Origin of the sequence: Prescottella sp. D32 (assembly GCF_037287305.1) — a bacterium.
Taxonomy (GTDB): domain Bacteria; phylum Actinomycetota; class Actinomycetes; order Mycobacteriales; family Mycobacteriaceae; genus Prescottella; species Prescottella equi.
In genome coordinates this window covers 57,672-113,588 of sequence record NZ_JARBSW010000005.1, presented here as the reverse complement: position 1 = coordinate 113,588, position 55,917 = coordinate 57,672, and the positions used below count along the sequence as shown (strand labels likewise).

56 protein-coding genes, 1 tRNA gene and 2 pseudogenes (2 of these 59 running past the window's edge) are annotated in these 55,917 nt (G+C 69.0%); 30 read left to right on the top strand and 29 right to left on the bottom strand.

Features of this window, described 5'->3' with window-relative positions; translation table 11 throughout:
* Positions 1–144 carry the 3' portion of an SRPBCC family protein gene (locus PSS76_RS19760; protein WP_081185839.1) on the top strand. The gene continues 282 nt to the left of window position 1, outside the view, so only the last 144 of its 426 coding nucleotides appear in the window; its start codon lies off the left edge, out of view; the stop codon is at positions 142–144.
* Positions 145–212: 68 nt separating this feature from the next.
* Here PSS76_RS19760 and PSS76_RS19755 read toward each other — a convergent pair whose 3' ends face one another.
* Positions 213–1,475: a hypothetical protein gene (locus tag PSS76_RS19755; RefSeq protein WP_337456563.1), complete on the bottom strand. Its 1,263-nt coding sequence runs from the start codon at positions 1,473–1,475 to the stop codon at positions 213–215.
* 146 nt (positions 1,476–1,621) lie between these two features.
* Here PSS76_RS19755 and PSS76_RS19750 point away from each other — a divergent pair, with 146 nt between their 5' ends.
* The 4 genes from PSS76_RS19750 (at position 1,622) to PSS76_RS19735 (ending at position 4,233) form a co-directional block, all read left to right on the top strand.
* The gene (locus PSS76_RS19750; RefSeq protein WP_081185844.1) at positions 1,622–2,176 is read left to right on the top strand and encodes a Fur family transcriptional regulator; all 555 of its coding nucleotides are present in this window, start codon (positions 1,622–1,624) and stop codon (positions 2,174–2,176) included.
* Positions 2,173–3,639, top strand: coding sequence for a catalase (locus tag PSS76_RS19745; protein ID WP_005515946.1), 1,467 nt, complete (start codon positions 2,173–2,175; stop codon positions 3,637–3,639). The genes PSS76_RS19750 and PSS76_RS19745 overlap by 4 nt, the downstream gene beginning before the upstream one ends.
* Before the next feature lie 136 nt (positions 3,640–3,775).
* On the top strand, positions 3,776–3,973 hold the full coding sequence (locus PSS76_RS19740; protein WP_005515945.1) for a hypothetical protein: 198 nt from the start codon (positions 3,776–3,778) through the stop codon (positions 3,971–3,973).
* A gap of 56 nt (positions 3,974–4,029) precedes the next feature.
* Entirely contained in the window at positions 4,030–4,233 is a 204-nt protein-coding gene (locus PSS76_RS19735) for a hypothetical protein (RefSeq protein ID WP_005515944.1), read from the top strand.
* A gap of 176 nt (positions 4,234–4,409) precedes the next feature.
* Here the strand turns inward: PSS76_RS19735 and PSS76_RS19730 are convergent, their stop codons facing one another.
* Both PSS76_RS19730 and PSS76_RS19725 read right to left on the bottom strand, forming a co-directional pair.
* Complete coding sequence (locus PSS76_RS19730; RefSeq protein ID WP_337456562.1) at positions 4,410–5,876, bottom strand: pyridoxal phosphate-dependent decarboxylase family protein; 1,467 nt, start codon at positions 5,874–5,876, stop codon at positions 4,410–4,412.
* Positions 5,876–7,240 (bottom strand): MFS transporter, encoded by a 1,365-nt coding sequence (locus tag PSS76_RS19725; RefSeq protein ID WP_013414713.1) that lies wholly within the window; start codon positions 7,238–7,240, stop codon positions 5,876–5,878. Before PSS76_RS19725 ends, PSS76_RS19730 begins: the two co-directional genes overlap by 1 nt.
* A gap of 156 nt (positions 7,241–7,396) precedes the next feature.
* Between PSS76_RS19725 and PSS76_RS19720 the strand changes: the two genes are divergently transcribed.
* Positions 7,397–8,209 (top strand): metal-dependent hydrolase, encoded by an 813-nt coding sequence (locus PSS76_RS19720; RefSeq protein WP_005515941.1) that lies wholly within the window; start codon positions 7,397–7,399, stop codon positions 8,207–8,209.
* Positions 8,210–8,249: 40 nt separating this feature from the next.
* Here PSS76_RS19720 and PSS76_RS19715 read toward each other — a convergent pair whose 3' ends face one another.
* Complete coding sequence (locus PSS76_RS19715) at positions 8,250–9,359, bottom strand: Rv3169 family protein (protein ID WP_337456561.1); 1,110 nt, start codon at positions 9,357–9,359, stop codon at positions 8,250–8,252.
* A 287-nt stretch (positions 9,360–9,646) separates the two neighbouring features.
* On the opposite strand from PSS76_RS19715, the gene PSS76_RS19710 reads away from it, so the two are divergent.
* From PSS76_RS19710 to PSS76_RS19695, 4 genes are all read left to right on the top strand, one after another.
* A complete protein-coding gene (locus PSS76_RS19710) occupies positions 9,647–11,401 on the top strand; it encodes a cholesterol oxidase substrate-binding domain-containing protein (RefSeq protein WP_337456560.1) in 1,755 nt (584 codons plus the stop codon).
* Positions 11,402–11,454: 53 nt separating this feature from the next.
* Complete coding sequence (locus tag PSS76_RS19705) at positions 11,455–11,907, top strand: hypothetical protein (RefSeq protein WP_337456559.1); 453 nt, start codon at positions 11,455–11,457, stop codon at positions 11,905–11,907.
* Positions 11,908–12,129: 222 nt separating this feature from the next.
* Positions 12,130–12,594, top strand: a complete 465-nt coding sequence (locus PSS76_RS19700; RefSeq protein WP_337456558.1) for a DUF1360 domain-containing protein — start codon at positions 12,130–12,132, stop codon at positions 12,592–12,594.
* A 32-nt stretch (positions 12,595–12,626) separates the two neighbouring features.
* Entirely contained in the window at positions 12,627–13,499 is an 873-nt protein-coding gene (locus PSS76_RS19695) for an alpha/beta fold hydrolase (RefSeq protein ID WP_069854805.1), read from the top strand.
* 73 nt (positions 13,500–13,572) lie between these two features.
* Here PSS76_RS19695 and PSS76_RS19690 read toward each other — a convergent pair whose 3' ends face one another.
* From PSS76_RS19690 to PSS76_RS19670, 5 genes are read right to left on the bottom strand one after another with little or no spacing between them, the layout of a single operon-like run.
* Positions 13,573–14,613: an ABC transporter substrate-binding protein gene (locus PSS76_RS19690; protein ID WP_005515932.1), complete on the bottom strand. Its 1,041-nt coding sequence runs from the start codon at positions 14,611–14,613 to the stop codon at positions 13,573–13,575.
* 44 nt (positions 14,614–14,657) lie between these two features.
* Positions 14,658–15,134 carry a RidA family protein gene (locus PSS76_RS19685; RefSeq protein ID WP_013414720.1) on the bottom strand — a complete coding sequence of 159 codons (477 nt, stop codon included), beginning with the start codon at positions 15,132–15,134 and terminating at the stop codon, positions 14,658–14,660.
* Positions 15,135–15,165: 31 nt separating this feature from the next.
* A complete protein-coding gene (locus tag PSS76_RS19680; protein WP_337456557.1) occupies positions 15,166–16,542 on the bottom strand; it encodes an FAD-binding oxidoreductase in 1,377 nt (458 codons plus the stop codon).
* Positions 16,543–16,553: 11 nt separating this feature from the next.
* Positions 16,554–18,131, bottom strand: a complete 1,578-nt coding sequence (locus PSS76_RS19675; RefSeq protein WP_106850905.1) for an N-acyl-D-amino-acid deacylase family protein — start codon at positions 18,129–18,131, stop codon at positions 16,554–16,556.
* 12 nt (positions 18,132–18,143) lie between these two features.
* Positions 18,144–19,583 carry a Na+/H+ antiporter NhaC family protein gene (locus PSS76_RS19670; protein WP_013414723.1) on the bottom strand — a complete coding sequence of 480 codons (1,440 nt, stop codon included), beginning with the start codon at positions 19,581–19,583 and terminating at the stop codon, positions 18,144–18,146.
* Positions 19,584–19,719: 136 nt separating this feature from the next.
* Here PSS76_RS19670 and PSS76_RS19665 point away from each other — a divergent pair, with 136 nt between their 5' ends.
* Positions 19,720–20,607, top strand: a complete 888-nt coding sequence (locus PSS76_RS19665) for a LysR family transcriptional regulator (RefSeq protein ID WP_013414724.1) — start codon at positions 19,720–19,722, stop codon at positions 20,605–20,607.
* Between the two features lie 51 nt (positions 20,608–20,658).
* Here the strand turns inward: PSS76_RS19665 and PSS76_RS19660 are convergent.
* Both PSS76_RS19660 and PSS76_RS19655 read right to left on the bottom strand, forming a co-directional pair.
* Positions 20,659–20,735: transfer RNA gene (locus PSS76_RS19660), tRNA-Pro, on the bottom strand.
* A gap of 55 nt (positions 20,736–20,790) precedes the next feature.
* A complete protein-coding gene (locus PSS76_RS19655) occupies positions 20,791–21,771 on the bottom strand; it encodes a metallophosphoesterase (protein WP_337456556.1) in 981 nt (326 codons plus the stop codon).
* Between the two features lie 64 nt (positions 21,772–21,835).
* Here PSS76_RS19655 and PSS76_RS19650 point away from each other — a divergent pair, with 64 nt between their 5' ends.
* A complete protein-coding gene (locus PSS76_RS19650) occupies positions 21,836–22,312 on the top strand; it encodes a GatB/YqeY domain-containing protein (protein WP_005515923.1) in 477 nt (158 codons plus the stop codon).
* 159 nt (positions 22,313–22,471) lie between these two features.
* Positions 22,472–22,816, top strand: a complete 345-nt coding sequence (locus PSS76_RS19645; RefSeq protein WP_337456555.1) for a hypothetical protein — start codon at positions 22,472–22,474, stop codon at positions 22,814–22,816.
* Here PSS76_RS19645 and PSS76_RS19640 read toward each other — a convergent pair.
* Positions 22,807–23,178, bottom strand: a pseudogene (locus PSS76_RS19640) (ArsA family ATPase); the annotation flags it as partial. The gene PSS76_RS19645 and the pseudogene PSS76_RS19640 sit on opposite strands and share 10 nt — an antisense overlap.
* Complete coding sequence (gene bagA, locus PSS76_RS19635) at positions 23,175–24,215, bottom strand: ATPase BagA (protein WP_005515912.1); 1,041 nt, start codon at positions 24,213–24,215, stop codon at positions 23,175–23,177. The pseudogene PSS76_RS19640 and the gene bagA, both read right to left, overlap by 4 nt.
* 55 nt (positions 24,216–24,270) lie before the next feature.
* Between bagA and sp36 the strand changes: the two genes are divergently transcribed.
* Both sp36 and PSS76_RS19625 read left to right on the top strand, forming a co-directional pair.
* Positions 24,271–24,435 (top strand): Sp36 family protein, encoded by a 165-nt coding sequence (gene sp36, locus PSS76_RS19630; RefSeq protein WP_005515911.1) that lies wholly within the window; start codon positions 24,271–24,273, stop codon positions 24,433–24,435.
* 5 nt (positions 24,436–24,440) lie between these two features.
* A complete protein-coding gene (locus PSS76_RS19625) occupies positions 24,441–24,911 on the top strand; it encodes a RidA family protein (RefSeq protein ID WP_084848725.1) in 471 nt (156 codons plus the stop codon).
* Between the two features lie 47 nt (positions 24,912–24,958).
* On the opposite strand, the gene PSS76_RS19620 is transcribed toward PSS76_RS19625, so the two are convergent.
* Positions 24,959–25,609: a TetR family transcriptional regulator gene (locus PSS76_RS19620; protein WP_337456554.1), complete on the bottom strand. Its 651-nt coding sequence runs from the start codon at positions 25,607–25,609 to the stop codon at positions 24,959–24,961.
* 130 nt (positions 25,610–25,739) lie between these two features.
* On the opposite strand from PSS76_RS19620, the gene PSS76_RS19615 reads away from it, so the two are divergent.
* Entirely contained in the window at positions 25,740–26,504 is a 765-nt protein-coding gene (locus PSS76_RS19615) for an SDR family NAD(P)-dependent oxidoreductase (protein ID WP_064058280.1), read from the top strand.
* A gap of 126 nt (positions 26,505–26,630) precedes the next feature.
* Positions 26,631–27,416 (top strand): MBL fold metallo-hydrolase, encoded by a 786-nt coding sequence (locus PSS76_RS19610; RefSeq protein WP_337456553.1) that lies wholly within the window; start codon positions 26,631–26,633, stop codon positions 27,414–27,416.
* Positions 27,417–27,450: 34 nt separating this feature from the next.
* Here PSS76_RS19610 and PSS76_RS19605 read toward each other — a convergent pair whose 3' ends face one another.
* Positions 27,451–28,017, bottom strand: a complete 567-nt coding sequence (locus PSS76_RS19605) for a hypothetical protein (RefSeq protein ID WP_337456552.1) — start codon at positions 28,015–28,017, stop codon at positions 27,451–27,453.
* Positions 28,017–29,773, bottom strand: a pseudogene (locus PSS76_RS19600) (DEAD/DEAH box helicase). The gene PSS76_RS19605 and the pseudogene PSS76_RS19600 overlap by 1 nt, the downstream one beginning before the upstream one ends.
* Positions 29,774–29,833: 60 nt before the next feature.
* Here PSS76_RS19600 and PSS76_RS19595 point away from each other — a divergent pair.
* From PSS76_RS19595 to PSS76_RS19565, 7 genes are all read left to right on the top strand, one after another.
* Positions 29,834–30,646 (top strand): TetR/AcrR family transcriptional regulator C-terminal domain-containing protein, encoded by an 813-nt coding sequence (locus PSS76_RS19595; RefSeq protein WP_337456601.1) that lies wholly within the window; start codon positions 29,834–29,836, stop codon positions 30,644–30,646.
* 105 nt (positions 30,647–30,751) lie between these two features.
* A complete protein-coding gene (locus tag PSS76_RS19590; RefSeq protein WP_064078549.1) occupies positions 30,752–32,227 on the top strand; it encodes a 2-hydroxymuconic semialdehyde dehydrogenase in 1,476 nt (491 codons plus the stop codon).
* A 19-nt stretch (positions 32,228–32,246) separates the two neighbouring features.
* Positions 32,247–33,026: a 2-keto-4-pentenoate hydratase gene (locus PSS76_RS19585; protein ID WP_081122698.1), complete on the top strand. Its 780-nt coding sequence runs from the start codon at positions 32,247–32,249 to the stop codon at positions 33,024–33,026.
* Positions 33,023–33,481 carry a RidA family protein gene (locus PSS76_RS19580; RefSeq protein ID WP_005515897.1) on the top strand — a complete coding sequence of 153 codons (459 nt, stop codon included), beginning with the start codon at positions 33,023–33,025 and terminating at the stop codon, positions 33,479–33,481. The genes PSS76_RS19585 and PSS76_RS19580 overlap by 4 nt, the downstream gene beginning before the upstream one ends.
* Entirely contained in the window at positions 33,478–33,999 is a 522-nt protein-coding gene (locus tag PSS76_RS19575; protein ID WP_005515895.1) for a 3-hydroxyanthranilate 3,4-dioxygenase, read from the top strand. Before PSS76_RS19580 ends, PSS76_RS19575 begins: the two co-directional genes overlap by 4 nt.
* Position 34,000: 1 nt before the next feature.
* Entirely contained in the window at positions 34,001–34,996 is a 996-nt protein-coding gene (locus PSS76_RS19570) for an amidohydrolase family protein (protein ID WP_005515893.1), read from the top strand.
* Positions 34,997–35,167: 171 nt separating this feature from the next.
* Positions 35,168–36,511, top strand: coding sequence for an MFS transporter (locus PSS76_RS19565; RefSeq protein ID WP_022593826.1), 1,344 nt, complete (start codon positions 35,168–35,170; stop codon positions 36,509–36,511).
* 62 nt (positions 36,512–36,573) lie between these two features.
* Here the strand turns inward: PSS76_RS19565 and PSS76_RS19560 are convergent, their stop codons facing one another.
* From PSS76_RS19560 to PSS76_RS19535, 6 genes are all read right to left on the bottom strand, one after another.
* Entirely contained in the window at positions 36,574–37,506 is a 933-nt protein-coding gene (locus tag PSS76_RS19560; protein ID WP_143524922.1) for a LysR substrate-binding domain-containing protein, read from the bottom strand.
* A 100-nt stretch (positions 37,507–37,606) separates the two neighbouring features.
* Positions 37,607–38,461, bottom strand: coding sequence for an alpha/beta hydrolase (locus tag PSS76_RS19555; protein ID WP_013414735.1), 855 nt, complete (start codon positions 38,459–38,461; stop codon positions 37,607–37,609).
* Between the two features lie 159 nt (positions 38,462–38,620).
* On the bottom strand, positions 38,621–39,295 hold the full coding sequence (locus PSS76_RS19550; RefSeq protein ID WP_005515884.1) for a Crp/Fnr family transcriptional regulator: 675 nt from the start codon (positions 39,293–39,295) through the stop codon (positions 38,621–38,623).
* 210 nt (positions 39,296–39,505) lie between these two features.
* On the bottom strand, positions 39,506–40,543 hold the full coding sequence (locus tag PSS76_RS19545; RefSeq protein ID WP_013414736.1) for a hypothetical protein: 1,038 nt from the start codon (positions 40,541–40,543) through the stop codon (positions 39,506–39,508).
* Positions 40,540–41,886, bottom strand: coding sequence for an APC family permease (locus PSS76_RS19540; RefSeq protein ID WP_005515882.1), 1,347 nt, complete (start codon positions 41,884–41,886; stop codon positions 40,540–40,542). The genes PSS76_RS19545 and PSS76_RS19540 overlap by 4 nt, the downstream gene beginning before the upstream one ends.
* Before the next feature lie 74 nt (positions 41,887–41,960).
* Positions 41,961–42,215 carry a hypothetical protein gene (locus tag PSS76_RS19535; protein WP_005515881.1) on the bottom strand — a complete coding sequence of 85 codons (255 nt, stop codon included), beginning with the start codon at positions 42,213–42,215 and terminating at the stop codon, positions 41,961–41,963.
* Between the two features lie 82 nt (positions 42,216–42,297).
* Here PSS76_RS19535 and nth point away from each other — a divergent pair, with 82 nt between their 5' ends.
* From nth to PSS76_RS19515, 4 genes are read left to right on the top strand one after another with little or no spacing between them, the layout of a single operon-like run.
* Positions 42,298–43,071: an endonuclease III gene (nth, locus tag PSS76_RS19530; protein WP_037084682.1), complete on the top strand. Its 774-nt coding sequence runs from the start codon at positions 42,298–42,300 to the stop codon at positions 43,069–43,071.
* Between the two features lie 5 nt (positions 43,072–43,076).
* Positions 43,077–43,745 (top strand): TlpA family protein disulfide reductase, encoded by a 669-nt coding sequence (locus PSS76_RS19525; protein WP_081122705.1) that lies wholly within the window; start codon positions 43,077–43,079, stop codon positions 43,743–43,745.
* A complete protein-coding gene (locus PSS76_RS19520) occupies positions 43,742–44,515 on the top strand; it encodes an NUDIX hydrolase (protein WP_005515878.1) in 774 nt (257 codons plus the stop codon). The genes PSS76_RS19525 and PSS76_RS19520 overlap by 4 nt, the downstream gene beginning before the upstream one ends.
* Positions 44,512–45,702 carry a MarP family serine protease gene (locus PSS76_RS19515; protein ID WP_084848730.1) on the top strand — a complete coding sequence of 397 codons (1,191 nt, stop codon included), beginning with the start codon at positions 44,512–44,514 and terminating at the stop codon, positions 45,700–45,702. The genes PSS76_RS19520 and PSS76_RS19515 overlap by 4 nt, the downstream gene beginning before the upstream one ends.
* Positions 45,703–45,730: 28 nt before the next feature.
* On the opposite strand, the gene PSS76_RS19510 is transcribed toward PSS76_RS19515, so the two are convergent.
* Genes PSS76_RS19510 through nhaA form a run of 3 tightly spaced genes read right to left on the bottom strand, consistent with a single transcriptional unit; the run spans position 45,731 to position 48,477 of the window.
* Positions 45,731–46,666, bottom strand: a complete 936-nt coding sequence (locus PSS76_RS19510) for an alpha/beta fold hydrolase (protein WP_337456551.1) — start codon at positions 46,664–46,666, stop codon at positions 45,731–45,733.
* A gap of 20 nt (positions 46,667–46,686) precedes the next feature.
* A complete protein-coding gene (locus PSS76_RS19505; RefSeq protein ID WP_005515874.1) occupies positions 46,687–47,211 on the bottom strand; it encodes a phage holin family protein in 525 nt (174 codons plus the stop codon).
* A 57-nt stretch (positions 47,212–47,268) separates the two neighbouring features.
* Positions 47,269–48,477 carry a Na+/H+ antiporter NhaA gene (nhaA, locus tag PSS76_RS19500; protein ID WP_005515873.1) on the bottom strand — a complete coding sequence of 403 codons (1,209 nt, stop codon included), beginning with the start codon at positions 48,475–48,477 and terminating at the stop codon, positions 47,269–47,271.
* 270 nt (positions 48,478–48,747) lie between these two features.
* Between nhaA and PSS76_RS19495 the strand changes: the two genes are divergently transcribed.
* Both PSS76_RS19495 and PSS76_RS19490 read left to right on the top strand, forming a co-directional pair.
* Positions 48,748–50,109 carry an MFS transporter gene (locus tag PSS76_RS19495; RefSeq protein WP_037085731.1) on the top strand — a complete coding sequence of 454 codons (1,362 nt, stop codon included), beginning with the start codon at positions 48,748–48,750 and terminating at the stop codon, positions 50,107–50,109.
* A 210-nt stretch (positions 50,110–50,319) separates the two neighbouring features.
* The gene (locus PSS76_RS19490) at positions 50,320–51,057 is read left to right on the top strand and encodes a CLIPPER-2 domain-containing protein (protein ID WP_081122709.1); all 738 of its coding nucleotides are present in this window, start codon (positions 50,320–50,322) and stop codon (positions 51,055–51,057) included.
* Positions 51,058–51,144: 87 nt separating this feature from the next.
* On the opposite strand, the gene PSS76_RS19485 is transcribed toward PSS76_RS19490, so the two are convergent.
* The 4 genes from PSS76_RS19485 to PSS76_RS19470 all read right to left on the bottom strand — a co-directional run.
* Positions 51,145–51,507, bottom strand: a complete 363-nt coding sequence (locus PSS76_RS19485) for a Zn-ribbon domain-containing OB-fold protein (protein WP_005515869.1) — start codon at positions 51,505–51,507, stop codon at positions 51,145–51,147.
* 153 nt (positions 51,508–51,660) lie between these two features.
* Positions 51,661–53,976, bottom strand: a complete 2,316-nt coding sequence (locus tag PSS76_RS19480) for an ATP-binding protein (protein ID WP_238774354.1) — start codon at positions 53,974–53,976, stop codon at positions 51,661–51,663.
* Between the two features lie 59 nt (positions 53,977–54,035).
* Positions 54,036–55,199 (bottom strand): CaiB/BaiF CoA transferase family protein, encoded by a 1,164-nt coding sequence (locus tag PSS76_RS19475; RefSeq protein WP_081122713.1) that lies wholly within the window; start codon positions 55,197–55,199, stop codon positions 54,036–54,038.
* Positions 55,196–55,917, bottom strand: the 3' portion of a protein-coding gene (locus PSS76_RS19470; RefSeq protein WP_005515865.1) for an enoyl-CoA hydratase-related protein. The gene runs 85 nt beyond the window's last position; the window shows 722 of its 807 coding nt (coding positions 86–807); its start codon lies off the right edge, out of view — the gene reads right to left on this strand; it ends in the stop codon at positions 55,196–55,198. The genes PSS76_RS19475 and PSS76_RS19470 overlap by 4 nt, the downstream gene beginning before the upstream one ends.

The following is a 55,917-nucleotide window of genomic DNA, read 5'->3' as shown; positions in this document are numbered from 1 at the left end:
GTGATCCCACAGGGGGACAAGTCCGAGATCCGTTGGAGCGCAACCTACGAGTCCGAGGACGACGCGGTCGCCACCGTCGAGCAGATCTTCGGCGACGGCGTCTACGTCGCCGGACTCCAGGCGGTGCAGGCGCACTTCGCCTGATCCGCTCGGACGTACGAGCTGAAGGGTCCCTTCATGCGCTGCCAGCGCACGAAGGGACCCTTCAGCTGTTACTCGGGGGGTGCGTCAGCGGCGGGACCCGGATACTGCAGATGCGCCACGAGGACCCGGTTGGCGGGATCGGCGAACGGATCCGGTGGGATCCAGTGGACGTTGCCGCGGATGCGGACGTCGAGGTCCACCGATTCGATTGTCCCGCTCAGGGATCGAACGGTGAGCCCGCCGTGGGCGATCCATTCTGTGCCGTCGGGGCCGTGATCGATGTCGGCCCGACGGGCGGCGGCCCGCACCCGAACGACGGTGGCCGGGTCGTCGACCGGGATCAGTCGGCGCGCGTCGTCGAGCACCCGGACGGGATGCGGTGGTGGGTCGACGCGCACCGTTCCGTGCCGGCGGTCGAGTTGCATGTGCGGCTCGGTCGTGCCGAGTAGATACAGGCTTCCGTCGACGACGACGCTGCGTCCGCCCTCTGTGCACACGCGCTCGACGCTCAACGACCCGTCGTCCTCCTGATCGCAGCGGAACACATCGTGGTCGGACGTGATCCAGCAGCCGTCCGAGTCGGCGTGGACGGCGCGGGTCCAGATTTCACGCGGCCGCTCAGCGGCCATGGGCAGTAGGTACTCGACGATCCGGGGCGGTGTCATGCCGGTGTCGATGTGCAGCAGAACGGGATCGGCCCGATCCATCACCCAGATATCGGTCCCGTCCACGGAGACCGCGCCCGCCACGAACTCCGAGTCGGTCGCGGGGACGTCGTCGAGATCCAGATCGAGCAGCACGCCCACCGGGACGTACGGGTCGTCGTCCGTCCGGGGCTCCTGGCTCGACCAGAAGATGTGCGGCGTCGCCTCGACCTCGGTCAGACGCTCGCTGCCCCCGATGCGGCGGATGCCGGTCGGCGTCTGTTCGAACAGTTGACTGACCACACGCACCCGCCGTACGCGTCCGCGCACCGGCGGAGGACTGTCGGGCCCCATGATCAAGTCGGCGAAGAGGGTTCCGCGGACCTCGACTCGGCCGGTGGTCGGCCGGTCCGCCCACCACGAGCAGGACCAGCCGTCGCCGGACAACTCGTGCAACCAGCGCAGGCCTCTCGCCGGATTGCTTCCGGGCATGCGCCCGTAAGTCGGCCGTGCGGTGGCTCGGAAGGTCTGCGTGTACGACGCGGATGGGGTCTCCGTCTCGCCGAATGTCAGGGAGGTTTCGACGAGGTCGCCCACCGCCGGCGGGTCGAGGGAACAGTCGTCGAGGATCCATCCGGGAACGAACACGGCGAGCGTGCGACGGGCCGATGCGATTGTCACCGTCATACCCCGCGCACTAGGGAGGACCGACGGGCGACGCCGTCGGGCGCGGGGGCACCAGGTCGGAGATTAGCAGGCATCTGCCCGAACGGGGCCTTTTCTGGATCTAATCGTTATCTTGACTAATTCCAGAAAAGGGGCATACTGGGATCATGCAACAAGGAGAGCACGACTTCGACCCCCGCGCCGAGCTGCGCGGCGCTGGTCTGCGGGTCACCGCTCCACGCGTTGCGGTCTTGAACACCGTTGCCGCCAATCCGCATTCGGATGCGGACCAGGTCGCCACCGAGGTGCGTCGTCAGCTCGGGTCGGTTTCGACGCAGGCGGTCTACGACGTGCTCGGGGCCTGTGTCCGCGTGGGGTTGTTGCGCCGCATCGAGCCCGCGGGTTCGCCGGCGCGGTACGAGACCCGCACCGCGGACAACCACCACCACCTGGTGTGCCGCTCGTGCGGCACGGTCGTCGACGTCGACTGCGTCGTCGGCCACGCTCCCTGCCTGGAGCCCTCGAGCAACCACGGCTTCGAGATCGACGAGGCCGAGGTGGTGTTCTGGGGCCTGTGTTCCGATTGCCGACACGATTCGGCGAAAACCGGGGCACAGTCCGTTACCAGCTCACAGAATCAAGACGATGTGCCCGGATCGGGTGGGTCGATCACTTCGAAGACAGCCACAGCCCGTCAGCGCCAAGGAGGCTTCGCACAATGACGTCCATTCAGCCACGTCCCACGACGAACGACTTCGGGATTCCCGTCAACAGCGACAACGAATCCCTCACCGCCGGGACGCAGGGACCCATTCTCCTGCACGACCACTACCTGATCGAGAAGCTCGCGCACTTCAACCGTGAGCGGGTGCCCGAGCGTGTCGTGCACGCCAAGGGTGGCGGCGCATTCGGCGAGTTGGTCATCACCGGAGACGTCAGTAAGTACACGAAGGCGAAGTTCCTTCAGCCGGGCAAGAAGACGGAGTCGCTGGTGCGCTTCTCCACCGTCGCCGGCGAGCAGGGCAGCCCCGACACGTGGCGCGACCCGCGCGGCTTCGCGATGAAGTTCTACACCGAGGACGGCAACTACGACCTCGTCGGCAACAACACGCCGGTGTTCTTCATCAAGGATCCGATCAAGTTCCCGGACTTCATCCACTCGCAGAAGCGGCTACCCGGGTCCGGTCTGCGCGACCACAACATGCAGTGGGATTTCTGGACGCTGCGTCCCGAGTCCGCGCACCAGGTGACGTGGCTGATGGGCGACCGCGGCATCCCGAAGACGTGGCGCCACATGGACGGTTTCGGTTCGCACACCTACCAGTGGGTGAACGAGGCCGGTGAGCGGTTCTGGGTGAAGTACCACTTCAAGACCGATCAGGGCATCGAGTTCCTCACGCAGGCCGAGGCCGACGAGCTGGCCGGTTCCGACCCCGATCACCACCGGGCCGATCTGTACGACTCGATCGAGCGTGGCGAGTTCCCGAGCTGGACCATGAAGGTGCAGATCATGCCGGTCGCCGAGGCGGAGGGCTACCGCTTCAACCCGTTCGACCTCACCAAGGTGTGGTCCCAGAAGGACTACCCGCTGATCGAGGTCGGCAAGTGGACCCTCAACCGCAACCCGGAGAACTTCTTCGCACAGATCGAGCAGGCATCGTTCGAACCGTCGAACGTGGTGCCGGGCATCGGCTTCAGCCCCGACAAGATGCTGTTGGGTCGCGTCTTCTCGTACGCCGACGCGCACCGCTACCGGATCGGCGCCAACTACGCCGAACTGCCGGTCAACCGCCCCAAGGCCGAGGTGAACTCGTACTCGCAGGACGGCTCCATGCGGTACACGTTCAACTCGCCGAGCACCCCCGTGTACGCGCCGAACTCGTTCGGTGGGCCGCACGCCGACCCGACGGTGGCGGGCGACGAGGGCATGTGGGGGTTCGACGGTGAGGCCGTGCGTGCCGGGTACATCGAGCACCCGGAGGACGGCGACTTCACGCAGGCCGGAACGCTGGTCCGCGAGGTGCTCGACGACGCGGCCCGCGAGCGGCTGGTGAACAACGTCGTCGGACACGTGCTGGGTGGAGTGAAGGAGCCCGTGCTCTCCCGCGTCTTCGACTACTGGAAGAACGTGGACGCCGAACTCGGCAAGAAGATCGAGGAAGGCGTGCGCGCCGGCCAGCAGTAGGCCGATCGCACGAGACCCGGGCCCGTCGAATCTCGACGGGCCCGGGTCTTCGTTCTTCCCTCCGATCGCCGCACTGTTTCGGTGCTGCCCGGCATGGGTAGTTCGGTCGGCAGAACCCGAGCGAGGAGGAAGAACAGTGCCGGAAGAACCTGATCGCCCCGATCTCGACGATGTCATCGAGCCGACCGTCGCCGCCCCCAAGGACCGACGGGAACACGGGAAGTTTCCGGATCGGCACGAGGACGACTACCTCGAACATCGTGTCCAGCAGGAACGCGTCGCGGCAGGACTCGCGGACTACGACCCGGACGAGGTCCCGCCCGCGAGTGAGTAGTCGGCTGCTGCGGCAGCGCGAGCAGACCATCCGTCGAGCGGGAAGGAAGTGCGGAGATGGCGACGTCCGACGAACACGACGAGCAGTCCGGCCGAGCAACCGCCGGTCAGTCCGGTCAGCCCGGTGAGCATCTGGAGCATCTGGTCGACGACATGGAGAAGAAGGTGGAGGAGGAACGCGACGAGCGCGGAGTCGAGGGCAGCGCCACCGACAGGCACCGGCGCGCGCCCATCGACACCGGCGACGAAGCCCCCGACTGAGCGGGGCCGTCCGGCTAGGGCAGCAGCCCCCACCAGTAGATGAGTGTCGCTGCCAACCACAGGAGCAGGGTGTCCATGATCGCCTCCCGAGAACTCGACGCCTGACTCCATCATGCGCCGTCCACGTCGGGTCTGCGACGTCGGTCCGGGCGCTCGACCTCGTCGCGTCCGGCTCGTCAGGGCTCGAGGAACCGGGCGAGGAACTCGATCAGGAAGCGCTCGGCGACCGCGGGCGGAAGCTCCTCGACGAGCGCGAGGATGTCCGCCTTCGGGCCGTCGAGCCCCGCCCTCGGATCGAGCCCGGCCAGCGCGAGGACGCCCGCACTGATCTCGCTGGTCAGCTCGGCCGGATCGATGTGCGCGGCCGCCGCGACGAACTCTTCCGGGGCGCTCGCCCCGGCGACGCCTCGGACACGATCGGCGGCCTTGGCGAGGGAGGTGATCAGATCGTCGATTACCGCCTCGGTGACCGGTGTGATCGTCAGGTGCGTCGTGCGTGGCAGTACGGTGCCGTCGGACTGGGTGTGGCGCGGCTGCGGCTGCAGCGCCCATCCGTCGTCGGCCGCGGCGTCGGACCAGCGGTGTGGATCGACGCGCCGCTCGGGTGGTGCCGTCTCGTCGGTCGCCACCGAGAGCAGGGGGCCCACCGGCTCACCGACGACGCGCAGACCCTCGAGGTCGTCGATCGCCTCCCGCAGGCGCTGCGTGGCGCGGGCCATCGGGGCGACCAGTTCCCGGAACCCGCACTCGCCCAGGGCTTGCGCGACGGCCCATGCTGCCGCGGCCGGCATCGCGCTGCGCGAGCCCAGCAGTGTGGGATTGACTACCGCGTAGCCGGGCCAGCGGGTGGTCGCGAACCAGTGCGCGCGGTGCCGCTCACGGTCGCGGAACAGCAACAGCGACACACCCTTCGGCGCGTACCCGTACTTGTGCAGATCCACCGACAGGCTCGACACCCCCGGCACCGTGAGATCCCAGCGGCGGTCCTCCAGGCCGGGCCACCAGGGCAGCACCCAACCGCCGATGCAGGCGTCGACGTGCAGAGCGACGTCTTGGGCGGAACACATCTCGGCGATCGGCGCGATCGGATCCAGGGCGCCGTGCGCGTACGACGGCGCGCTCACGACCACCAGGGCGACGTCGGGCGACAGGGCGGCCGCGACGTCGTCGGGGCGCACCCGCGCGGTCACCGGATCGACCGGCAGCACGTGCAGTTTCAGATCGAGGTGGTGCGCCGCCTTGTGGAACGCGGCGTGCGCGGTGGCGCCGACCAGCAGCGTCGGCCGGTGCTCTGCGCCGGTGCGGGCCCGCCACACGTCGCGCGCCGACTTCACTGCGAGCATGCAGCTTTCGGTACCGCCGCTGGTGACGCTGCCGACCACGTCGGGATCGCCGCCCGCGAGTACGTCCCGGCCGAGTGCGACGAGGTCCCGCTCCATCACCGCGATCGACGGAAACGTGGTGGGATCCAGTCCGTTGAGCGACTGCGCCCGCAGGGCGGCCGCGCCCGCGAGATCGGTCAGTTCGGCGACGCCCGGGTCGTACACGTACGACAGGAGGCGCCCACCCGACGTCGGGGCGTCGGAGGCGCGCAGCGCGTCCAGCCGGGCCAGGATCTCGGCGGGCTCGTTCCGCAACTGCATCAGTGGTTTCCGTTCTGTGCGTGGGCCGTCTCGGCCTCGAGTCGGTAGCGCAGCAGCGCGACGATGCTGAGCGCGGTGAGCACGGCCGGGGCGGCCGAGATGGCCAGGACTATGCCGTCGATCGCGGTCTGCGACTGGGTCACCTGCGTGTCGTCGGTGGACGAGACGAATCCGGTGACGGCGAGGATCACCAGCACCAGTGCGGGACCGAGTGCGAGGCCGATCGTCTCCACGGCCGTCCACACGCCGCTGAATGCGCCCGCGCGCACGGTGCCGCCTTCCCGGCGTTCGTGATCGCTGATGACGTCCGGCAGCATCGACATGCCGAGCATCTGCATGCCCGCGTATCCGACGCCGGCCACCGCCACCACCGCGTACACCCACCACCCGACACCGACGAGCAGACCGAGCAGCGCCACCCCGGCCGCGAGGAACAGACTCGACGCCAGCAGGTAGGCGCGGCGTTTGCCCCAGGACCGGACGAGCCACGACCACAACGGCATCACCGCCACCGCCGGGCCGACCAAGGCGGCGAACAGGAACGACACCGAGCGCTCGTTGCCGAGCACGTAGGTCGCCGCGTACTGCGCGGAGGCCAGCATCGTGCCCGTCGCGAAGGCCTGCAGAGCGGACGCGGTCACCAACATCCGGAACGGGCGGCTCGACCGGACGACCCGCAGCGACGCCGCGAACGACGCCTCCTCTCCGGTCGTGACCTCCGCGGGAGCCTGGCGGGGAGCGATCCTCGACGCCGCGAACATGCCCAGTCCCAGGAGCGCGCCCGCGACGACACCCATCACGAGGTACCCCCAGCGTCCCCCGCCGCCGAGTTCCCGAAGCTCCGGTCCGCCCGCGCCGAACAGCAGGATCGCGATGCCCAGCACGGCGACCCGCCACGCCATCAAGCGCGCCCGCTCGTGATAGTCGTCGGTGAGTTCGGCGGGCATCGCGATGTAGGGAACCTGGAAGAGACTGAAGGCCACTGCGGACGCGATGAACGCCACGCCCACCCACACCGCGCCCACCGTCGCGTCGACACCGTCGGGCACCGCGAAGGTGAGCGCGAAGAAGACCGGGAGCAGCGCGGCGCCGACCCGCAGGAACAATTGCCGACTGCCCGTCCGGCGGGCCCACGAATCGCTCAGCGTGCCGATCGCCGGATTGAGCACCACGTCGAGCGCCTTGGGCGCGAACACCACGAACGTGGCGACCGCGGCCGCCACGCCGAGCGTGTCGGTGAGGTAGTACGCGAGGACCAGCCCGGGCAGCGTCGAGAAGCCGCCGGTACCGACCGATCCCAGTGCGTAGCCGCGGATGGTCGCAGGGCTCAGCCGTGTCGCCGGCGGCGCGGAGGTGCTCGTCATGGCGTCAATCTAGGTGAGTATCCCGGCCTGAGCAGGCGGTTCGAGCGGCGTGTCGGTGGGCGTTGCTAGCGTCTGCTGAGAGGGGTCCGAGGCTGCCGCGTCGGGCCCCTCAGTCATAGATGGTGTGTTGTTCGTGCTCGAAAGGTGCTGTCCCAGATGGTGATGGGTGCAACCCATGCAATGTCCGGTGCCGCGGTCGGTCTCGCCGTCGCGGATCTGCTTCCGACGGACTGGGGCGGGCCCACCTCCACCGCCGAGACGTTCGCATTCGCGGGCGTGTGCGCGGGTGCCGCGCTGCTGCCGGACCTCGACACCACCCAGTCCACCGTCGCACGCTCGTTCGGGCCGATCTCGAAGGCCCTCGCCGCGGGGATCGACACACTCTCGCTCGGCGTGTACCGGGTGACGAAGGGCCGCAAGGACGCGAACCGGCGCGGCGGGCACCGCACCTTCACCCACACCGCGCTGTTCGCGATCGGCCTCGGGGCCGGAATCTCGGCGCTGGTCGGGCAGTTCGGCCGCCCCGCCATCATCGTCACGCTCTTCTTCACGTTGGGACTCGCGCTGCGAGGGCTGTTCGGGAGCTGGGCGCGGGACAAGGGGTGGCTGATCGTCACCGCGGTCTCCGCGTTCCTGTCGGTCCTCACCTGGCAGTGGTTTCCCGACCAGGTGGGGTCGACGGGCCTCGGTGTCGCCGTCGCGCTCGGATGCGCGACGCACTGCCTCGGCGACATGATCACCAAGGAGGGCGTGCCGTTCCTGGCGCCGTTCGTGCCGCTCGGCGGACGCCGGTGGTGGGAGTTGCGGTTGCCGTCGTTCCTCGCGATCCGCGCCGGCGGCGGGTTCGAACGAGCCTTCCTCGGGCCGGCGTTGACGCTCGTCGCCGTCGGTCTCGCGTTGTGGTCCGTCGACGGTGCGCCGGAGGCGATCACCGACGCGCTGCGCAACTCGGTGCAGGCGTCCGAGTAGCCACCCCGGAGGGTGGCTTCCGGCGATCGGCTGTCCGGGCTTACGCCCGCGCGCCGTCGAAGTAGCCCTCGAACCCGCTCGGTGCGTGGGGGCCGATGGCGAGCTGTTCGAGGACGCCCAGGCCCTGCCGGTCGCCCCACTGCACCCGCACGACCTGCTGGACGTGGATGTTCTCCGGGGCCGTGTTGTCGAGGTCCTCGACCGCGAACTCCTCCCCGCCTACAGCGAAGTCGCCGTGCCAGTTGCCGTGGCCCCAGGTCGGGTGGGAATAGCCCACACCCCGCTGTCGGAAGGTGAGCAGCGGCTCGAGCTCGATTCGACCGGCGTCCCCGTCGCCGCCGCGCACCTGCAGCGTCGCCCCCTCGGAACGTCGAAGGCCGGGTGCCCAACGGATCTCGTGCTCGACCTGCACGTGCGTGACGGGCAGGTTCGCGCCGACGACCGGACCGTCGTCGCCGATCACCGGCAGCACCACCGACGTCTCCGCCCAGCGGGAACCGCGTTCGTCCTCGAACACCATGTAGTGCAGGCACTGGTCCTCGAAGTGCAGCGGAGCGTAGAGGAAGAACACCTGGTGCTTGCGGGCCTGCGGTGCCGCCGGTGCGGGCTGGCCGACCGGTCGGATGCCCCACGAGCGGTCCTTGGTTCCGGAGACCGGACGGTCCAGGGAGATGTCCTCGTCACCGCTGCGCAGCGTGCCGCTCCAGGTACCGAGTTGAGTGAGGCGGGTGACGTCCATCATCAATGACGAACCGGAATACATTGTCTGCCGAGGCTCTTCGTGGGCCGACGTGCGGGCCCGGTAGGTGAGGTCGGCGACCAGGCCGAACTCCTCGGCGTCCACCCTGACGCGGTTCACGCGCAGTGGCTCGACGACCTCGATGCTGATCGGCCCGATCTTGGTCTCGGTGCGGTCCAAGGGAGCGAGTCCGGAGGCGAATACCGAGCGCTGCACCCCGTTGTGGACGACGCTGAACGACGCGTCGATGATGCCGCGGTTGGGGTAGACCCCGAGTCCGACCGCGAAGTAGACGTCCTCGGCGTAGCCGTTGAACCAGTAGCGGTCGTAGTGGTTGGGGTGCCCGTCGCCCGCGTGCGCGACCGGCAGCGGGGTCTGGTGGATGGGGTAGTCGTCGAAGGGCGTCAGCACAGCACGCCTCCGGCCTCGACGAACGTGCGCTCAGCCGTCACTGCTTCTCCCTGGAATCAGGTTTCACTTTCTGCGGACAGTAGTGAGCGTGTGTGACGCCGTCAACGACCAGGTCTCACCGAGTCGACGAGAATTACGGAACCACTGGCATTGAAATCGAACTTGTTCTAGTTTGACTCCCAGAGTGCGCGGCGAGCCGGTGTGGCCGCCTCCCCGACGAGACGAGCGGAGTCGAACCTGTGGAAGCTGGGCGGAGCGAGAGCGTAGGGAGCAAGCCGCGTAACGAGGTGTCCCGCAGGGGATTTCTCGGCCGGGCCGCCGGTGTCGCGGCGGGCGCCGCGGCGCTGGCCGGGATCGGATGGACCCCGGCGTTCGCGTTGCCGCCGGCCGGATCCCTCGGTTCCGCCGGCGGGCCGGTGTCCAACCTTCCGGTCCCGCCCGCCTTCCCGCAGGACATCCCACTGGCCCAGCAGGGCTACGTGAACTGGGCCAAGGACATCCGCTTCGACGCGGTGTGGACCGCCACCGCCCGCACCCCCGACGACGTCGTGCGGATCGCGAACTGGGCCAGAGACAACGGCTACCGGGTCCGCGCCAAGGGCACCATGCACGGGTGGAGCCCGCTCACCGTCGTGCCCGGAGAGAACGTCGAGAAGACGTTGCTCGTCGACACGATGACCCACCTGAACGGGGTGAGCGTGAACCCGAACGGCACTCCGGCGACCGTGACGGCCGGTGGGGGCGCAAGCCTCGAGGCGATCCTCACCGCGCTGCAGGGACACGGCCTGGGGTGGGCGAACTCGCCGGCGATCGGCGATCTCTCGATCGCCGGTGTCCTCGCGATCGGCGCGCACGGCGCCACCTATCCGGCGGCCGGGGAGACGGTCACGCCAGGCCAGTCGTTCGGGTCGCTGTCGAACCTCGTCACCGCGATGACCGCGGTGGTGTGGGACGCCGCCGCCGACCGCTACGTGTTGCGCGACTTCACCCGTGCCGATCCGGAGATCACGGCACTGCTCACGCATCTGGGCCGCAGCTTCGTCACCTCGGTCACCCTGCAGGCCGGCGCCAACACCCGCCTGCGCTGCCAGAGCATCATGGACATCCCGTGGCAGGAGATGTTCGCGCCCAAAGGATCACCGGGCCGGACGTACGAGCGGTTCGCCGAGGAGTCGGGCCGCGTCGAGGCCATCTGGTTCCCGTTCACCGACAAGCCGTGGCTCAAGATCTGGTCGCCGACGCCGGTGAAGCCGCCGGAGTCACGAGAGGTCTTCGGCCCCTACAACTACTTCTTCACCGACAACCTCCCCGAACCGCTCACCGACCTGCTGGGCCAGGTCGCGGGCGGGATCCAGGCCGCGACACCGGCATTCGGAGTGGGACAGCTCGCGGCGGTGCAGGCCGGGCTCGCACTCACCGACACCGACGACCTGTGGGGTTGGTCCAAGGACGTGCTGTTCTATCTGCGGCACACCACGATGCGGGTCACCGCCGGTGGCGGTGTGGTCGTCACCGAGCGCGCGAACATCCAACGGGTCGTCAACGAGTTCACGACCTGGCACAACAGCCGGATGTCGGAGCTCGCGGCGCAGGGGAAGTACCCGATCAACGGGCCCTTCGAGGTGCGGATGTGCAAGGTCGACGACGATGCCGAGGTGCTGGTCGAGTCGGCCGGCCCGCCGAACCTCTCGGCCGTGCGCCCGCGTCCCGATCATCCCGAGTGGGACACCTGCATCTGGATGAACGTCGTGACCCTGCCCGGCACACCGGGGGCGGCCGAGTACTTCCGCGAGATGGAACGCTGGATGGCGCAGCACTATTCGGGCGACTACGCGACGTTCCGGTCCGAGTGGGCCAAGGGCTGGGGCTTCACCGATCAGGGCGGCTACCGTGACGACGAGTGGCTCGGCCAGACCCTTCCGGCCGCGTACACGACGGGCATCCCGGCGTCGGGCAATTTCGCAGCTGCCCGTGCGTCGCTCAATGCGCACGATCCGCATCGTGTCTTCGCGAACAGCTTCCACGATCGGTTGCTGCCGTAGTTCGGCGGCTTATTCGGCTGCAGCGGCGGCGTGGCCGTAGTAGACCAAGGGGTATGGAACCTTCCCGAATTGCCCGGATGGTCTCGCTGCCGGCCCTCGTGCTCGCCGCCGCGGTCTGGGGTGCCCCCTCGGCCGCGGCGGATGTCACCGATCTCGAGGTCCTGCCCGGCCTGAGCGTCGGAGCGGCGACCCCGTTCGGCGCCGGGTGCACGTACCTCATCGTCGCCGAGACGTCGGACTCAGTCGGGACGCCGAGTGACGAGGGCGTCGGGATAGTCGACTACAACCGGGCCTCGTCCTTCCCGCTCCAGGAGTTTGCGTGGGATCACATCTCGCCCTACTGGCAGAACCCGGTGATCTTCGACCACGCCTTCATGCTCTGGACCCCGACGGCGCCCGGCGAACACGCGCTCATGGCGTACCAGACGTCGGCGGGTGGGCCGGTGGAGAAGGTCATGGTCAATCCCGCGCTTCCACTGGGCCCCCTCTGTTTCGTCGCGCCCTGAGCCGGCGCCCCACACGTCGCAGGTGGAGAGGATCCGAGCGCCGATGCACCAGCGGCCACAGCCCGCCCACGGTGTTGAAGAGGCCGTGGGCTTGGCCAGTCCGAGTCTGGTGGGCGGGACGTTCGGTGGAGCTGTCATACCGCGTCGCTTACCCGTTCCTCGGTCGGTGAACCGTGCCTGTCGCATGGTTCGTCGTCGCGATCGGGGGGTATGCGTCGGTCCATGGTCGAAGACAACGCGTCGCACGCGGGGCACCTCTCGACGTTGGCGCTGTACGGGCTCTCGGTCGCCGCGACCGTCGGGGTGGCCACCGTGACGAAGCGCCCGCTGCGGGGCCGGATGCGAATGCGGGATCTGGTGGTGGCTGCCGCGGCCGCACAGAAGCTCTCGCGCACCGTGACCAAGAGTTCGGTGACGCGGCCGTTGCGCGCGCCGTTCGCCGAGCCTGTGGACGGCGGCGGTCCCGGCGAGGTCGCCGACGTGCCCGCCGGGAAGGGGCTGCGGTCGAGCATCGGGGAACTGCTCACCTGCCCGTTCTGCATGGACGTGTGGGCGATCTCCGGGCTCACCGCCGGGCGGGTGTTCGCCCCGGCGGCCACCGGAGTGGTCACGGACGCGCTGGCGGCGCTGGCGGGTGCGGACTTCCTCCAGCTCGCCTATGCGCGGGCACAGCAGGCGGCGGAATGACGGGCCGGTCGAACGACGAGATGGAGGGCACAATGCCGCCTGGCGAGCTCGAGTCCGTAGTCCTGCACGGTGACGTACTGCGATTCGTCGACGTCGGTTCCGGGCCTCCGGTGGTGCTGGTACACGGTCTGCTCGGTTCGCACGAGTCGTGGGGCCCGCAGATCAGCCAGCTGTCCCGGAAGTACCGGGTGGTGGCACCGGACCTCTTCGGTCACGGGGCATCCGACAAACCGGCCGGTGACTATTCGTTGAGTTCCCACGCGGCCACCCTCCGGGACCTGGTGGAACATCTCGGAATCTCCTCGGCGTCGTTCGTCGGCCATTCGCTCGGTGGCGGAATCGTGATGCAGCTGACGTACTTGTTTCCCGAACGGGTCGATCGCCTGTGTCTGGTGGGCAGTGGCGGACTCGGAACGGAAGTGAGCCTGCTGCTCAAGGCCGCCACCCTGCCCGGGAGCGAGCTGGTGCTGCCGGTCCTGGCGTCCGACTGGGTGCGGCGCAACACCGAGGGCGTGCTCGACCAGCTGGGCAGACACCTGGGCCGGTTCGGATTTCCGGCGCAGCCGAGTCGCAGTGCCGCCGAAACGTGGCGAACGTTCAAGACGGTGTCCGACAAGCCGACGAGGGACGCCTTCCTCGCGTCCACCCGCGCGGTCGTGGGACTGCGCGGGCAGACGGTCAGCGCCAAGCAGCACTTCGCGAGATTCGAGTCGCTTCCATCGCTTCTGGTGTGGGGTGGCAAGGACCGGATGATTCCCGCCGCGCACGCCGACAACCTCCGTCGCGTCGTCCCCGGGAGCCGCGTCGAGATCTTCCCCCGAGCAGGTCACTTTCCGCAGCTGGACGAACCGGAGCTGTTCCTCCGCGCACTCGACCGGTTCCTGGAAGAGGATGCGGCCAGTTAGTGGAGAGCCGAGGATGTGCAACGACGAGGCCCGGCACCGAAATCGGTGCCGGGCCTCGTCGTGAATGGAACGGTTACTGCTTGCTGCCCAACAGGTTCTGCAGATCATCGAGCACGATCATCGCGCCGGTGGGGCCGAGCGCGAGGAACCACGTCTCGTCGGACACCGGGACGGCCTTGCCGTTCTTCACCGCGCTCATGCCGGCCCACAGCGGACCGCCGAGCACCTGCGCCTCGGCGGTGGTGTCGGGCTTGCCGTAGGTGGAGTAGAAGATCCAGTCGCCGTCGGCCTGCGTGATGGTCTCGGGGCTGACCTCGACGGCCAGTTCCTCGATGTTCTGGATGTCGGGGCGGCGCAGTCCGACGTCCTGCAGGATCACGCCGATGAACGACAGGTTGCCGTACAGGCGGGTCTTGCCGGACATGAAGCGCACCAGCGAAATCGACGGATCGCCCTGGATGCTGTCGCGAACCTCGGTTGCGCGGGCCTGGTAGTCGTTGAGCACCGACTCGGCCTTCGTCTCCTCACCGACCGCGTCGGCGACCAGTAGGAAGTTCTCCTTCCACGGGAAGCCGGGCCGGATGCTGAACACCGTCGGAGCGATCTCCGCCAACCGCGGGTACGTCTTGTCGGCGCGCAGCTTGCTGCCGAGGATCAGATCCGGTTGCAGCGCGACGATGGCCTCGAGGTTGAGGTTGTTGGTGGTGCCCACGTCGGGGACGCCCGCCAGCTTGTCCGCGAGATACGACGGCTGCCCGGCGAGGCCCTCGGGGTTCGCGATCCCGACCGGCGTGATGCCGAGCGAGAGGACGTCGTCGAGTTCGCCGCCGTCGAGCACGACGACGCGCTCGGGCTTCTTCTCGATGACGGTCTCGCCCAGCGCGTGCTTGACGGTGCGCGGGAACTGACCGGGCTGCGCGTCGCTGCCCAACTCCGCGGTCGCGGTGTCGGCGGTCGCGAACAGGCGGCCGCCGGTCGCGACCTCGGTGTTGCCGGCCGGGCCGTCGGCGGCGGTGTCGGAGGAGCCGCACGCGGTGGCGGCGAACACGGTCGCGAAAGCGACCATCGCGATACGAACCGAGGTCCGCTTGCGCAGAGAGGATCGAACGAACATTAGGCCAGGCTAGCCTGCGGGCTCGGTGATCTTCGTCTCGGGTGTCACCGGACCTCGAATACGAATTCCACCTCGACCGCCGACCCGCGGGGGAGTTCGGCCAGTCCGATCGCCGACCGGGCATGTCGCCCGGCTTCCCCGAACACCTCGACGAGGAAGTCCGAGGCGCCGTTGATCACCACCGGCTGCTGGGTGAAGCCCTCCGCGGACGCCACGAAGCCGACCACCTTGACGGCCCGCACGACGTTGTCGATGCCGACCAGATCGTCGACCGCGGCCAGAGCGTTGAGAGCGCACAGGCGGGCCGCCGCAGACGCGTCCGCGACCGACACCGTTCCGCCGACCTTTCCGGTGCAGGTGCACGTTCCGTCGACGAGGGGGAGTTGGCCCGACGTGTAGACGAGATCACCCGTGCGCACAGCGGGCAGGTACGCGGCCGCGGGCACGGCGACCGGAGGTAGTTCGGTGCCGAGTGCGTGCAGCCGTTCGGTCCACGTACCGGTCGTTGCGCTGTTGGTCATGGTTCTCTGAACTCCTTCGGTGTGGAAAGGGTTACGCCCTACCGGCCGGCAGGATGTGGGGATTGAGCAGGTGCGCAGGGTCCAACGCTGCCCGGATCGACCGCATGACGTCGAGGTCGACCTCGGTGCGACCGAGACCGATCCACAGCGCCTTCGCGCGTCCGACGCCGTGCTCGGCGCTGATGCTGCCGTTGTGTCGGGTGACGCGCCTGAGCACCAGGTCGGTGATCGCCTCGCGCTGGTCCACCGCCACGTCCAGGAGGTTGACGTGGATGTTGCCGTCGCCGAGATGACCGAAGCAGATGGCGCGCACGGACGGGGCCGCGTCGGCGAGATCCTCGCCCAGCGCCGTCAGGAACGATTCGATCTCCCGCAGAGGCGTGGAGAGATCCAGCTTCAGTGGGGGCGTCGTCGATTCGGCACCGACCGACTCCGTGTGCCCTTCGCGGTACCGCCAGAGCCGGTGCGCGGGACCCTCCTCCACCACCGCATCGAGGACGGAATCCGCGGATTCCTGCAGGACACCGAACAGCACGTCCTGCGCCGAATCCTGACCCGACACCTCGACCAGCAGGTAGAAGGGTGCATCGGCGTCGAGGGGAGCCCGGAGTCCGCAGTGGCTGCGGACCAGGTCGACGCCGGCCCGCGTCATGAGTTCGGCAGCCTCGAGCGTCAGACCCGCCCGCCGGACCGCCGCCGTCACCTCGAGTGCCGCGCCGACGTCGTCGACACCGACGAGAGCCACCTGCGTCTCCCGGGAGGGGACGACCAACCGCATGAGAACCCGGGTGATCACCGCCAGCGTCCCTTCCGCCCCGGCGAGCAGTCCCGGCAGGTCGTACCCGACGTTGTCCTTGGTCAGTTCCTTCCACCGAGTCAGGATCCGGCCGTCCGCCAGGACTGCTTCGATTCCGAGCAACTGGTGACGGGTGTTGCCGTTCTTGATCATTCGGATTCCGCCGGCATTCGTGGAGACGATGCCGCCCAGGGTTGCCGTGTCGCGGGATGCGAGGTCGATACCCAGATCCAGGCCGATCTCGCGGGCGGCCTGCTGGGCCCTGGCGACCGTGACCCCGGCCCCGGCGGCGATCGTCAGACCCACCGGGTCGACCTGTTCGATCCGGGTGAGGCGCGCGGTGCTGAGCACCACTTCGCCCTCCATCGGCACGGAACCCCCGACCAGTCCGGTGTTGCCGCCCTGCGGTACCACCGCGACACCGGCGCGGTGGCACACCCTCAGCACGGCGGCCACCTGCTCGGTGTCGGCGGGACGCACCACGGCACGGGTCCGGCCGACCCAGTGTCCGGTCCAGTCGATCACGTACCCGGCGACGACGTCGGGGTCGGTGAGCACGTGGGCCCGGCCGACGACGGTCGCCAGCGCGTCCACGAGTTCCAAGGTCTGCACTGTCTTTCCTCCTACTTGCTTCGGCTGACGAGGCGGCCGGCCCGCGCGCCGGTGACCTTGCCGTCGAGGACGGCGGGCGTGCCGTTGACCAGCACGGTCCGCACGCCGCGCGCGAGTTGCCAGGGATCGTCGAACGTCGAGGCGTCGTCGACGGTGCTCGGGTCGAAGACGACGACGTCGGCTGCCGCACCCACTGCCAGGACCCCGCGATCGTCGAGTCCGATGCGGGACGCCGGCAGGGATGTCATCTTCCGGATCGCCTCCTCGAGGCGGAGCGTGCCCTGCTCGCGCACGTAGCGGCCCAGCACGCGGGGGAACGTGCCGAAACTCCGTGGGTGCGGGCGGCCCGCGCCGGTGGGGGTGAGCACCCACCCGTCGCTGGCGACGGCGACCCAGGGGTGTGCCAGCACGGTTCGGACATCGTTCTCGTCCATGGCGTGGTTGACGATCGCGACCGAACCCTGATGGGCGGCAAGCACGTCGAGTGCGGCCTCCGCGGCGTTTGTGCCCCGCTCCGCACCGATCTGCGAGATCGACATGCCGATGCAGGTATCGAACTCACCCGCCGAGAGGTCCGCGATCACCACACCGTCCGGATCGATGTCGCGCCCGAATCGGGCACGCAGCTCGTCGGCGATCCGGGTGCGCTGCACGGGATCGGCGAGCCGAGCCAGGAGCGCCTCGCGTCCGCCGTCGACCGCCCACCGGGCCAGTCGCGACGAGAGGTCCGTACTCGAAGCGGTGTACGGGTACACGTCCGCGGTCACGTCCACACCACGCGCCCGGGCGGCGTCGATCAGTTCGAGTGCACGGTCGACGGCACCCCAGTTCTCGGGTCCCATCGCCTTCAGATGGGAGATCTGGAGGCGGGCGCCCGCGGCCTCCGCGACACCGATCGCCTCCTCGACCGCTGCGACCATCCCGGACGTCTCGTCGCGCATGTGCGTCGAATACAGCAGTCCGGATGAGGCGGCCGCGGCGACCAGGGCCCGGAGCTCATCGGTGCCGGCGAACAGTCCCGGCATGTAGATCAGGCCCGTCGAGAACCCCACCACACCCGGCGCGCCGGCCGAGTCCCGGACGATCCGGCACATCTCGTCCAGCTCGGATGCCGTCGGCGGCCGGTTCTCGGCGCCGACGACACTGCTGCGGAGCGCGTTGTGCCCGAGCTGCAGCCCGACGTTGACGGCCGGGCGGGTGGCCTCGAGGGCCGTGCCGAATCCGCGCGCGTCGGTCCAGTCGCAGGGGAGGGGGGTCTCGGTGAAGACGGTGGCGAGCTCGGTCTGCGTGGGATCCGGGAGCGGGAACGGGGAGTGCCCGCAGTTGCCCGCGATCAGCGTCGTCACACCCTGTGCCAGTTGGGTTTCCGCGGCCGGATGGGCCGGAAGCGTGAAATCGGCGTGCGAGTGGAGGTCGACGAATCCGGGGGCGATCACGGCCCCGGACGCATCGATGGTTGTGCGAGCGGTGAACGGCCCCTCGCCGATCGCCGCGATTCGCCCCGCGGTGATCGCGACGTCGGCGCGCCGCGCGGGCGTACCCGTTCCGTCGACGACCAGTCCGCCCGTGACGGTGATGTCGTAGTCCACGAGTGCTGTCTCCTAACGGGTTTCGACGAACATGATCACGGCGTACATCACGGTCGCGGGCACGAGCAGGCACCAGCCGGTGATCAGCATGTTCCGCAGACTCGTCGACTGTGCGAGGCCCAGTGCGCCGAACTGGTTGGCGTTGGGGAAGGGGCCGTACGTGTCGGCCTTGGACGCGAACAGCAGCACGATCACCCAGGTACTCGCACCGACACCGACGCTCGTCGCGATGTCGCCGAACAACTTGTCGAGCAACACCACCTGGGCGGCGGTGGCGCCGGGCACTCCGACCCAGCCCAACAGCGAGATCGCCACCGCGAACGGGAACGGGCCCATGTCCTGCAGGCTCGCTCCGTAGGACTCGATGACCACGGTGAACGGGTCGATCAGGTTCACCGCGTTGAACAACACGGCCAGCAACCAGAACATCAGGAAGATGTTGACGAGCGTGGCGGCACCCCGATAGATGTGCTCGGCGATCTCGGTGGGCGTCAATCCGCCGGCGACACCGGTGACCATCGCGAGCACCGGAAGCGCCAGCAACGGGAAGGCCGTGCCCGCGGACGTGACCGTGGCATAGACGACGCTCGCCAGGAGTGCCACGGCGAAGACCGCGGTGGCGCGGACGGAGTGGGCCGCCTCGGACGAGCCGTCGTCGGTGAACATGTCGTCGCTGTAGAAGTCGTCACCGTCGCGCTCGGTCCGGCGCTGCATCCACGGCACCACGACCAGACCGAGGACGAGGGACAGCACCGCCAGCGGCCCGGCGCCGTAGAGGACGTACTGGAGGTAGCCGACCTCGGCGGCGTCCATGATGGCGATGTTCGAGCCGGCGAACGGGGCCAGGGCCAGGCCGGCGCACCCGCCGATGAACAGTGTCGATGCGGTCGCGCTGCGCGTGAAGCCCATCCGGGCGGCGATGGGCAGCAGCAGCGGCGCGGCGATGGCGAGCGCTCCGGCGAGCGTGCCGAGGGCCGCAACCAGGATCAGACAGGAGATCATCATCCCGAAAGTGACTGCGGCGCGGCTGCGGTCGCCCGCCACACGCATCACGGCCCGCACGATCTGACCCGCCACACCCGTCGCGCGCAGCACCTCGGCCAGGCCTGCGCCCAGCACGATGATCAGTCCGATCATCGTGATCTGGTCGCCCACCGACTCGCCGAGGATGTTCGCGGCCGCAGCCGGCGCCGGCATCAGGATCAGCAGCGCGGAGGCGATCGCGACCACGGTCGCGACCATGATGTCCATGCCGAGGAGCGCGAGCAGTGCGTACAGGCCGATGGGGAGCAGTCCCCACTGGGTGGGGCCGTCGACGACGATGCCCGCCGCCACGGACAGGGCGAGTCCCACGGCGGCCAGCACGGAGGCCGGAAGGGGGGTGCGTGGCCGCGGAGGAGCCTGCGGAGTCGGCGCGGTCACCGGCGCGGTGACGGGGGTGTCCTGGGGCATTTCACTCCTCGAAGTAGTGAAAGTCCGTCGTGACAGACGAACGGGTGGGGGAGAGGAGGTCAGCTTCCCCCGGGCCCCGGCGACACGTCCAAGTCGCATTTGCGAACGTGTGATCGTTTTTTCTTATAGTCACCGGGTGAACCTCCACAGGGCCCGATATCTGGTGTCGGTTGCGAACCACATGAACTTCACCCGCGCGGCCGCCGACCTCAACGTCGCGCAGTCGGCCCTCAGCCAGCAGATCAAGGTTCTCGAACGCGAGATCGGGGTGACCCTCATCGATCGGCGCGGACCGCGGATCGGCCTCACGGAAGCCGGTCGGGTGGCTGTGCAGGAGGCGCGGTACCTGATCGTGGCCGCCGACCGGGCGGTGGCACGGATCCGCGCGGCCGCGCGGGACTCGGGAGAACTGCGGATCGCCCACACCCGGTCGTGGGCGGGCGGCTCGATCGCGAGCGCCATCCGTGAGTTCCGGGCCCGCTATCCGGACGTGGCGATCGACGAGCACCGGGGGTTCACCGCGCGCAACCTCGAACTCGCGTCGGAGGGCGTGGTCGACGTCGCGGTCGTGCGTCCCCCGGTCGATGGCGCACACGACCTGGTGGTGCGGGTGATCGATCGGGAGGAGTTGCTGCTCGCGGTGCCGGCGTCGCACGAGTTCGCGCGGCAGTCGTGGGTGGCGCCCGAGCAACTGGCCGAGCAGCCGGTGGTGTTCTGGCCCCGCGTCAACGGTCCCGGAATGTACGACGCCATCGTCGAGCAGTTCTGGTCCGGGACCGGACCCCGCGTGGTGCGCAACGAGGCCGACGACGAGCAGGTGCTGCACGCGGTCGCGGCGGGGGTCGGCATCGCGCCGATGCCGGCCGGGCGGGCCGCCGCCTTCCGGGTCTGCGGCGTGCACCTGTGCACGGTGGCCGGACCGCCCAAGTATCTGGACGTCGGCATCGCATATCGGCGCGACAACCCCAACGTCGCGCTGCGGAGCTTCCTCGAGCTGTGCCGACTCGCGGCAGAGGAGAACTGACGAGAAAAGACCCCGTCCGCACGAGCCGGACGGGGTCTTTCTGTTCTTCACTGGTCGGGGTGGCGGGATTTGAACCCACGACCTCTTCGTCCCGAACGAAGCGCGCTACCAAGCTGCGCCACACCCCGGTGTTGAACCTCGGATAGCTTACAACACTGTTTCACCGGGGGTTAAATCGGCTGGTCAGCGACGCAAAACGGCACTTTCGACGGCGGCGGAACCGCGACCGGTCGCGGTCTCCTCACGCGGCGCGGGGACGAGCGTGAGCAGGGTCGCCTCCGGGCGGCAGCAGAACCGCGCCGGTGCGTACGGCGACGTGCCGACGCCGGCGGACACGTGCAGGCGCGTGTGCGCTCCCCACCGTGACGGCCCCTTCACACGCGAGCGGTCCAGCTGGCAGTTGGTCACCAGGGCGCCGTAGAACGGCAGGCACAGCTGGCCGCCGTGTGTGTGGCCGGCCAGGATCAGGTCGTAACCGTCGTCCGCGAAGCGATCGAGGACCCGCGGCTCGGGGGAGTGCGTGATCCCCAGCTTGAGCTGCGCCAGCGGGTTGGGCGGACCGGCAATCGTGTCGTAGCGATCACGCTTCAGGTGCGGGTCGTCGACGCCGGCCGCGTCGATCCGCACGCCGGCGACCTCGAGTTCGCGGTGCACGTGCGTGACGTCGAGCCAACCGCGCTCGGTGAACGCCGCCCGCAGATCCGCCCAGGGCAGCGGCGCGCCGAGCACGCGGCGGTGCTCCTTCTTGAAGTACTTCATCGGGTTCTTCGGCTTGGGCGCGAAGTAGTCGTTGCTGCCGAAGACGAACAGACCGGGGCGGGCCAACAGTCCGCCCATCGACTGCACGACCGCCGGAACGGACTTCATGTGCGACAGGTTGTCGCCGGTGTTGACGACCAGGTCCGGATCCAGCCGGTCCAGCTCACGCAGCCAGTTCTGCTTGAGCTTCTGGTTCGGCATCATGTGCAGATCGCTGATGTGCAGCACCCGCAGCGTCGCTGATCCCGGTGCCAGGACGGGCATCGTCGCCTCGCGCAGGGCGAAGGCGTTGCGCTCGATGAGCGAGGCGTAACCGACGCCCAGAGCGGCGGCGCCCGCGGTGGCCAGCGCGGACCGGTTCAGGGTGCTGCGGGCGGGGAAGCGGCGAGACAGATCAGACACCATTTCAGAATACGGGTGTCCGCAATGAAGGTGCAGGACACCGCGTCGGGCGCGTACCGTTCGGCGCATGGCCGATACCGCACCCACCCTCAAGTCCACGCTCCGCGCCGACCTCACCGCCGCGATGAAGGCCAAGGATCAGCTGCGGTTGTCCACGCTGCGCATGATCATGGCCGCGATCCAGACCGAGGAGACGTCCGGTAAGGAGGCCCGCGAACTCACCGACGACGAGGTCATCAAGGTGCTGGCCAAGGAATCGAAGAAGCGGGGCGAGGCGGCCGAGGTCTACACCGAGGCCGGACGCGGCGAACTCGCCGCCAACGAGCGGGCCGAGGCCCAGGTCATCGACGAGTACCTGCCGACACCGCTCACCGACGCGGAACTGGCCGACGTCGCGGACACCGCGATCGCGCAGATCGCCGAGGAGATCGGGGAGCGCCCCGGCATGCGGCAGATGGGCCAGGTCATGAAGGCCGCCACCGCCCTCGCCGCCGGCAAGGCCGACGGATCCCGGATCTCCAAGGCCGTCAAGGACCGCCTGTAGCGCCGACGGATCGTCTTTCGATCGTTTCTGTCCGTAACGACCGAATCCCCGTGCAAGATCGACTTCATGATGGAGGGCTGCCAAGCCCTCCACGGGGAGGAGATCGGCATGGGGTGGATCGGTTCGAGGACAGGACGTTCGCTCGTAGTGGCGTTCGGTATGGCCGCTGCCGTCGCGGTGGCCACACCGGCGACCGCGTCGGCCGCGGTGGTTCCGGGTGAGCTCGTCCAGATCGACTGGCTCGCGACGAACGGCGGCGAACGCGGGATCTTCAGGTTCGCCTTCCCGGTTACCATCGACGAGATCGGCGTGACCGGTCCGGGGCAAACCCTCTCCGTCGGCCAGCATTTCGGTTTCCAGAACTGGCAAAACGGCTACATCGGCCTCGAGATCGAGCGCCCGACCGCGGACGGACCGCTCGTCGCACGCACGGTCTTCAGCTACTTCGGTCCCGACATCCAGTACGCCGGATGCGGTCCGATCAATCCCGGGCCCGTCTGGTAGAAGGGGTTGGCCAGGATCTGCTGCGCCTTCTCGGGTGACGAGTGCTCGAGCACCATCTCGTCGAACGTGCGCCGCATGTTCAGCATCATCGCGTGCAGTTCCCCGGTGGAGCCGGGGGCGAGCTGTACCAGCTGGGGCTCGTTGTCGAGGTCCTGGACCCCGAGTGCCTGAGCGAGCCGGCGAGCCGGATCGATCGTCAGCACCGCGACGCGTCGACCCTGCTCGGCCGCCCGCAGAGCCATCGACGCGGCGGTGGTCGTCTTGCCCACACCGCCCGCGCCGCAGCACACGACGATCCGGGTCTTCGGGTCCGTCAGAACCGTGGACAGATCGAGGGCCGGTGCCTTCCGCGGCGGGTTCATCGCACGCCCTGCTCGGTCAGCCGCTCGGCCAGCTCGTAGAGCCCCCCGAGGTCGACGCCGTCCACCAGTGCCGGCAGATGCATGCGGGCCACCTTCACCTCGTCGAGTCGATCTGCGCTCTCGTCCTGCGCGGCCAGGGTGGCCGCGTGCTCGATGGTCTCGGTCAACAGACCCGCGAAGTCGTCGTCGGACAGCTCGATCCCGGCGGTCGCGAGCCCGGATCGGACCGCGTCGGCGTCGATCCGTCCCTTGGCGGCGTCGGCCTGTGCCTCCCGCGGCAGGAACCGGCTGTCGTTGCGGTTGACGATCACCGTCCCGAGATGGAGGTCGGCGGCGCGCAGTTCGGTCACCGCATCCGCGGTTTCCTGCACGGGCAGCGCCTCGAGCAGCGTCACCAGGTGCACGACGGTCTGCTCCGAGTGCAACAGCCGCACCACACCCTGGCTCTGCGAGTGGATCGGCCCGCCCTTCGCCAGCTCCGACATCGCGCGGGTGACGTCGAGGAACTTGCCGATCCGGCCGGTGGGGGGCGCATCGACTACGACGGCGTCGTAGACCGGGCGGCCGGCCTTGTCGGTGCGAACTACGCACTCCTTGATCTTGCCGGTGAGCAGCACGTCGCGCAGGCCCGGCGCGAGCGTCGTGGCGAACTCGACGGCGCCGATCTTCTTCATCGCGCGGCCCGCGAAGCCCAGGTTGTAGAACATGTCGAGGTATTCGAGGAACGCGGTCTCGAGATCCACCGCGAGCGCGAACACCTCGCCGCCGCCCTCGGCGGTCGCGATCTTCGTCTCCTGCGGCGGCAGCGGGGGCACGTCGAACAGCTGCGCGATGCCCTGCCGACCCTCGACCTCGACCAGGAGGACGCGTCGGCCCCCGGCGGCCAGCGCGAGCGCCAGTGCCGCGGCCACGGTGGACTTCCCGGTCCCGCCCTTACCGGAGACGAAATGCAGGCGCGCCGCGTCGGCGACGGGCGGCCAGGCCTGCCCCTCGGCGTCGGGCCGCTCCTGCGCGGCTGTGTCTGTCGGTGCTGCCACGGGGACGAGCCTATAAGTCGGAGGGCAGGAATGTGCGGGGGATAGGCTCAGCGTCATGAGCGAATTGACTACCTGGGAGTATGCGACCGTGCCGCTGCTGACGCACGCGACGAAGGCGATCCTCGATCAGTGGGGTGGAGACGGCTGGGAGCTGGTCACCGTCCTGCCCGGCCCGACGGGCGAGCAGCACGTCGCGTACCTCAAGCGTCCGAAGGGCTGACCCGGGTGACCGACACTGCACAGTCCTGGACCGCGCGACTGGCCGAGCTGGGCATCGAACTGCCGCCCGTCGCGGCCCCGGTCGCGGCCTACGTGCCTGCGGTCCGTTCCGGAGATCACGTCTACACCTCCGGCCAACTGCCGTTCGTGGACGGCAAGCTGCCGCTCACCGGCAAGCTCGGCGGGGGCGTGTCCGACGCCGATGCCAAGAACGCCGCGCGTACGTGTGCGCTCAACGCGCTCGCTGCGATCGACGCGCTCGTGGGACTCGACTCGATCGTGCGGATCGTCAAGGTCGTCGGCTTCGTCGCCTCGGCCGAGGGGTTCACCGGCCAGCCCGCGGTGATCAACGGTGCCTCGGAATTCCTCGGTGAGGTCTTCGGCGACGCCGGCATCCACGCCCGCTCGGCCGTCGGTGTGGCGGAACTGCCGCTCGGCTCGCCCGTCGAGGTGGAGATCATCGCCGAGGTGCGCTGAGCGCGCCCCACGCCGACTGAGCCGCATCCCTGGAAAGGGGATGCGGCTCAGTTGTTTTCGATGGCCAGTGCCGGATGGTCCAGCAGTGTGCGCATGCACCGCTCGGCGAGATCCGCGGGACCGCCCGGTCCGGTGGTGGGTGCGTCGGTTGCCGCCCACGTCTCGACCGCGATGCGCATCGCGGCGTTCACGGCCGCGGCGGTGAGTCGGACGACCATGGGGTCCGCGTCCGGGTCCATCCGCGTCGCGAGGGCGCCGACCAACCCCTCCTCCGAATCGTGTTGCACCCGAAGCCACACCGCGTGCAGTCCCGGTTCGTCGTGCACGGTCCGCAGGAGCCCGCGGGTCCAGTGCAGCATCTCCTCGGCCACGTCGTCGGCCGGGGTGAGGGCGCGTCGGGTCGCGCTCTCGATCGCGTCGCGCACCGACGACCCGGCAGTAGGGTCCGAGTCCTCGGTGAGGTAGGCGATCCAGCCGGTCACGCCGCCCGCGAGCAGGGGTGCGACGGCCTCTTCCTTGGTGCGGAAGTAGCGGTAGAACGTGCGCAGTCCGATACCGGCCGCGGCCGCGATCTCTTCCGCGGTCACCGCCGATGCGCCTCGTGTGGAGAACAGTTCGCCCGCACGGCGCGAGATCTCGAGTTGTGTCGCCGCCTTGCGTCGCTCGGTCAACGACGTCACGGGCTGCAGGCCGGGCATATCGGGTCCTCCGCTCGTATCGAATCGCAGACTACCGGTTCTGTTCGGGACAATTGCGTGACACGACGTGCCATGAAGGCCTACTGTGCCAGTGGGCTGCACCACACACTGTAAGCGAACAGGAGAGAAAATGAAGCGATTCGAAGGCCGCCGCGTACTCGTCACCGGCGCCGGGTCCGGCATCGGTCAGGCCACCGTCGCCCGCATCCTCGAGGAAGGTGGCACCGTCGTCGGCGCCGACGTGTCGGAGGCCGGGCTCGAGGTGACGCGTGAGCGCGCCGCCGCAGCCGGCACCGCCGACCGGTTGACCACCACCGTCGTGGACATCTCGAACGAGGACTCGGTGCGGGAGAACATCGGCGGTGCCGTCGAGACGCTCGGCGGACTCGACGTCCTGATCAACGCCGCCGGCATCCTGCGTTCGTCGCACACGCACGAGACCACCCTCGACTTCTGGAACAAGGTCGTCGGGGTCAACCTCACCGGCACCTTCCTGGTCACCCGCGAGGCGCTGCCCGCGCTGCTCGAGTCGGGCAAGGGCGTCGTGGTGAACTTCAGCTCCACGTCCGCGCACTTCGCGCACCCGTACATGGCCGCGTACGCCGCCACCAAGGGCGGCATCCGCTCCTTCACGCACGCGATCGCGCTCGAGTACGCCAAGCAGGGTCTGCGCGCCGTCGCCGTCGAGCCCGGCAGCATCGCGTCCGGCATGACGAGCGACCCGGGCTTCCCCGAGGGTGTCGATCCGAGCCTGATCGGCAAGCTGTACCCGTGGATCGGCGAGGGCTTCGCGCCGCCGGAGGACGTGGCCGGCGTGATCGCGATGCTGGCCTCCGACGACGGCAAGTTCGTCACCGGCACCGAGATCCGGATCGACGGCGGCACCCATATGTGAGTGCACCTGCGCCGCACCAGGTGTCGGGTGGCGCGACCGGCAGCGGTCCGGAGTCGTACAGTGATGTCGGTTTCGAGTGCCCGGATTCTCCGGGTCCGCTGTCGGTCCGTCACGAAAGGCGCGCCCATGACGCTCCAGCACCCCGCGTACGCCCAGCTGCGCCAGGTCACGCCCGTCGCCGCCGTCATGCTCGAGCAGAATCCGAGCATGTACTCGCTCGACGGCACCAACACCTGGATCCTGCGGGCCCCGGGGGGCGACGAGTGCATCGTGGTCGACCCCGGTGACGACGACCCCGACCACCTGGCGCGGGTCGCCGGCGTCGGGACCGTTGTGCTGACGCTGATCTCGCATCGTCATCACGACCACACCGGTGGCATCGACCGGTTCTTCGAACTGACCGGTGCGCCGGTGCGTGCCGTGCACGAGGAGTTCCGGCGCGGCGGTGGCGGCGGTCTCGACCACGACGAACTGATCGAGGCCGCCGGGCTCACCCTGCGGGTGCTGCGTACACCGGGGCACACCGCCGACTCGGTGTCGTTCGTGATCGAGGGGGAGAGATCGGTGCTCACCGCCGACACCATCCTCGGCCGCGGCACCACGGTTCTCGACGCATCGGACGGCAACCTGCGCGACTACCTGGCGTCGATGCAGACGCTCATCGACCTCGGGCCGGGGCGCACCGTCCTGCCCGGGCACGGCCCGGAACTGCCCGACCTCGAAGCGGTCGCGAAGTACTACCTCGCCCACCGGGAGGAACGTCTCGCCCAGGTCCGCGGTGCCCTCGACGCGCTCGGCGCCGATGCCGACGTCCGCGCGGTGGTCGAGCACGTCTACACCGACGTGGACGAGACGTTGTGGCCGGCGGCCGAGCAGTCGGTGCGCGTGCAGTTGGAGTACCTGCGCGGCTGACGGTCAGCGCGCCGTACTCGCGGTGTCCTCCCGCTCAGCGCGAGGCAGACGAGCGGGCTCCGAAGAACGTGGCCGGATCCAGCGAAGCGACGGGAGTCCAGCGCGCGGGAGGCCCGGCGCTCTCCGAATCGCTCGGTGCCGCGGTCGCGTAACCCTGCAGATCCAGAGCGAGTCGCGGATTCTCGTCCACTCGGCGGGCGATCTCGTAGAGGACCGCGAGCACGTGCAGGCAGGTCGCCGTGCGCGCCGAACACGAGCAGTCGGTGTCGACGAGAACCGGCGCGAGGGTGATGCCTGCCGAGACGATCGCGCGATACGTGTCGTCGGTGAGCATCGCGGTGTCCGGCGCGATCTCCGACACCGCAGTGATCGACGCCCTGCCGAGCGGAGCCACCTCGAGTCGTGTCACCGACGCCGCGCCGCCGCGATGGATGGAAGCGTGCACGACCCGACCCTCCACCGTGGCCTGCACGAGGTTGTTGCGAGCGAGGCTGCGGGCGCGCGGCAGCTGCAGGCGCACTGACTCGCTCTGGCGCAGCGGTTGGGCAAGCCGCACCCAGTCCCTTCCCCAGAGGGTGTAACCGAACTCGTTGTTCGCCATCATTTCTCCCTCTTGCGGCGCAGGATCTGATCAACTGGTCGTCGTCCAGGCCGGCGAGTGCCGCGATACCCGCCGCATCTTCGAGGTCCGTGAGCGCCGCCTTGCGACCGTGCATGCCCGCGATGTGCTCCTCGACGGTGGTGGTCGAGGTGAGTGTGGTGACGGTGACCGTCCGGGTCTGACCGATCCGGTGCGCGCGGTCGGACGCCTGCGCCTCGACGGCGGGATTCCACCAGCGGTCGAAGTGCACGACGTCCGCGGCGCGGGTCAGGGTCAGCCCGGTGCCCGCCGCGCGCAGACTCAGCACCAGTGCCGGTGGCCCGTCCTCGGACTGGAACCGGGACACGATCTCGGCACGCTCGGGCTGTCCCAGTCCACCGTGCAGGAAGGGCGCGACGACGTCGAACTGCTCGGCGAGATGACGCACCAGCATCTCGCCGGTCCGGCGGTACTGGGTGAAGATCAGTGTCGGACTGCTGGTTTCCATGTTGGTGGCCACGATGTCGGTACACAGGTCGAGCTTGCCCGACCGGCCTGCCAGCGAATCCATTTCGCCGGTGATCAGTCCGGGATGATTGCAGACCTGCTTCAGTGCGGTCAGCACCGCGAGAACGCGGCCGTGACGTTCGATACCGGCGCCGAAACCGTCGTCGACCGCCTCCGCGAGCAACACGTCGTAGATCTCCTCCTGCTCGGCTGTGAGATCGCACAGCAGATCGTTGTGGATCTTGGGCGGTAGTGACGCGGCGACCTGAACCTTTCTGCGTGCCAGCACGATCGGCTCGATCGTGTCGCGCAGGCGGGCCGCCGCTGCCACCGAGCCGTCCCGGACCGGCTGGACGAACCGTCGCCGGAACTGTGCCCGATGCCCGAGCGCGCCCGGGGACACCAGGTTCACCAGCGCCCACAGCTCGTCGAGGTGGTTCTCCACCGGCGTGCCGGTGAGCGCCACCTTGGCCGCGCTGTCCAGCGCCCGTGCGGCCTTGGAGATCTGGGTGCGCGGGTTCTTCAGCGCCTGCGCCTCGTCGAAGACCACCGTGCGCCAGCGCTGTCCCGCCAGCGTGGCGGCGTGTGTTCGCAGAGTCGGGTAGCCCACGACGACAACGGTTCCCGGATCGTCGGGGATGTTCCCGCCGCGCCACACCGCCGGGTGCAGTCCCGGCGCGAACCGCCCGATTTCGTGCGTCCAGTTGCCCACCAGAGACGTCGGGCAGACCACGAGCTGGGGTTCGGTCTCCGCCCGGCCGAGCAGGAAGCCGATTGCCTGCACGGTCTTGCCGAGTCCCATCTCGTCGGCGAGCACCGCTCCACCGTGCGTCCGGACGGTCTCCCGCAGCCAGGCTGTGCCCCGGGCCTGATAGGGCCGCAGTTGTGCCTGCAGGCTCGCACTCAACTCCGCGGCGACGGCTTCGGCCGCGCGCAACACGCGGTAGGCGTGACCGGCCGACACGATCGCGGTGCGGGAGGCGTTCGGCACCGCATGGGCCGCGATGGGCAGCGGCGGTGTCGTGCCGTCCGCGTCGGCCGGGAGTTCGGTGGCGCGCACCGCGTCCCGCCAGAGCGCCACCGATTCGCCCGCCGCTTCGACGGTCAGATCACCGAGGGAAGCAACCTCCACGAGCCTGGCATCCACCTCTGCGGGCTCGAGCGCGCCCCCCACCCCTACCGGGAGCGCGAGCGTGAGGGTTTCGCGGTCGCCCGGTACGCCGGGAGCCCGACCGGCGGCGCGGCCCGCCCACGTCCAGAGCGCGAACATGTGTCGATCCGGCAGATAGGTGGCCTGTGTGCTGAGCAGGGGAACCCCTCCATGTGGCGTATGGTGTACGGAGTTCTGACAACGTACACCGTACTGGATTTGTTCCGAAGGGCCTCCGTGAGCGAAGAGAGTGCCGCTGAGCAGGCGAGACAGCTGGTGGACCTGCTGTGGCGTCACCACCTGCCGCCACGGCCGACCAGACGCGGCCCCAAGCAGGCCGTCAGCGTCGACGCGGTGGTCGACGCGGCCGTCGCCCTCGCGGATCGGGACGGCTACGCGAGCGTGTCCATCCGCGCGGTCGCCGCCGAGTTGGGGCTGCGACCGATGAGCCTGTACACCTACATTCCCAGCAAGGATGCCCTCACGGTCCTCATGGTCGATACGGTCGCGGGCGAGGACGCCCCGATCCCGGGCGAGCTCCCGCCCCGTGAACGGATGGCCGTCATCGCCCGCCGGATCCGTGCCGAAATCATCGCGCACGCGTGGCTCCTGGAAGTGCCGCCCTGGCGGCTGGTTCTCGGACCCGGGAGCATGCGGCGTTACGAACTGCAGCTGGCCGCCATCGAGGGCATCGGCCTGTCGGACGTCGCGATGGACCGGGTGATCGCGGTGCTGTCGGAGTTCGCGACCGGCAACGCCCGCGTCGCGGTCGCGGCGATCGACGCCGCCCGGCAGTTGAGCGACGAGCAGTGGTGGGAGGTGCACGGGCCCATGTTCGCCGCGGCGGTACTGCCGGACCTGTTCCCGTTGTCGTCACGAGTGGGTTCCGCGGTCGGCGAGCTGTACCAGGCGCCCGCGGATCCGGACGGGGCGTTCGAGTTCGGGCTCGCGAAACTGCTGGACGGGATCATGAGTGAGCTGTCGGAGCACTGAAGGGCCTGCTGTTCGATCGTCCTGCCGGGACGTATGCCGACGAGGGCATGGCGGAAGGCCGTTTTGGCATTTGTTCGGTATGGATTCGGGCTCGACGATTGAGCCATGACTTCAACCCTCGACGGCTGGATCCGTAACTTCGTCGACGGCACCTTCGTCGACCCCGATCCGCGACGCGGATTCGACCAGGTCGATCCCGCGACCGGGCGGGTCCTCGCCCAGGTGCACGAGGCCGACCAGGCGCTGGTCGATCGCGCCGTGAACGCCGCACGCCGGGCCCTCGACAACGGCTGGGCCGACACCCCGGTCCGCGAGCGCACCGCGTTGCTGCGCCGCGCCGCAGACCGTATCGAGGAGCGCTTCGAGGAATTCGTCGCGGCCGAGATGGCGGACACCGGCAAGCCGATCACCCAGGCGCGGGAGCTGGACGTGGCGCGGGCGCTCACCAACTTCCGGACGTTCGCCGACGTCGCGGCCGCCGCCGGCCAGGAATCGTTCATGACCGATCTGGCGGGCGGGCGGCAGGCGCTGAACTACGCGGTCCGCAAACCACTCGGGGTGGTCGCGGTGATCGTGCCGTGGAATCTGCCGCTGCTCCTGCTCACCTGGAAGGTGGCGCCCGCTCTGGCGTGTGGCAACGCCGTGGTCGTCAAGCCCAGCGAGGAGACTCCCGCCACCGCGACGCTGCTCGCGGAGGTCCTGGCCGAAGTGGGGTTGCCTGCCGGCGTGTACAACGTGGTGCACGGCTTCGGCGGCAACTCCGCCGGTGAGTACCTCACGACCCATACCGGGATCGACGGCGTCACCTTCACCGGATCCTCCGCGACCGGCTCGCACGTGATGAAGACCGTCGCACCGCGCGTGCGCCCGGTGTCCTTCGAGCTCGGCGGCAAGAATGCGGCGATCGTCTTCGACGACGTCGACCTCGACGAGGCGCTCACCGGGCTCACCAAGTCCGTCTTCACGAACACCGGCCAGGTGTGCCTGTGCACCGAGCGGGTGTACGTGCACCGCTCCATCTTCGACGACGTCGCGTCCGGTCTCGTCGAGCGGGCCCGGCAGCTGCGTCTGGGCGATCCGAAGGACGAGAGCACCACCACCGGGCCGCTGATCTCACAGGGGCATCGCGACAAGGTGATGAGCTTCTTCAAGATGGCCGAACAGGCCGGCGCCGAAGTCCTCACCGGAGGCGGGATCCCGGATCTGGGGCAGGAGTTCGCGTTCGGCTCGTGGGTCGAGCCCACGCTGTGGGCCGGGCTGACAAACGAGGATCCCGTGTTGCGTGAGGAGATCTTCGGGCCCGTCGCCGCGCTGGTGCCTTTCGACACCGAGGCGGAAGCGATCGCCCTCGCCAACGACACCAAGTACGGACTGGCCGCGTCGGTGTGGACCAACGACCTGCGCCGCGGACACCGTGTCGCGCAGAAGATGAACGTCGGAATCTCCTGGGTCAACACCTGGTTCACGCGCGAACTGCGATCTCCCTTCGGCGGTGTCGGGCTCTCCGGCATCGGGCGCGAAGGCGGCGAATCGTCGTTGCACTTCTACACCGAGCCCACCAACGTGTGCGTGGCGCTGTAACCCCCAGGAGTCGATAACAGTGACATCGAATGTATTGAGCAGCAGCCAGATCGAATCGCTCGCCGAGCGTCTCGACGATGCGCAGGCGGGGGTGCACGACACCCTGAGCCTCGCGGACGACGTCGAACTCGGCATCGACGACGCTTACCGCATCCAGGAGGCGCTGGTCGCTCGACGTCTGGGCCGCGGGGAGACCCTCGTGGGCGTCAAGCTCGGCTTCACGAGCAAAGCGAAGATGGCCCAGATGGGGGTGTCCGACGTGATCGTCGGCCGGCTCACCGATGCGATGTGCGTCGAGGACGGCGGCCGCGTCGATCTGCACCGGTTCATCCACCCGAAGATCGAGCCCGAGGTCGCGTACCGACTGGCGCGGGACATCGATCTCGACGACCCCGCCGTCGACATCGAGTCCTGCGTCGACGCGGTCGCTCCCGCGATGGAGATCATCGACTCCCGCTACCGGGACTTCCGGTTCACCTACACCGACGTGGTCGCCGACAACACGTCCGCAGCGGCGTACGTGATCGGACCGTGGCAGTCCATGCGGTCCGCCGGGGACCTCGCGGTGCACCTCGAGGCCGGAGGGCAGGCCGTCGACGGCTCGACCGCCGCGATCCTCGACGATCCGGTCAACGCGCTGCACGCGCTGCTCGACATGTGCCGACGTCGGCGTATCCCGTTGCGTGCCGGCGACGTCGTCCTTGCGGGCGCCGCGACCGCCGCCATCCCGTTGTCTGCCGGTGTCGCGCGTTGCGAGATCGCGGCGCTGGGCAGCGTCACCGTGGAGGGAATCGCATGAGCGACAACGCAGCCAAGGTCATCGAACGCCTCGCGACACCGCGTGGGCGCTTCCCGCACGTCAAGGTCGCGGGCGACTTCGTCTACGTCTCCGGGACCAGCTCGCGCCGGCCGGACAACACGTTCGTCGGCGTCGAGGTCGACGAGATGGGTACGACGAACCTCGACATCCGCGCCCAGACGCGTGCGGTGATCGAGAACATCCGGTCGATCCTCGCCGAGGTCGGCGCGGATCTGAGCGATCTCGTGCAGGTCACGTCGTACCTCGTGTCGATGAACGACTTCGGCGGATACAACGAGGTGTACGCCGAGCTGTTCGACGAGACCGGTCCCACCCGCACCACGGTTGCGGTGCACCAGCTTCCGCATCCGCACCTGCTCATCGAGATCCAGGGCGTGGCATACGTGCCCGCCCACCGCCGTACCCACACCGCCGACTCGGAGGACCGCTCATGACCGTCATCCCGCCCGTCATCGACTTCCAGAAGTGGATCGCCGAGAATCGGCACCTGCTCGCGCCGCCGGTCAACAACCAGACGATGGCGCTGGGCGACGACTTCATCGTGCAGGTCGTCGGCGGACCCAACCAGCGCACCGACTATCACCTCGACCCGTACGAGGAGTGGTTCTACCAGATCGAGGGCGACATCCACGTGGACGTGATGACCGAGGACGGCCCGCAGCGCGTGCACATCCGGGAGGGTGAGACCTGGCTGCTCCCCGGCAATCTGCCGCATTCGCCGCAGCGCCCCACCGCAGGCTCGATCGGACTGGTCATCGAGCGCGTGCGCCGCGAGGGCACCCTCGAGAAGTTCCAGTGGTACTGCCTCGAGTGCAACAACCTGATCCACGAGATCGAACTGCAGGTGCGCGACATCGTCGCCGACCTGCCGCCGGTGTTCGTGCAGTTCTACGAGGACGAGCAGGCCCGCACGTGCGACAACTGCGGCACCCTGCACCCCGGGAAGGGCTGACGTGAGCGGCATCATCGACGTCCACACCCACTACGTCCCCAAGGGGTGGCCGGACCTGACCGCCGACGCCGGACCCGACGCCCCGTGGCTGCGGGTCGAGAGCGAGGCCGAGGCCGTCATCATGATGGGCTCGAAGGAGTTCCGCCGGATCCAGGCCGACGCCTGGGATGCGCAGACCCGACTGCACGACATGGACGCCGACGGCGTCCGCACCCAGGTGGTCTCGCCGACACCGGCCTTCTTCAACTACGGCCGCACCGGCGCGCAGGCCGAACGGATCGCACGCATCTTCAACGACCTCGCGCTCGACATCGTCGCCCCCGCCCCGGACCGGTTGATCCCGTTCTGCCAGGTGCCGTTGCAGGACGCCGACGCCGCCTGCCGTGAGGTGGAGCGCTGCGTCGCCAACGGACACCGCGGAGTCGAGATCGGCAACCACGTCGGTGACCGTGACCTCGACAGCGAGGGCGTGGTGACCTTCCTGCAGCACTGTGCGTCGCTGGACGTCCCGGTGTTCGTCCATCCCTGGGACATGGATTCGTCGCCGCGCCTGAACCGCTGGATGGCGCAGTGGCTCACCGCGATGCCCGCCGAGACGCACCTGTCGATCCTCGCGCTGATCCTCGGCGGCGTCTTCGATCGCATCGACGACCGGTTGAAGATCGGGTTCGCCCACGGCGGTGGGTCGTTCGCCTTCTGGCTCGGCCGGATGGAAAACGCCTGGCATCGCCGCAACGACGTGATCGGCACGTCCGAGATGCCGCCGTCGCACTACCTCGGCCGCTTCTACGTGGACTCCGTCGTGTTCGACGACCGCGCGTTGCGTCTGCTCGTCGACACCGTCGGTGTGGACCGGGTGATGGTGGGCAGCGACTACCCGTACCCGCTGGGGGAGCGGCCGGTGGGGGAGGTCGTGCGCAAGAGCGAGTTCCTGGACGAGGCCTCGCGGGATTTGATCCAGCGCGGCAACGCGGAGCGCTTCCTCGGGCTCTCGTAACGCCCGAGGCATAGCCGAATTGAGATACCCGGCGGCCGATTCGGCATTTGTGAGTCATGTCTCACGGGTACAGAATCTTCCGTACGAGGCCGACAAGGCCGCCGGATTCTCCTGGCGAAGAACGGATCTCGGATATCCGACCGCCTCCCCCGACACCGATAGGTATCTGCGATGACCGACAGCACGACACGAGGCCGGGGCCCTGCCCCCGCAGCGGCCGCGCGCAGCCGTGTCGCCATGGCGACCCTGGCCGGCACCACGCTCGAGTGGTACGACTTCTTCCTCTACGGCACCGCCGCCGCACTGATCTTCAACAAGCAGTTCTTCCCGAGCCTGAGCCCCACGGCCGGCACCCTCGCCGCGTTCAGCACGTTCGCGGTCGGATTCATCGCCCGCCCGCTCGGCGGCCTGGTGTTCGGCCACTTCGGCGACCGCATCGGCCGTAAGGCGACGCTCGTGGTCTCGCTCGTGATGATGGGCATCGGCTCGACCCTGATCGGCCTCATCCCCAACTACGACGCGATCGGAGTGTGGGCGCCGATCCTGCTCGTGGCGATGCGCGTCGTACAGGGCATCGGGCTCGGCGGTGAGGGTGCCGGGGCGACGTTGATGTCGATGGAACACGCCCCCGCCGGGAAGAAGAACCTCTACGCCGGCTTCCCCCAGATGGGTACCCCGGCCGGGCTCGTGCTGGCGAACGGCATCTTCCTCACCATCAGTTCGGTGATGTCGGACAGTGCGTTCGCGTCGTGGGGTTGGCGGATCCCGTTCGTGCTCAGCTTCGTTCTCGTCGCGATCGGTCTCGTCATCCGCCTGCGGGTCACCGAGTCGCCGTCGTTCACCGGGATCGTCGAGAACAACGCGGTGTCGAAGTTCCCGCTCCGTGAGTCGCTGAAGGTCGGTTTCCCCCGCCTGTCGCTCACCCTCCTCGCGGTCCTCGCCAACTCCGCCGTCGCGTACGCCTTCATGGTGTTCTCGCTGTCCTACGGCAGTCAGCACCTCGGCTACGACAAGCAGTTCCTGATCCTGTGCGTGACGGCCGCCGCGGTGCTGTGGTTCGCGTCGATTCCGGTGTGGACCAAGGTCGCCGACAAGCACGGACGCCGCACGATGTTCATCGCCGGCTCCGCCGCGATCCTGGCATGGTGCATCGTGTTCTTCCCGCTGCTGAACACCGAGAACTCGGTGATCGCTGTCATCGCGTTCCTCGGCATGGGCCTGATCGTCCCGGTCACGCACTGCGTGCAGGGCAGCATCATCGCCGACACCTTCCCCGCGAAGGTGCGCTACTCGGGGTCGTCGCTGATCCTGCAGAGCGGCGCCATCCTGGGCGGCGGCCTGGCGCCCATGATCGCCACCGCGCTGCTCGACGCGACCGGATCGTCCGTCGGCGTCACGTGGTACCTCGCAACCGTCTGCGCCATCAGCCTGGTGGGCGCGATCGCCCTGTTCCGGGTCGTGCCGGACTCGTCGCGCGGCCTGCAGCACGAAGAACCCGCAGCCGTCCCCGCCTGATCGCTGTCGGGGGAACCGGAGCCGTCCACCACCCGGTGGGCGGCTCCGACTCGTTGGGCGTGTCAGTTGCGGGCGGGCGCGATCTCGGCCGCGAACTCGGCGAGGAAGTCCACCAGCGCGGACGCCGACGGGCTGAGGGTGCGTCCGGCCGAGAGCGTGATGCCGACGCTGTGGCCGATCGGGTCCAGCGTGATCGGCAGCGTGGTGAGACGGACGTCGTCGCGGGGAATGAGGCTGGGTAGGACCGCCACCATGTCGGTCTCGATGAGCAGCTGACGCACGGTGAGGAACGACGTGGCCTCCACCCGATTCTCGGGGAGCGCGAGACTGTTGCGGGCGAAGAACTCTTCGAGTTCGCGGCGCAGTGCCGTCTCGACACCCGGCAGGATCCACGGGTACTGCGTCAGATCACCCAGCTCGATGCCGCTCCGCCCGGCCAGCGGGTGCCCCCGTCGCGTCACGAGTTCCACCGATTCGGCGTACAGCGTGCGCCGCACCGCCATCTCGTCGGTGGGTGAGGTGAGCCGGCCGACGATGAGATCGATACGCCCCGAATGCAGTTCGGTCAGCAGCACCTCCGGGGTGCCTTCCCGGACCACCACGGTGAGCAGTGGACGTTCCCTCTTCAGCCGCGCGATCGCACCGGGCAGCAGGACGTTGGAACCGGCGAGATGTGTTCCCACGACAACGGTTCCGCGGTCGGCGTCGGCGAGTTCGACCACGTGTCGACCGGCCTGCGTCAGCTGCGCGATCACCGCCCGGGCGTGCGCTGTGAACGCCTCCCCGAAGATCGTCGGCGTGATGCCGCGCGGACCCCTGTCGTACAGGGAGACACCGAGAATGGACTCGATGTCGTGCAGGCTGCGCGTCGCGACCGGCTGGGTGACATGCAGGGCCGCGGCCGCCGCGACGACACTGCCCTGGCTGGTGAGTGCGTCGACGAGCAGCAGGTGACGGAGCTTGAGGCGCCCGTCCAGCAGTTTGGGCATGTCCATGGGGGAATCCTAGCGACGGCCGAATCCCACGTATACCGTCAGCGATTTGGTGGTTGCAAAGCGCAACCGTATTGCGGTGAAGTGGATTTCGCGGGTCCGACTATGCCTGCTCGAGTCCGGCGAACAGGCCGAGCAGAGCGCGGCCGAGCGCCGAGTCCGGCTCTGCGAGATCGAGGAAGATGTCGTAGTGATTGCGGTCCGGGACGACCAGCAGTTCGCTCTCGGACCGCCGCGCCCACGCCTCGTGGAACTTCCGGCTCTGCTCGAGGAACCCCACGCCGTCGTGCTCGGCGACGGCCACGACCGCACGCGGGCCCACCCGGTCGGTCTGCAGCATCGGACTGAGCGCGCTCGCGCGCGAGTCGTCCAAACCCAGCCACTCGTTGGCGAACGAATCGACCAGCGGTCGGATGTCGAACAGTCCGCTGATCGGCATCGCCGCGCGCACCACGTCGTCCGGAAGCCCGAACTCGGCCTGCCACCCGGACACCATCGTGGTGGCGGTCAGATGACCGCCGGCGGAACTGCCGCCGACGACGATCCGGTTCCGGTCGAGACCGTGCTCGGCGCCGTGGTGGTACACCCAGGCGACGGCGGCCCGGACCTGCCGGACGATCTCCTCGAGCGGTGTGTGGGGTGCCAGTCCGTAGTCGACGGCGACCGTGGCGATGCCCGCGTCGGCGAGCATGCCCGCCATGAAGGCGGTGTGATGCCGCGACAGCGCCCGCCAGTACCCGCCGTGGATCGCCACGAACACCGGGCGCAGGGCGCCCCCGACTCCCCAGACGTCGAGTCGTTCGGTGCTGTCGGGGTCGAAGCGGACATCGGCGAAGCCGTCGAGACCGTCGACGGTCTCCCGTGAGCGCTGTCGATACTCCTCGACGGTCGCGTCGAACAATTCGGGGGAGACGGTGTTGCGGACGTTGTAGTCCACGTCGATCTGCGGGTCGGTCACCGTTTCATCCTCTGGGGCATACCGAATGCCTGTCGAATGCGAAATTCGGGTCGAGATATGCCCGATTGCGCATAGTGCGGCGTCCGGCGAACGACGAAGCCGCCCGACCCCACGTGGGATCGGGCGGCTTCGAGTCGTTCGGTGCTGTCGCTCGCGCGATCAGCGGGCGCGGCGCGCCAGCCGCTCCGAGTCGGAGATCAGGACGCTCTTGCCCTCGAGGCGCAGCCAGCCGCGGTGCGCGAAGTCGGCCAGGGCCTTGTTCACGGTCTCGCGCGAAGCGCCGACGAGCTGGGCGATCTCTTCCTGCGTCAGGTCGTGGGTGACGCGGAGCGAGCCGGCCTCCTGCGTACCGAAGCGCTGTGCGAGCTGCAGCAGCGCCTTCGCGACACGACCCGGGACGTCGGTGAAGATCAGGTCCGCGAGGTTGTTGTTGGTGCGACGCAGGCGGCGCGCGAGGACGCGCAGCAGCTGCTCCGCGATCTCCGGACGCTGGTCGATCCACGACTTGAGGGCGTCCCGGTCCATGCTCACGGCGCGGACCTCGGTGACGGTGGTCGCGGTCGACGTGCGCGGACCCGGGTCGAAGATCGAGAGCTCGCCGAACATGTCGGACGGGCCCATGATCGTCAGCAGGTTCTCGCGGCCGTCCGGCGAACGACGGCCGAGCTTCACCTTGCCGGAAACGATGATGTACAGCCGGTCACCGGGCTCACCCTCGTTGAAGATGACGTGCCCGCGCGGGAAATCGACGGGCTGAAGCTGCTTGACCAGTGCAGCCACCGCCGAGGGCTCGACTCCTTGGAAGATGCCGGCTCTGGCCAGGACCTCGTCCACGTGCGCTCCTTTGGGAAAAACTGTTCATCGATGCAAGTTGCTGCACATGACTGGAGTCTCATGCAACGAGTACGCACACAAAGTCTACTTGCCGCGCCTGTGTGACGAGTCACGGACACCACGGAGAGTTCTGCGAGTCGGTGTCCATGTCGCGTCCACGGAGCCGACAAGAGCCGGCGGACCGAGCGTACGGGGTTCCGGGACATTCCATCACGTCTCCGCGTCCTTTTCTCGGTCGGCGGCCTGACGTCGCTCGACCTCCCTGCGCCCGTACGTCGCGCGGAGGATCTCGGTGCGGTCCGACGTCGTCGAACCCACCGCACCCGCGGCGATGCCGAGCGAGGCGGCGAGCCATGCGAGTTTGACGTAGGTCGCGAGGGTCGCCGGCGCGCCGAGTTGCTCCGCGAGATAGTCGTCCGGCACCACGACCACGGCGGCGAGCATCACCGCGAGCAGGAGCAGCCCGTACATGCAGACCGCGCCCGCCACCACCGTGCCGAGCGTGGCGGAGTTGTACAGCACGCGATCGGCGCGGGTGCTGCGGAAATTCGGGCGCTCCCAGAGTCCGTTCGGCACGATCAGCCAGGTGCTGACCGCCACCAGGACGGCCAGTGTCACCAGCGTCAGCCGGGTGACGCTCATCGACGCCGCCATCTGCCAGATGCTCGCGTAGAAGACACCGAACGCCGATGCCGCGCTCGCCGCGCCGAAGGCTCCCGACAGCGCCGGGATCAGCCGCCACGGACGATTGCCCCGCACCATCCCGGCCACCAGCCGCACCCGGCCGAGCGGAGACGTCGACACCAGCCGGCCGCCGCCGTCCGCGTCGGCGACCCAACGGGTGCCCGCCGGTGCAGGCCCGGACGCGCCCGTCCCGAGAAGGTGCGGCAGCAGATCCGCGACGGTGCGCAGCAGCCGACGCGAGGTCCCGAGCACGCCGAAGGACGGCGTGTAGAACACGCACATCCGGTCGCGGAAGACCTCGGCGACGACGGCCCGGGACGCCTGTCGCCGGGGCATCTCGGAAACGACGAGGACCAGGTCGAACTTGTGCTGAAGAACGTCGAACCACTCGTCGAGCGCAGGGGAGCCGTCGGTCGCCGGCGGGAGGGTCAGCGCGACGTTCTCGACGTCGACCTCGGCGGACGCGTCGAGTGGCGTCGCCCGCAGCAATTCGGGCAGCCGGTCGGTGAGAATCTGCGCCAGCCGGGTCGAGAAACCGGGATCCGCGACGACGCCGACGATCACGACGTCACCTCCGGGTCGGTGCGCCGCGACCGGAACCGGGCCAGGGCATACAGGCCGAGGCCCAGTGCCAGAAACACCGCGCCCCGCAGCCACGTGGCGGCGCTCTGTTGCGTCAGGAGCACGACACACGTCAGCAGCGCGAGGATCGGCAGCACCGTCGGTGTTCGGAAGTGAGGCTCGCCCACCCGGTCGCGGCGCAGGACCAGAACCGCGACGTTGGTGCTCACGAACACGAACAGAAGGAGAAGGACGACAGTCTCCGCCAGGGCGTCGAGAGAACTCGTCGTGCACAGCACCATCGCCACCGCCGTCGTCGCGAGGATCGCCACCCACGGGGTGCGGCGCCGCGGCAGCACCCGCCCGAACATCGACGGCACCAGACCGTGCGAGGCCATGCCGTACAGCAGGCGGCTGGCCATGATCATCGTCAGGAGCGCGCCGTTGGCGACGGCCACGAGTGCGATCGCACCGAACAACCGGTCCGGCACGCCCAGGTTCGTGGCGGACACGACCTCCAGGAGTGGGCCCGTCGACGCGGCCACCTGTTCCGGCGGCAGCACGATCGAGACCGCCATCCCCACCAGCACGTAGACGGCGCCGGCCGTGAGCAGCGCACCGAACAGCGCCCGCGGGTACACGCGGCGGACGTCGCGCACCTCCTCGGCAATGTTCGCCGAGGTCTCGAAGCCGACGAACGAGTAGTACGCCAGCAGCGCGGCGGCAAGCACTGCCATCGCAGGGGCTCGGTCGGCATCGAACTCGAGCAGACGTCCGGGCTCGCCGTCCCCGCGGGCGAGCACGATCGCCGCCAGCACCACGACGAGGACGAGCCCGCCTACCTCGATCACCGTCATCAGCAGGTTCGCGCGCAGCGACTCGCGGATGCCTCGGGCGTTGACCGCCGCGACGACGGCGAGGAATCCCAGGGCCGCCAGCAGGACCGGCAGGTCGACGAACGTCCCCAGGTACTCGCCCGCGAAGGCGTGCGCGAGTCCGGCAGCGCTCGTGACGCCCGCCGCGAGCATCGCGAAGCCGACCAGGAAGGAGATCGTGTCCGAACCGAAGGCGCGCCGGGCGAACACCGCGGCTCCACCCGCCTCGGGATACTTCGTCACGAGTTCGGCGTACGACGCCGCGGTCGTGAGGGCCATCGCGAGTGCCACGAGCAGGGGCACCCACACCGCCCCGCCGACCTCGCCCGCCATCACCCCGACGAGGGCGTAGATCCCGGCGCCCAGCACGTCGCCGATGATGAACACGAACAGCAGGACGCCGCCGACTGAGCGGCGCAATTGCGGGGACGGTGCCCCGGTGGTGGTCGGTGGGGCGTTGGTTCCGGTCACGAGACCGCGGATACCCCGTCGGAAGGAAAACCTACCGTCGGCACGTCATGGGCCGACCGGAGGCGGAGGCCCGTCTAGCTGGCGCGGCGGGCGGGCAGGTCCTCGTCACCGTCGTCGCTGCGCCGACGCCGGCGGTTGAAACGGGCCAGCGCGTGCGGGAACCCCTCGGACGCGAGCGTCGCCACCTCCGACTGGCTCGCCTGGTCGAGGAACTCCTCGACCTCCTGCTCGCGGACCGTGAGTCGGCGGAGCCGGAACTCGACGCGCTCCATTGCCAGTGCGAACAGCATCAGCAGCACAGGAAACAGCACCACAGCCAGACCTTGCATATGCGGAAGTAAACACAACGAAGGTCTCAGAAGCGACACGGTCCGGAATCCGATCGGACGCTGAGTCCGTAGAGTTGTCGGGGTGCATGCGACCCCAGCCGGCGGACCGAAATCGGACGCAGAACCTGTCTCGTCGGGTGAGTCCAGGCTGGCGTTGGTGCGCCGGGCCCGGCGTATGAACCGCCGCCTGAAGGACGCCTTCCCGCACGTCTACTGCGAGCTGGACTTCACCACGCCCCTCGAGTTGACGGTCGCGACAATCCTGTCGGCACAGTGCACGGATGTGCGGGTCAACCAGGTAACTCCCGCCCTCTTCGCCCGCTACCCGGACGCCCGCGCCTACGCCGAGGCCGATCGCGTGGAGCTCGAGGAGTACATCCGGTCGACCGGTTTCTACCGGAACAAGGCGACCTCGATCATCGGCCTCGGGCAGGCTCTGCTCGAGCGATACGACGGCGAGGTCCCGAACAAACTGAAGGACCTCGTGACGCTGCCGGGCATCGGCCGCAAGACCGCCAACGTCGTTCTCGGTAACGCTTTCGGCGTGCCCGGAATCACAGTCGACACCCACTTCGGGCGGCTCGTCCGACGCTGGAAATGGACCGAGGAGACCGATCCGGTGAAGGTGGAGCACGCGGTCGGCGCGCTCATCGAACGCAAGGAATGGACCGATCTGTCGCACCGCGTGATCTTCCACGGACGACGGGTCTGCCATGCGCGCAAACCGGCGTGCGGGGTGTGCGTGCTCGCCAAGGACTGCCCCTCCTACGGCACCGGCCCCACCGACAAGGTCGCGGCGGCCGCGCTCGTGAAGGGCCCCGAGACCGAACACCTTCTCGAACTGGCAGGTATGTGAGCAGTATGCGGATGTCGAGTGGTGCGCGCTGGAGCCTCGTCGCGCTCGTGGTGGTGGTGGGGCTGATCGTCGCCATCTGGCCGCGCGGCGACGACGAGTCCGTCGACGTCGGCGGCTACCCCGGTGCGGACCGATCGGCGTCGCAGCAGGAGCGGCGCGGCGCCGACACCCCGGAGGCGCTGGCCGCGGCCCGCGCCGACGCCGAGTTGGAACCGTGCCCGGCGCCGGGCGGTCCCGCCCCCGACGGCTCGGTGCTCGAGGGCATCACCCTCGAATGCGTCGGCGACGGTAGCCGCGTCGACCTTGCCGCCGCACTGGCGGGCAAGCCGGTCCTGCTCAACCTGTGGGCCTACTGGTGCGGACCGTGCCGGGAGGAACTGCCGTATCTGCAGCAGTACGCCGATCGGGCCGGTAGCGCGGTTACCGTTCTCACGGTGCACACCGATCCAAACGAGGCGAACGCCCTCGCACGCCTCGCCGAGTACGACGTCCACCTGCCCGGGGTCCAGGACGGGTCGGCACGCGTCCAGGCCGCCGTCGGATCACCCGCCGTGTTGCCGGTGTCCGTGCTGATCCGTCCCGACGGCACCGTGGCGAAGATCCTGCCGCAGCCGTTCCGCAGCGTCGACGAGATCGCCGACGTCGTCCAGCAGTACCTCGGCGTCGCCGCATGAGCTTCCGATCGCATCCGCCGCTGAACCCCGCGGCCGCACCCGAGTGGTTGCGCGGTGTCACGCACACCCCGCCCGCGGACCCCAACCGCGTCAACCCGGTGCTCGACCGGCGCGCCCCCGACGGCGCCGCCGTGCGGCCCGCCGCGGTGCTGGTGCTGTTCGGTGGCTCGCCCGAGTCCGATCCCCTCGCCGTCGGCGGACTGCCCGCCGACGCCGACGTGCTGCTGACACAGCGGGCGTCGACGATGCGCCAGCACAGCGGCCAGGTGGCCTTCCCCGGCGGCGCGGCCGACCCGGAGGACGACGGCCCGGTCGACACGGCTCTGCGCGAAGCCGAGGAGGAGACCGGTCTGGAACGCAGCGGCGTGCAGCCGCTCGTGACGCTGCCGCAGCTGTTCATCCCGCCGTCCGGTTTCGACGTCACGCCGGTGCTCGCCTACTGGCGCGATCCCAGCCCGGTCGGCGTCGTCGACGTGGCCGAGGCCGAACGCGTGGTTCGGGTGCCCGTGCGGGACCTGATCGACCCCGACAACCGGTTCCAGGTCCGGCACCGCGCCGGCTACCAGGGCCCGGCGTTCGAGGTGGACGGAATGCTCGTGTGGGGTTTCACCGCCGGCGTGCTCGCGGGACTGTTCGCGGTGTCCGGTTGGGAGATCGAATGGGACCACCGCGACGTCCGTGACCTCGACGCGACGCTCACCAGGGTCGCGACCGGGATGGACGACAACGACGGAACCCTCGGACACCAGGCCCGGAAGGGGGAGCGGTGAGCGGATCCGCATGGATCGACCTGGCGGTGATCCTGATTGCGCTGCTGGCCGCGTCGTCGGGCTGGCGGCAGGGTGCGGTCGCGTCGGCACTCGCGTTCCTCGGCGTCGTGCTGGGCGCGGTCGCCGGCATCCTCATCGCGCCGCACGTGCTGGTCCACGTCGACGAGGGGCGCGCCCGGGTGCTCGCCGGCATCGCGCTGATCGTCGTGCTCGTGGTGATCGGCGAGGTCGCCGGCATGGTGCTGGGCCGCGCGGCCCGCAGCGGCATGCACAGCCCGGTCGCGCGGTCGGTGGACAGCGTCGTCGGCGCCGGACTTCAGCTCACGGCCGTCCTCGTCGCCGCGTGGCTGCTCGCCATCCCGCTGGCCACCTCGACCCAGGCCAACGTGGCCACCGCGGTACGCGGATCGAAGGTGCTCAGCACCGTCGACGACGTGGCACCGGACTGGCTGCGCAACGTGCCGAGCGAGTTCTCGGCGCTGCTCGACACGTCCGGTCTGCCCGACGTCATCGGGCCGTTCGGCCGGACGCCCATCACCAACGTCGAGCCGCCCGACGCCAGCGTGCTCGCGAGCCCGGTGGCGCAGCAGCTGCAGTCGAGTGTCCTGCGGATCCGCGGCGCCGCGCCGAGCTGCCAGAAGGCGCTCGAGGGATCCGGCTTCGTCGTCGGCCCCGAACGGGTGATGACCAACGCGCACGTCGTGGCGGGTACGTCGTCGGTGACCGTCGATACGGCCGCGGGCCCCCTCGATGCGTACGTCGTGCTGTTCGATCCGGCGGTGGACGTCGCGGTGCTCGACGTACCCGGGCTCACCGCGGAGGTGTTGCAGTTCGCCCCCGAGAAGGCACGCACCGGCGACAGTGCGATCGTGCTCGGATACCCCGGCGGTGGCCCCTACACGGCCAGCGCCGCCCGGATCCGTGAGGTCCTCGACCTGCGCGGACCGGACATCTACCGCTCCGGCAACGTCGAGCGCGAGGTGTACACGGTGCGCGGGTCGATCCGTCAGGGCAATTCGGGTGGACCGCTCGTCGACGAGCAGGGACGCGTCCTGGGCGTCGTCTTCGGTGCCGCGGTCGACGACAGCGACACCGGTTTCGTCCTCACCGCGGACGAGGTGTCGCGCCAGCTCGAGCAGGCCGGGCAGTCCCGCGCCGCCGTGGGCACGGGCGTCTGCATCACTTGACCCGGCTCAGGGCCGGGTCAGGTGGTGGTCAGCGTGACGCGAGGGCGAAACGCAGTAGTTCCGCGGTCACCTCGGCGGGCGCCTCCTGGTGCGCGAAATGGCCGACCTCCGGGATCGAGTGCAGTTGCTGGCCGGGCGCGAGCCGGGTGGACCGCTCGACGGTCGGCTTCGACACGTACGGGTCCAGGTCGCCGTGGATCTGCAGGACAGGTATCCGCAACGTGTGATCCATCGCCGTCATGAAGCGGTGGCCGTCGGGGCGGAACTGGCTGCGGAACGCCCACCGCTGGTACTCCAGCGCCGAGTGGGCGACGCGTGGGATGCGGATCGCGGACCGCAGTCGGCGCACGACCTCCGGGAACTCGTCGGACTGCACCCAGGCCGGCCCTGATCGGGCGCGCAACAGACGCTCCACCTCGGCGCCCTGGTCCTGCAGCAGCCGCCGCTCGGGACGCCACGGCACCTGGTAGCGAAGGAACGTCGGCAGCAGGGCCCGTCGCTGACGGCGGTCGCGCAGCACGGCGTCCTTGAGCGCGATCGGGTGCGGCGAACTGACCAGGCCGATGGAGCGCACCAGCCGGGGGTGCAGGAGAGCGGTGGCCCAGCAGACGAGGCCACCGTCGGCGTGGCCGACGAGGGTCGCGTCGGTGTGGCCCATCGCGCGGATCAGGCCGGCGATGTCGCCGGCGAGGGTCCAGCCGTCGTAGCCGCGGGGCGGGGTGTCGGTGTCGCCGTAGCCGCGCAGGTCGACCGCGACGGTCCGGAAGCCTGCGTCGGCCAGCGGGGTCAGCTGGTGGCGCCACGTCCACCAGAAGTCGGCGAAGCCGTGCAGGAGCACGACGAGCGGGGCGTCGGGGTGGGACGGGCCGGCCTCGGCGATGTGGATACGGATGCCGTTGGCGTGGATGTCCCGATGGGTCCACGGTCCGTCGAAACGGACCGTGGACGGATCTGGTTGGGTCACTGATCGGGCCTCGGCAACGATCAGCCGGCGGTGCCCGTTCCGGTGCCGAGCGGGGAGCCTGCCTCCGGACGCTGGCCGGGCAGCACCGTGGCGGCCTGCTTGAGGGAATCGATCGTCTTGTTCGGTGCGCGGAGCTTGCGGACCCGCAGGTAGCCGAGCAGCGCGAGCACCCCGGTCACGACCAGCATCAGCGCGAAGACGATGAGGAACGACGCCCACCGGTCCAGCCACACGCTGAGCAGTTCGGCGAGGAAGAAGAAGAAGAAGAACGCGCTGAAGACCAGCACGGACAGCGCGAGGATGAAGAAGAGGCTGCCCTGCAGGCCCTTCTTGACCTCACTGGTCACCTCGGCCTTCGCGAGTTCCACCTCGGCGCGGAACAGCGTCGAGACCTGGGCGGTCGCGTCGCGCACGAGGGTGCCGATCGAGGCGGTCTCGGGGTTGTGGGGATCGGTCAGGGGGATCGAGGAGATCGTCGTCGGGACCCCGTCGCCCATCGCCCGGCTGCCGTTTCCGGTGACTCCACTGCCGTTGGTGACACTCACTTCTCGACCCCTCCAGGTAGCTCTGACGCGCGGGTAGCTGTGACGTGCGAGTGGGCCTCACACATCGGTGGCAGCGGCGCGGGCCTGATGGACCCGTCCGCGTCGCAACAGTAGCGCCGATCCGATCAGTGACGCAGCCAACGACGTCATGAGCACCGCGGCCTTCGCGATGTCCGCTTCGCTGCCGTCGCCGACACCCGCGAGAGCGAGATCGGCCACCAGAAGGCTAACCGTGAACCCGATGGCGCCGAGCACCGACAGGGCGAACATGTCGCGGAAACCGAGCGAGCGCGGCTTGGTGGCGATCCCGAGCCGGATCGCCAGCCACGAGATCCCGAAGATTCCGACGGTCTTGCCGACCAGCAGGCCGAGGATGATCGCGAGCGAGATCCGGTCGGTGAACAGCGCGCCGAGGACCTCCCCGTTGATGGGGACACCGGAGGCGAACAGCGCGAACAGCGGCACGCACACGGCCGCGGACCACGGCTGCAGGCGATGCTCGAGCCGGGCGGCGGGGGAGTACTCCTCGTCGGGATCGGTGCGGACCCGGGTGAGCAGGCCCAGTGCGACGCCCGCGAGCGTCGCGTGGATGCCGGCCTCGTGGACGCTGTACCAGGTCAGCAGCGCGAGCGGGACGTACAGGAACGGCGTCGTGATCCGGCGGTGCTGCGCATACCAGTAGACGACCAGGCACACGACCGCTGTGAGGATCCACAGCATCGCGATCGACGCGGTGAACAGGACCGCGATGAGGATGATCGCGAGAAGGTCGTCGACCACGGCGAGGCTGAGAAGGAAGACGCGGGCGCTGGCCGGGATGCGTGAACCGGTGAGGGCGAGGACGCCGAGCGCGAATGCGATGTCGGTGGCGACGGGGATCGCCCAGCCGCGGTCCATGCCGGGCGCACCGGCGCCGACGACGGCGGCGATGATCGCGGGCAGCAGTACGCCGCCGCACGCCGCGATGATCGGCAACAGCGCCTTCTTGCGGTCGGCGAGTTCACCCACGACGAGTTCACGTTTGAGTTCGAGGCCCGCGACGAAGAAGAAGATCGCGAGCAGACCGTCCTGCGCCCACGTGCCGAGCGACAGGTTCAGGTGGATCGCGCTGGGCCCGATCTGCCAGTCCCGAAGCGTGGTGTAGGCGTCCGAGAGGGGAGAGTTTGCCCACAGGACCGCAACCGCGGCGGCGATCAGGAGAATTGATCCGCCGACCGTCTCCGTGCGGAGATAGCGGCCGAGTTCGGAGCGTGCGGCAGAAATCAAGGAAAGCCTCTCACCAGGAGTTTCGACGGGTACGGCAGAACATCGCCGACCAGACTTCCCGGCACACCTCCATAGATCTTAACGCGCTCTTTGCAACCGATCAGTCCGTCGTCCGTGGTTGCGACGTGTCCGCGCGACGTGTTCAAATCCTACGGTTTGGGATGGGCTTCCACTGAGTGGAAGCCGCCGTCGGGGCCCGTGGGGGACAGTGGTGCAGGAGAAAGTCGCGTGAGCAAGGGTGTGGAGTCCGCCGAACGCGGGCAGGACGAGTTGTCGGCGTCGCCCGACGACGGGACGGTGGCCGGTGTGCCGCGCAGTCGCATCGTCGTGGCCAGCATGGTCGGTACGTCGATCGAGTTCTACGACTTCTACATCTATGCGACGGCCGCGGTATCGGTCTTCCCGCACCTGTTCTTCCCCAAGGGCAACGACACGACGGCACTGCTCGCGTCGTTCGCGACCTTCGGACTCGCGTTCGTCGCCCGTCCGCTCGGCTCGATCCTGTTCGGCCATTTCGGTGACCGGATCGGCCGTAAGGCCACACTCGTCGGCTCGCTGCTCACGATGGGTATCGCGACGTTCCTGATCGGCCTGCTGCCCACCTACCACGCGGTGGGACTGTGGGCGCCTGCGCTGCTGGCGCTGATGCGCTTCTGTCAGGGTCTCGGCCTCGGCGGAGAGTGGTCCGGTGCCGCGCTGCTCGCGACGGAGACCGCGAAGAGCGGCAAGCGTGCGTGGGCCGCGATGTGGCCGCAGTTGGGTGCCCCCATCGGCTTCTTCTTCGCCAACGGCCTGTTCCTGCTGATCACGTTGGCACTCGGTTACACCAGCAGTTCGAACCCGGACCTCGACAGCGCATTCCTCACGTGGGGCTGGCGTATCCCGTTCCTGCTCAGCGCGCTGATGGTGATGATCGGTCTCTACGTGCGTCTCAAGCTCGAGGAGACGCCGGTGTTCGCCCGCGCGGTCGCGAACGGCGAGAAGGTCAAGACTCCGCTCAAGCAGGTCTTCAAGACCAGCTGGCGTCAGCTGATCATCGGCACGTTCGTGATGCTCGCGACGTACACGCTCTTCTACATCATGACGACGTGGGTGCTCAGCTACGGCACCGGCAAGACCGCCGCCGACGGTGGGTACGGCGCGGGCTTCCAGTACCGGGACTTCCTGGTGCTGCAGCTGGTGGCGGTGCTGTTCTTCGCGGCGACGATCCCGGTCGCCGGCTGGCTCGCCGACCGCTACGGCCGACGCATCACCCTGCTGGTCATCACTGCCGCCATGATGGTCTTCGGTCTGACCTTCGGAGTCCTGCTCGCGGCCGAGGGCATGACCGACGCCCGGATGCTGGTGTTCCTGATCATCGGCATGGTGCTGATGGGTCTGACGTTCGGCCCCATGAGCGCGGTGCTGCCGGAACTGTTCCCCACGAATGTCCGCTACACGGGTTCGGGTATCGCGTACAACACCGCGAGCATTCTCGGTGCGGCGGTTGCACCGTTCATTGCGACGTGGCTCGCCGAGAGCTACGGCGTCGGCTGGGTCGGCATCTACCTGTTGATCGCGTCGGCCCTGACGTTCGTGTCGCTGCTGGTCATGCGCGAGACCAAGGACGAATCGCTCGACGACGTCGCCTGACGCCGGAGGTCGGACGGGCACGCTTCCGCACTGCGGGGGCGTGCCCGTTTTCGTCGTGTGTGGGTGTTTTTCCGGGAATTGGAAAACTGTGAGCCGATTTCATTCGCGCGCGTCGAGTGCGGATATCCAGTATGTTCCGAAACGCTTGTAATGCGCGGCATCTGAGTTCGAACCCGTTTTGTCCTCGTGTGACGAAAAGGAGTTTCCAGAGTGCGTAATCCAGTTCTCCGGATTTCGGCCGTCGGCGTGCTCACCGCCCTGGTCGCCCTGACGACGGTGGTCACCGGCCCGCCGAGCATCGCCCAGCCTCCCGCCGGCGTCCTCACGCTCGCGAAGTCGGCGTCGCCGGAGTTGGGACTCGCATCGGGCGACACCGTCACCTACACATTCGTCGTGACCAACAACGGGACGACGGCGGTCTCCGGAATCGCCGTGGAGGAGACTGCCTTCACCGGTTCGGGCGGGGCGCCCGGTGTCACGTGCGAGTCGGACACGGTGGACCCGGGGCAGTCGGTGACGTGCACCGCCGACTACGAGGTGACGGACGCGGATCAGGCCGTGTGTCTCGTCACCAACACGGCCGTGGCGACCGGCGACGCAGAGGGAACGCCCGTCAGATCGGCGCCGGACGCCGCGCGAGTCGTCACGGACTGCGCGGGCGACCTGACCGGAAGCGCGATCCTGCCCGCGGCACTGGGGTCTGCGGACGCCGGGTCACTGGGCATCCTCGCCCCGCTGGCTCTGGGGTCGTTGGGTGTGGGGTCGCTGGGCTCGTTGGGTGCGCTCGGTGGCCTGATCGGGGTGGCGCTCACCACGCCGTACCAACCGGCCCCTGCCGCCCAGTGCCTGAACCCGCCTTTCCAGAACGTGCCGTTCCCGTACGTGCCGGGGCTGACGTCGCCGTGCCCGGGTGAGCAGAACGGCGGTCGGAACCCCGAGGGCCCCTGATCGAAGGGCCGATTCGAGAGGCTCGAGACAGGCGAGTGGCTCGGGACGCGCAGTCCCGGGCCACTCGTCCGCGTCGAGGTCTCGTTCTCACTGGCGGACGAACAGCGGATACCGCTCGCCGGCAATCATGCGGTCGTAACGGACGCGGGCGCGCTTCTCGCTCTCGTCGAGGGCCCCCGCGATCCAGGCGTACGTCCACGGCCCTTCGTCGAGGGCGACGATCGCGATCGTGTACGGCGTGAAGTCGGTGCAGTTCCGGCTGGGCGAGACCTCGATGACAGTCCACGAGACGATCGATCCGCTGCCGGCGGAGGGTGCCCGGCTGATGTCGGTGCCGCGGCACGACGAACAGATCGCCGCGTCGGGTGCGAGCAGGGCGTCGCAGTTGTCGCAGCGGCCGATGGTGAAGGTGTCCACATCGGCGGTGGTGCGGGTGAGTTGAGCGTGCATCGGGAGACCTCGACTTCGTGAAGCTTGGGTTGTCCGGCTCCCACAGTTCCAAGACGGACGCAAGGCCACGACGGTAGAAGTACGCGTAGGCATACCTGTTTCCCGTGGATAGGTACCCGCGTGCGGCGAAGTCCCAGGTCAGGCCGACGCGTCCTAGGTCTCGTGACCCCGTTCGACGACCCACGCGGCGATCTGGGTCCGCGAGTTGAACCCGAGTTTCGCGAGGACGTGTTCGACGTGGCCCTGAACGGTGCGCTGGGAGATGACCAGCTTCTCGGCGATCACCTTGTTGGTCAGGCCCTGTGCCACCAGTTCGGCAACCTCCTGTTCGCGCGGCGTCAGATCCGACGCCGCGCGCTCGGTCGGGGCTGCCTCGGGTAGCCGGTCGGCGACCGCGAAGTCGACCACCTCGTCGAGCGTCAGCTCGCAGCCGCGGCGGACCGCGGTATCGAAGGCGCGGGCGCCGAGGGCACCCTCGCACAGCGTCCGGGCCTCGTCACGGTTGGACCGGAGCGCGGGGATCACCACACCCGGATTGCCGGCGGCGGACCACAGGGCGTCCGCCGATCCCAACAGGATCGCCGACCGCTCGAACTGGCCCGCCGCCGCGGCGGTCCACGCAAGGGCCTCGACGGCGATCGCCGTCCCGAGCAGGTCGTCGACGTCGCCGCTCAGCGCCGCCGCCTGCGCGAAGTCCGGGCGGGCTGCGGCCGGGTCGTCGTGCCATTCGGCGAGGCCCCGCATGCACAGCGCGTACGAGCGGTAGATCGACTCGCCGCGGGCGCGGGTGATCTCGAGGACCTCGTCGGTGTACCGGGCGGTCTCCTCACGCCGCCGCAGGACCGCGGTTGCGGTTGCGAGGCCGAGCACGGTGGAGATGTATCGCAGAATGTTGTGTCCGGAGCGGACGGCGTCGACGATGCTGTCGAGCAGGCGGATCGCTTCGGCAGGATCGTCTGCGTAGATCTGGACGTGTCCGGCCGCATGGGTTGCGATGATCTCGGCCAGGCGATCGTCGAGCAGGGCGGCCTCGTCGCGTGCCTCGCGGACGAGCGCCTGGCCCATCGGGACGTCGCCCTGGTTCGCGGCCAGAATCGCCGACGCAGCCAAAGCCTTCACGCGCTCGCGGGTCGGCTCCCCACCCTGAGCGGCGAGCACTCGTGCGAGCCAGAGGCGGCCTTCGTTGAGCAGTCCGCGCGAGATCCAGAAAATGTACAGAACATTCGCGATCCGCAGACCGTTCTCCGCCTCACCGGGTTCGGTGAGGCAGTACTCCAGCGCCGCCGCCAGGTTGGGGCGTTCGCGCTCGATCCTCGTGATCCACGACGACTGGTCCGGACCGATCCATTCCGTCTCCGCCCGGTCCAACAGCATCAGGTACCAGTCCCGATGGCGTCTTCTCAGCTCGGGGAACTCGCCTGCCTCGTGCAACCGCTCGAGTCCGTACTCCCGCAGGTTGTCGAGCAACCGGTAACGCACCACGCCCGGATGCTCCTCACGGATGAGGATCGACTTGTCGACGAGGGACGCCACGACGTCGAGCAGGTCGTGCGACGTGTGCTCCTGCGCGGCGACTGCCTCGGCGGCGTCGAGTTCGAACCCGTGGGTGAACACCGACAGCCGACGCCACAGCTCCCGCTCGTCCGGATTGCACAGGTCGTGGCTCCAGTCGATGCTCATCCGCAGCGTCTGCTGGCGGTCGGGCGCCGATCGACTGCCGCCCGTGAGCAGCCGGAACCGGTCGGTCAACCGTTCGAGGACCTGATCGACCGACATCGCCCGCAGCCGCGCCGCGGCGAGTTCGATGGGCAACGGCAGGCCGTCGAGTTCGGTGCAGATCGCGACGACCGAGTTGCGGTTCTCGTCGGTCAGTTCGAAACCTGGTACGGCGGCGGCCGCGCGCTCGGCGAACAGGTTCACCGCCTCGTACTGGGCGAGCGCCCGTAGCGGCGTCGACTCGTCGGGAATCGGGACGGTCATCGGCGGCACCCGCAGCACCATCTCGCCACCGATCGCGAGGGGTTCGCGGCTGGTCGCGAGGATCCGCAGGTCGGGGCTCGACCGCAGCAACGTCTCGGCGAGCTTCGCGACGTCGTCGATGAGGTGCTCGCAGTTGTCCAGCACGAGGAGCAGGTTCCGGGAGGCCAGGTAGTCGGTGAGGACCCGCGTGGTCGGCACCGCCGACTGCTCGCGAAGACCCAATGCCGCGGCCACGGACTCCGCGACGAGCTGCGGATCGCGGCGTTCCCCGAATTCGACCAGCCAGACGCCGTCCGCGAACGATCGCTGCGAGTCGGCTGCCACGCGCAGCGCCAGCCGGGTCTTGCCCACCCCTCCGATGCCGGTCAGCGTCACCAGCCGGGACGCGCCCAGCGCCCGCCTCGTCTCGGCGACCTCGCGGCGCCGGCCGACGAAACTGGTCAGATCGAGAGGCAGGTTGCCGACCTTGCCTCGCACGGCGGGTGCCATCCGTGACCTTCTTTCGGTCTCCTCAGGTCACGGTACGCCTGCTCACGAGGCCGCCGCCGTCACTCGTCGGCCAGCCATCGCTCGACGGCGGCGGTCCCGGCGCCGAGTCGGTCGAGGCTCGCCGCCCGGCGGGGCGATTCCAACGGCGAGGCGCTGAACCGTGTGGCCGCCCGCGGGGCCAGGTAGGTCTCGTTCTCGGAGTCCAGAACCTCGTGGAAGAAGTCCACCGCGGTGAGATGCTCGTCGTCGAACAGGTCGTCGACACTGGAGATCGGCATCGCGGGGACGTCGAGCTCGTCGAGGATCTTCAGCCAGTCCTCGGTGGACCGCTTCTCGAGCAGTTCTTCGAGGAGGACGTACAACTCGTCGATGTTGCGGTTCCGTGCCTCGACGGTCCGGTAACGGTCCTGGTCGAGCAGCTCGGACCTGCCCACGAACTCGAGGAACCGGCGCCAGTGACCCTCGTGGTAGACGACCACGGAGATCAACCCGTCCGACGTCCGATACGGCCGACGATGCGGCGATCGCATCCGCGCGTAACCGGTGGGGCCTTCGGGTGGGACGAATGCGCGTCCACCCCACTGCTCCATCAGGGTGAATCCGACGAGGGTTTCGAACATCGGGACCTCGATCGCCTGACCCGAGCCGGAGCGCTCCCGCCAGAACAGCGCCGCGGTGATCGCGTTCGCCGTGGCGAGCCCGGCGACCTTGTCTGCGATCGGGGACGACATGTACGAAGGTTGCTGCGCGACAAGGGTTTGCAACCATGCCAGCCCTGACGCCGCCTGGATGCAGTCGTCGTAGGCGGGACGTCCGGCGTACGGACCGTCGCTGCCGTACCCGGTGACGGCTGCGTGGATCAGCCGGGGGTTGATCTCCAGAGCGGTGTCGGGCCCGATGCCGAGTCGGCGGGCAGCCGTGGGGCGCATGTTGTGCACCAGGCAGTCGGCCCTTCCGATCAGGGCGCGGATGGTCGCGCGCGCCTCGTCGGACTTGAGGTCCAGTTCGATGCTGGACTTGTTCCGGTTGCTCGCCACGAAGACGCTCGCCATGCCAGGGGTCCTTGTCGTCCCGAGGCTACGGGTGATGTCACCCCCCGGCGCCTCGACCTTGATGACGTCCGCCCCCATCTCGGCGAGCAGCTGTGTGCAGTACGGCCCCGAGAACGTCGTGGTGAAGTCCAGTACGCGGATGCCGCCCAGTGGGCCGGTGCCACCACTCATCGCGGGTCGCCCGAAACGATCGGCTTGCTCGGCTTGGTGTCCCAGGCGGCTTCGCCCTTGCGTCCCATCGACCACATCTGCACGCCGCGTTCGATCTCGACGGCCGCGCTCCACGGCACGCCGGGCTGATCGAGCTCGAGCCGAGCGCTGTTCTTGATCCGCCGGGCGAGGAGGGGGTCGCGGGCCGCGATCGCCACCAGTGCCTCTGCCTCGGCGAGGATTTCGTCCGGTTCGGCGGTGTCCCAGGCGAGGCCGCGGCGCACGGCATCGGTGCCTGAGAGTGCCGCGCCGAGCACGCCCATCGCGAGTGCCTGTTGGCGCCCGACGGCCCGTCCGAGCAGCGCCAGGTGGCCGCCGCCGGGATGAATGCGCCGCGCGAGGAAGCCGCTGTCGAGCACTGCGTCGGGGGTGACGAGCATGACGTCGGTCGCGAGCGCCAGGTTCAGGCCGGCTCCCACCGCCCCGCCGACGACCGCGGACACCGTCGGCACCGGCAGATTGCCGATACGCACGAAGGCGCCGTATACGGCTGAAACACGCGCCACCGCCTCGGACGAGGCCGGCGCGGCGGATGAGACGGCAAGATCGCGGGTGTCCGCGCCGCTGCAGAAGTACGGGCCGACGGAGGCGACGACAACCGCGCCGATCGACTCGTCCTGTTCCACTCGGTCGCAGCATTCGCCGATCTGTGCGGCCATCTCGAGCGTGATCGCGCCTT

Excerpts from the sequence above, each read along its gene's own strand:
- sp36 (WP_005515911.1), top strand. The coding sequence starts at position 24,271 with ATGAGCGAATTGACTACCTGGGAGTATGCGACCGTGCCGCTGCTGACG.
- PSS76_RS19700 (WP_337456558.1), top strand. The coding sequence starts at position 12,130 with ATGGTCGAAGACAACGCGTCGCACGCGGGGCACCTCTCGACGTTGGCG.
- PSS76_RS19685 (WP_013414720.1), bottom strand. The coding sequence starts at position 15,134 with ATGACCAACAGCGCAACGACCGGTACGTGGACCGAACGGCTGCACGCA.
- PSS76_RS19650 (WP_005515923.1), top strand. The coding sequence starts at position 21,836 with ATGGCCGATACCGCACCCACCCTCAAGTCCACGCTCCGCGCCGACCTC.
- PSS76_RS19535 (WP_005515881.1), bottom strand. The coding sequence starts at position 42,215 with ATGCAAGGTCTGGCTGTGGTGCTGTTTCCTGTGCTGCTGATGCTGTTC.
- PSS76_RS19620 (WP_337456554.1), bottom strand. The coding sequence starts at position 25,609 with ATGCCCGGCCTGCAGCCCGTGACGTCGTTGACCGAGCGACGCAAGGCG.
- PSS76_RS19735 (WP_005515944.1), top strand. The coding sequence starts at position 4,030 with ATGGCGACGTCCGACGAACACGACGAGCAGTCCGGCCGAGCAACCGCC.
- PSS76_RS19695 (WP_069854805.1), top strand. The coding sequence starts at position 12,627 with ATGCCGCCTGGCGAGCTCGAGTCCGTAGTCCTGCACGGTGACGTACTG.
- PSS76_RS19590 (WP_064078549.1), top strand. The coding sequence starts at position 30,752 with ATGACTTCAACCCTCGACGGCTGGATCCGTAACTTCGTCGACGGCACC.
- PSS76_RS19605 (WP_337456552.1), bottom strand. The coding sequence starts at position 28,017 with ATGGCGAACAACGAGTTCGGTTACACCCTCTGGGGAAGGGACTGGGTG.
- PSS76_RS19575 (WP_005515895.1), top strand. The coding sequence starts at position 33,478 with ATGACCGTCATCCCGCCCGTCATCGACTTCCAGAAGTGGATCGCCGAG.
- PSS76_RS19725 (WP_013414713.1), bottom strand. The coding sequence starts at position 7,240 with ATGACGAGCACCTCCGCGCCGCCGGCGACACGGCTGAGCCCTGCGACC.
- PSS76_RS19475 (WP_081122713.1), bottom strand. The coding sequence starts at position 55,199 with ATGAGTGGTGGCACCGGCCCACTGGGCGGCATCCGCGTACTGGACTTC.
- PSS76_RS19560 (WP_143524922.1), bottom strand. The coding sequence starts at position 37,506 with ATGGACATGCCCAAACTGCTGGACGGGCGCCTCAAGCTCCGTCACCTG.
- PSS76_RS19595 (WP_337456601.1), top strand. The coding sequence starts at position 29,834 with ATGGTGTACGGAGTTCTGACAACGTACACCGTACTGGATTTGTTCCGA.
- PSS76_RS19655 (WP_337456556.1), bottom strand. The coding sequence starts at position 21,771 with ATGGTGTCTGATCTGTCTCGCCGCTTCCCCGCCCGCAGCACCCTGAAC.
- PSS76_RS19670 (WP_013414723.1), bottom strand. The coding sequence starts at position 19,583 with ATGCCCCAGGACACCCCCGTCACCGCGCCGGTGACCGCGCCGACTCCG.
- PSS76_RS19745 (WP_005515946.1), top strand. The coding sequence starts at position 2,173 with ATGACGTCCATTCAGCCACGTCCCACGACGAACGACTTCGGGATTCCC.
- PSS76_RS19610 (WP_337456553.1), top strand. The coding sequence starts at position 26,631 with ATGACGCTCCAGCACCCCGCGTACGCCCAGCTGCGCCAGGTCACGCCC.
- PSS76_RS19720 (WP_005515941.1), top strand. The coding sequence starts at position 7,397 with ATGGTGATGGGTGCAACCCATGCAATGTCCGGTGCCGCGGTCGGTCTC.
- PSS76_RS19520 (WP_005515878.1), top strand. The coding sequence starts at position 43,742 with ATGAGCTTCCGATCGCATCCGCCGCTGAACCCCGCGGCCGCACCCGAG.
- PSS76_RS19615 (WP_064058280.1), top strand. The coding sequence starts at position 25,740 with ATGAAGCGATTCGAAGGCCGCCGCGTACTCGTCACCGGCGCCGGGTCC.
- PSS76_RS19580 (WP_005515897.1), top strand. The coding sequence starts at position 33,023 with ATGAGCGACAACGCAGCCAAGGTCATCGAACGCCTCGCGACACCGCGT.
- PSS76_RS19705 (WP_337456559.1), top strand. The coding sequence starts at position 11,455 with ATGGAACCTTCCCGAATTGCCCGGATGGTCTCGCTGCCGGCCCTCGTG.
- PSS76_RS19755 (WP_337456563.1), bottom strand. The coding sequence starts at position 1,475 with ATGACGGTGACAATCGCATCGGCCCGTCGCACGCTCGCCGTGTTCGTT.
- PSS76_RS19485 (WP_005515869.1), bottom strand. The coding sequence starts at position 51,507 with ATGCACGCTCAACTCACCCGCACCACCGCCGATGTGGACACCTTCACC.
- PSS76_RS19480 (WP_238774354.1), bottom strand. The coding sequence starts at position 53,976 with ATGGCACCCGCCGTGCGAGGCAAGGTCGGCAACCTGCCTCTCGATCTG.
- PSS76_RS19750 (WP_081185844.1), top strand. The coding sequence starts at position 1,622 with ATGCAACAAGGAGAGCACGACTTCGACCCCCGCGCCGAGCTGCGCGGC.
- PSS76_RS19730 (WP_337456562.1), bottom strand. The coding sequence starts at position 5,876 with ATGCAGTTGCGGAACGAGCCCGCCGAGATCCTGGCCCGGCTGGACGCG.
- PSS76_RS19690 (WP_005515932.1), bottom strand. The coding sequence starts at position 14,613 with ATGTTCGTTCGATCCTCTCTGCGCAAGCGGACCTCGGTTCGTATCGCG.
- PSS76_RS19645 (WP_337456555.1), top strand. The coding sequence starts at position 22,472 with ATGGCCGCTGCCGTCGCGGTGGCCACACCGGCGACCGCGTCGGCCGCG.
- PSS76_RS19565 (WP_022593826.1), top strand. The coding sequence starts at position 35,168 with ATGACCGACAGCACGACACGAGGCCGGGGCCCTGCCCCCGCAGCGGCC.
- PSS76_RS19525 (WP_081122705.1), top strand. The coding sequence starts at position 43,077 with ATGCGGATGTCGAGTGGTGCGCGCTGGAGCCTCGTCGCGCTCGTGGTG.